Below are 57,671 nucleotides of genomic sequence, written 5' to 3'. Positions count from 1 at the left end.
ACCCGAACACGATCTTCGTCAAGCAGTAGGCCCAGCGCAGACACGCCGGTCCCGGCCTCTCCCCGGGCCGGGACCGGCGTCCCGACGGAACCGACGGAGAGCCTGACCCATGCTGCGTTTCCTGGTACGCCGTGTGCTGGGCGCGCTGGTCATCCTGCTGCTGATCAGCGCCATCACGTACTTCCTCTTCTTCTTCCTGCCCTCCGACCCGGCGCTGCTGTCCTGCGGCAAGAACTGCAGCCCGCAGAACGTGGCCCTGATCCGCAAGAACCTCGGCCTGGACCTGCCGATCTGGACCCAGTACTGGCACTTCATGGTCGGCATCTTCGCCGGCCGGGACATGCCCATCGGCCACTGTCCGGCGCCGTGCTTCGGCTACTCCTTCGCCGACCAGCAACTCGTCTGGGACACCATCGCCGACCGCTACCCGACGACGCTGTCGCTGGCGATCGGCGGCGCCACCGTCTTCCTGTGCGTCGGCGTCGGCCTCGGGCTGGTCTCCGCCTGGCAGCAGGGGAAGGCCTTCGACCGGATCGCCAGCGGCGTCTCGCTGGTCGGCAACTCCGTGCAGATCTACTTCCTCGGACCGATCGCCATCGGCCTGTTCGCGAGCAGCTGGCACGTGCTGGACCGCGGGCACGACCCCGACTGGTCGCACGACCCGTGGGGTTCGGTGCAGGGGCTGATCCTGCCCTGCCTGGTGCTCTCGGTGATCTTCTGGTCCAACTACAGCCGGCAGACCCGCTCGCTGATGGTGGAGCAGCTGTCCGAGGACCACATCCGGGCCGCCCGCGCCAAGGGCATGTCCTCCCGCTACGTCTTCCTGCGGTACGCGCTGCGCGGCGCCGCCGCCTCCATCATCACCATCTTCGGCATCGACCTGAGCGCCGTCCTGGGCGGCGCGATCATCACCGAGGTCACCTTCGGACTGCACGGCCTCGGCCTGCTGTCCGTGCAGGCCGTGCTCCGCAGCGACCTGCCGCTGGAGATGGCCGTGATGCTGATCGGCGCCACGATCATCGTCGTCTGCAACATCGTCGTCGACGCCGCCTACGCCCTCATCGACCCGCGGATCAGGCTGTCGTGAGCCGGGACGCCTGCCGGCACGCAGAGGAGAAGCACCGTTGAGCATCCTCACCAAGACCGAGGCGGGGCCGCCCGGGCCCGGGGACCCCGCGCCGTCCGGGCCGTTCCTGTCGGTCCGCGACCTGTACGTGCAGTTCGCCACCGAGGACGGCGTGGTCAAGGCCGTCGACGGGCTCTCCTTCGACCTGGAGCGCGGCAGCACCCTGGGCATCGTCGGCGAGTCCGGCTCCGGCAAGTCGGTCACCAACCTGGCGGTCCTCGGTCTGCACGACCGCCGCAACACCACCGTCCGCGGCGAGATCGTGCTGGACGGGCAGGAGCTGACGGGTGCCTCCGAGCGGACCCTGGAACGGCTGCGCGGCCGGAAGATGGCGATGATCTTCCAGGACTCGCTGACCGCGCTCTCCCCGTACTACTCGGTGGGCCGGCAGATCGCCGAGCCGTACGTGAAGCACATGGGGGCCTCGAAGAAGGCCGCCCGGGAGCGGGCGATCGAGATGCTGGCCCGGGTGGGCATCCCGCAGCCCCGGCTGCGGGTGGACGACTTCCCGCACCAGTTCTCCGGGGGCATGCGGCAGCGCGCGATGATCGCGATGGCGCTGGTCTGCGACCCGGCGCTGGTCATCGCGGACGAGCCGACGACGGCCCTGGACGTGACCGTCCAGGCGCAGATCCTCGACCTGCTGAAGGACCTGCAGCGGGAGACGGGCACGGCGATCGTCATCATCACCCACGACCTGGGCGTGGTCGCCAACACGGCGGACGACGTGATGGTGATGTACGCGGGGCGCTGCGTGGAGCGCGGCACCGTGCACGAGATCCTCAAGGCCCCCGAACACCCCTACTCCTGGGGGCTGCTGGCCTCCATCCCGCGCCTGTCGGCGCCGGTGGACCTGCCGCTGTCCCCGATCCCCGGCAGCCCGCCGAGCCTGCTCTCCCCGCCCTCCGGCTGCCCCTTCCACCCGCGCTGCGGCTTCACCGGGGAGGTCGGTGGCGGACGCTGCACCACCGAGCGGCCCGCCATTCCGGAGGGCGAGCGGCACGGCTCCGCCTGCCACCTGGAACGGGAGCGGAAACGGGAGATCTTCACCGGGCAGATCCGGCCCCGGCTGGGCGGAGGTGCGCGGTGAGCGCCGCGGAGCAGGACCACGCGCGGGGGGAGACCATGGGCCCGCTGCTCGAAGTGACCGGGCTGCGCAAGTACTTCCCCGTGCGGGGCGGCTTCCTGGTCAAGCGCCACGTGGCGGACGTGCGGGCGGTGGACGGCATCGACTTCACCATCGCCGAGGGCGAGAGCCTCGGCCTGGTCGGCGAGTCGGGCTGCGGCAAGTCCACCACCGGGCGGCTGGTGACCAGGCTGCTGGAGCCCAGCGCGGGACGGATCAGCTACCGGGGCCGGGACATCACGCACGCCTCGCGCAGGGAGCTGGCCCCGATCCGCTCCGAGATCCAGATGATCTTCCAGGACCCGTACGCCTCGCTGAACCCGCGGCAGACCGTCGGGCACATCGTGTCGGCGCCCCTGGAGATCAACGGGATCGACCCGCCGGGCGGCCGTGAGAAGCGGGTGCGCGAGCTGCTGGAGACCGTCGGCCTCAACCCCGAGCACTACAACCGCTTCCCGCACGAGTTCTCCGGCGGCCAGCGGCAGCGCATCGGGGTGGCCCGGGCACTGGCGCTGGAGCCGAAGCTCATCGTGGCCGACGAGCCGGTGTCGGCGCTGGACGTCTCGATCCAGGCCCAGGTGGTCAACCTGCTGCAGCGCCTGCAGCGGGAACTGGGCATCGCCTTCCTGTTCATCGCCCACGACCTCGCGGTGGTACGGCACTTCTCGCAACGCGTGGCGGTGATGTACCTCGGGCGGATCGTGGAGGTCGGCGAGCGCCGGGACATCTACGAGCGGCCGCGCCACCCGTACACCCACGCCCTGCTGTCCGCCTCGCCCGAGCCGGACCCGGACGACCGCCACGCGACGGAGAGGATCCGCCTCGCCGGCGACGTGCCCTCGCCCGTCTCGCCGCCGTCCGGCTGCCGCTTCCGCACGCGCTGCTGGAAGGCGCAGGACAGGTGCGCCACCGAGGAACCTCCCCTGGTCCGCCTGGAGGGGAACCGGGAGGGTCACCTGAGCGCGTGCCACTTCCCCGAGGAGCCGACGACCGCGGCCCGCGGCGAGGACGTCGTCCTCGACCCGGCACTGGCCGCGATCGAGGAGACGCCCGCCGACAGGACCCCTTGACCCGGGCCGACAGACGTCTCCGTTCGGAGCCCGACCCGCGCCCACACCCCTGCACCACCGGGCGCGGGTCGCGCGTTCTTGTGGCTCGGTTCGCCCGGCGCGCCGATCCGCGGCTCACTTGCCCGGGGCCTCGGGCGGCACCACCGTCTTCTCCTCGGCGAAGTGGCACGCGCTGGCGTGCGCCGCCGGGGAGTCCACCCCCCGGAAGACCGCGGGCACCGCGAGTTCCGGCACCTCCAGCGTGCAGCGTTCGCGCGCCTTCCAGCAGCGGGTGCGGAAGCGGCAGCCGGAGGGCGGATCGGCGGGTGAGGGGACGTCGCCGCTCAGGATGACGCGCTCGCGGTGCGCGCGCGCCCCGGGGTCCGGCACCGGCACCGCCGACAGCAGCGCCTGGGTGTAGGGGTGGGTGGGGTGGTCGTAGATCTGGGTGCCGTCGCCCGTCTCGACGATCCGCCCCAGGTACATCACCGCCACCCGGTCCGAGATGTGCCGGACGATCGACAGGTCGTGGGCGATGAAGAGGTAGGAGAGGTCGAACTCGTCCTGCAGCCGCTCCATCAGGTTGACGACCTGCGCCTGCACCGACACGTCCAGCGCCGAGACCGGCTCGTCGGCCACGATGACCTCGGGGCGCAGAGCCAGCCCGCGGGCGATGCCGACGCGCTGCCGCTGGCCGCCGGAGAACTGGTGCGGATAGCGGTTGACGTGCTCGGGGTCGAGGCCGACCACCTCCAGCAGTTCGCGCACCCGGCGCCGCCGGTCGCCCTTGGGCGCGGCGTCCGGATGGATCTCGTACGGCTCGCCGACGATGTCGCCGACCGTCATGCGCGGGTTCAGCGAGGTGTACGGGTCCTGGAAGACCATCTGGATGTTCCGGCGCACGGCCTTCAGGGCCCGGCCCGACAGCCTGGTGACGTCCTCGCCCCGGTAGAGGATCTGACCCTTGGTGGCCCGTTCCAGGTGCACCAGCAGCCGGGCCACGGTGGACTTGCCGCACCCGGACTCGCCGACGACGCCGAGGGTCTCGCCGCGGTGCAGGTCGAGGTCCACGCCGTCGACCGCCTTCACGGCGCCGACCTGCCGCTTGAAGACGATCCCCTGGGTCAGCGGGAAGTGCTTGTAGAGCCCGCGCACCTGGAGCACGGGCTCACCGCTGGTCCTCACCGAGGCACTCCCTCCAGAAGTGGCAGGCGCTGCCCCGCCGGGCGTCGATCCGGTACAGCTCCGGCTCGTCGGTGGCGCACACGTCGCGGGCCAGCGGGCAGCGCGGGTGGAAGGCGCAACCGGAGGGGATGCGCAGCAGGTTGGGCGGCAGGCCCTTGATCGCGTAGAGCTCGCGGCCCTTGCGGTCCAGGCGCGGGATCGACTCCAGCAGGCCCTTGGTGTACGGGTGCGCGGGCGCCCGGTAGATCTCGTGGACGGGCGCGGTCTCCACGATGCGCCCGGCGTACATCACCGCGATGTGGTCGGCGACGTCGGCGACCACGCCGAGGTCGTGGGTGATGAGGATCAGGCCCATGCCGTACTCGCGCTGCAGCTCCGCCAGGAGCTCCATCACCTGGGCCTGGACGGTGACGTCGAGCGCGGTGGTCGGCTCGTCGGCGATGATCAGCTCGGGTTCCAGGGCGAGCGCCATCGCGATCATGACGCGCTGCCGCATGCCGCCGGAGAACTGGTGCGGGTACTGCCCGACGCGGTCGCGGGCCGCGGGGATGCGCACCCGGTCCATGAGCTCCACCGCCCGGGCCCGGGCGTCCTTGCGGGACATCCCGCGGTGCACCCGGAACATCTCGCCGAGCTGGTCGCCCACGGTCAGCACGGGGTTGAGGGCGGACAGCGCGTCCTGGAAGATCATCGCCATCCTGGCGCCGCGGACCTTGCGGCGCTCCTCGGCGCCCATGGTGAGCAGGTCCTCGCCGTGGAAGAGGACCTCGCCGCGGGTGACGAACCCGGGCGGCGAGTCGAGGATGCCCATGACGGCCTGCGCGGTGACCGACTTGCCGGAGCCGGACTCGCCGAGCACGGCCAGCGTCTGGCGGGGTCGCACCGCGTACGAGACCCCGTTGACGGCGCGGGCGACGCCGTCCCGGGTGCGGAACTCCACGTGCAGGTCGCGTACGTCGAGCAGGGGCGGCTCGTCCGGGGCCGCGGCGGCCATCGCTCCTCCGTCCATCAGCGCAGCTTGGGGTCGAGGGCGTCGCGCACCGCGTCACCGAGCATGATGAAGGCCAGCACCGTCACGCTCAGCGCCCCGGCCGGCCAGAGCAGCATGTGCGGGGCGTTGCGGATCTGGGTGGAAGCCTGCGAGATGTCGATGCCCCAGGAGACGGTGGGCGGCTTCAGCCCGACGCCGAGGTAGGACAGGGTCGCCTCCAGGGAGATGTACGTGCCGAGCGCGATGGTCGCGACGACGATGACGGGCGCGACCGCGTTGGGCGCGATGTGCCGCAGCAGCAACCGGGTGTTGCCGGCGCCGAGCGCCCGGGCGGCCTGGACGTAGTCGTTCTGCTTGACGGTGATCACCGAGCCGCGGGCGATGCGGCCGATCTGCGGCCAGCCGAGCAGCACGATGAAGCCCACCACCGGCCACACGGTGGTCCCGGTGACCACGGACAGGAACACCAGCCCGCCCAGGACGATCGGGATGCCGAAGAAGATGTCGCTCACCCGGGAGAGCACGGCGTCCGCCCAGCCGCCGTGGTAGCCGGCGAGGCCGCCGAGCAGCGCGCCGAGGAGGGCGGCGCCGACGGTGGCGCAGATGCCCACGGTGAGCGAGGCGCGGGCCCCGTGGACGACCCGGGTGTAGACGTCGCACCCCTGGGTGTCGAAGCCGAAGGGGTGGCCGGGCGAGGAGCCCTGCTGGGAGTGGTCCAGGTTGCAGCTGAGCGGGTTGCCGGGGGCGATGAGCTGCGGCCAGACGGAGATGACGACGAGGAACAGGATGACCAGCGCGGCGACCACGAAGACCGGGTTGTGCCGCAGGTCCCGCCAGGCGTCCGACCACAGGCTGCGGGGCCGGTCGGCGGCGTCCCGGCCGGCCGGGACGCCCGGCGCCGTCCCGGGGGCCGGCGTCCGCTCCAGGGTGCGTGCCTCGTCCTGGCCCAGCCCCATGGCGGCTCCCGTCCCGCCGGCCGGCTCCATGGCCTCGTCGGGGTGGTTGCGCGGTTCAGGCATAGCGGATCCTCGGGTCGAGGACGGCGTAGAGGAGGTCGACCAGCAGGTTGGCGAGGAGGAAGACGATGACCAGGATCGTCACGAAGCCCACCACGGTCGCCGAGTCCAGCCGCAGGATGCCCTGGTAGAGCTGGTAGCCCACGCCGTGGATGTTGAAGATGCGCTCGGTGACGATGGCCCCTCCCATCAGCGCCCCGATGTCGGTGCCGATGAAGGTGACCACCGGGATCAGGGAGTTGCGCAGCAGGTGACGGGTGATCACCCGGCGTCTGGGCAGCCCCTTGGCGACCGCGGTCCTGACGTAGTCGGCCCGGACGTTCTCCACGACCGAGGTGCGGCTGAGCCGGGTGACGTACGCGAGCGAGGTCAGGGCCAGCACGAACGCCGGCACGATCAGCTCGTCGAACCGGGCCTCCGAGGAGACCGAGGGCGCGATGACGTTCCACTTGACGCCCAGCAGGTACTGCAGCACGTAGCCGGTCACGAAGGTCGGCACGGAGATGACGACGAGGGTGCCGAGCAGCGTGGCGGTGTCCGCGGGACGGCCGCGGCGCAGGCCGGTGAGGACGCCGAGGGTGATGCCGATGACGATCTCGAGGATGACGGCGAGGACCGTCAGCCGCAGCGTGACGGGCAGGGCGGAGGCCAGCAGATCGGTGACCGGCTGGCCGTTCCAGGCGGTCCCGAAGTCGCCCCGGAAGATCTGCCCCATGTAGCGCAGGTACTGCTGCCACAAGGGGTGGTCCAGGTACAGGTCGTGGCGGATCTGCGCGGCCGTCGCCGGGTCGCAGGCGCGGTCCCCGCAGCGGGCCTGGACCGGGTCGCCGAGCGCGTACACCATGACGAAGATGAGCACGGTGGTGCCGGCGAAGACCGGGATCATCTGCAGCAGACGGCGGATGACGTACCGTCCCATGGGCGTCAGCTGACCTTGATCTGGTGGTAGACGGGGACGCTGAAGGGGTTGAGGGCGACGCCGGAGAGCCGCTGCGACCAGCCCGCGCTGCCGTTCTGGTACCACAGGGCGATCGCGGGGACCTGCCGCGGCAGGATCCGCTCGGCCTGCTGGAAGGTCTCGACGGCCCTGGCGGGGTCGCTCTCGGCGTTCGCCCGGTCGACGAGCCGGTCGAAGTCGGGGTCGCTGAAGTGCGCGTCGTTGGACGAGGCGTCGGTGTAGTAGAGCGGCTGCAGGAAGTTCTGGATCAGCGGGTAGTCCATCTGCCAGCCGGCCCGGAACGGGTTGCGCATCCGCTTGTTGACGATCTGGTTGCGGAAGTCGGCGAAGGTGCCGACGGGATCGCCGACGCAGGCGTCGTCCTTGCCGAGCGCGTTGTTGATGCTGTTGCAGACCGCGTCGACCCAGTCCTTGTGGGAGCCGCCGTCCGCGTTGTACGTGATCCTCATGGTGCCGCCGGGGAGGCCGCCGCCCTCCTTGACCAGCTGCCTGGCCCGGGCGGGGTCGTAGTCGCAGACCCGGCCGCAGAGGGTGTCGTCGAAGCCGCCGTCCGCGCCGAGCACGGGTGAGGTCCAGTCCCGGGCCGGGATACGGGTGTTCTGGAAGATCTGCCGGGTGATCTGCGGGCGGTTGACGGCCATGGAGATGCCCTGGCGGAGCTTCTCGGAGTTCCTGCCCGACCAGGCCTTGTCGTAGAGCGGGAAGGCCAGGGTCTGGATGATGCCGGCCGGGGTGTTGAGGTAGCGGCCGTCCAGGTCGGTCTTGACGTTCCTCAACTGGGCGGCGGGGACGTCGTCGACGAGGTCGAGGTTGCCGGCCTGGAGGTCGGTGTAGGCGGTGTTGTTGTCGGTGTAGACCTTGAGGTCCACGCCGCCGTTGACGGCCGCGTCGTCGCCCTTGTACCCGTCCCAGGCGCGCAGCCGCATGCCCTGGCCCTTGGTGTAGGACTCCACGCGGTACGGGCCGTTGCCGACGGGCTTCCTCAGCCAGGCGGCGTGGTCGGTGAAGAAGGCCTTCGGCAGGGGCATGAACGCGGCGTAGCCGAGGGTGTCGGGCCAGGTGGAGAACTTCTGGTTGAGCCTGACGGTGAAGTTCAGGTCGTCCTGCCGGGTCAGCCCGGAGAGCTTCGCGGCGGACGGCTTCCCGGACTCCGGATGGACCTTCCCGTAGCCCTCGACGTACCGGAAGAAGGACGCGTTGACCTGCTTGTTCGTCACGAGCGCGCCGTAGTTCCAGGCGTCGATGAACGAATCGGCGGTGACCTTCTCGCCGTTGCCGAAGGTCCAGCCGTCCTTGAGCCTGATCCTGAAGGTCCGCTGGTCCGTGGTCCCGATCGAGTCGGCGATGACGTTCTCGGCGGCCGCCGTCCTCGGGTCGTACCGCTTGAGGCCGCGGAAGATCATGTCGAGCACCTTGCCGCCCTGCACCTCATTGGTGTTGGCGGGCTCCAGAGGATTCTGCGGATCGGTCCACGAGGCGCTGAACACACCCGGGCCGCCGGTGCCGCCGCCCCCGTCCCCACCTCCGCAGCCCGTAGCCACCAGGGCGGCCGCGGCCGCGCAGACGGCCCACCTCGCCGCGCTCCGTCGCATCGGATGCCTCCTCGGGGAGCTCTACGCCATGAAGGACTCGAGACTCACCATGACATCGCAAACCCATACATATTGCACAGCGGCTCACCGGCCCGGGGTGACCACGAGGGGGACAGAGGGTTTTCCCTATGCACCGATCCGTCAATGAGGGGTATCCCGATAGTCAGGTTAAATTTCGACCAAAAAAATAAAGGATCCATCACGACGAACCGGTGCTCGTTGACGCGGCCATAATTCGGTTGCGAAAGTCCCATCAACCCTGCAAGCCCGGCCGGAATACGCACGACCTGCGCAGACGGCCGGAGTTCAAATGTTTCGGCCGTGCTACACCACTATGTCAGAAGCGGCCGGCGAAGAAAGTTCAATCTTGTTATTCGTTCGAAACGAACCGACTGAGAGTGTGAGCCGTGGGCCGTTACCTGCTGCGCCGACTGATCAACAACGTGGCGCTGGTTCTGATCGCGGCCTCACTCACGTACTTCCTGGCGGCGATCAGCCTGAACCCGCGGGCCAACTTCGCCGGCCGCAACCCCCCGGTGGCGGCCTCGTCGGTGACGGCCACCCTGAACGAATACAACCTCAACCCGGACACCCCGGTCGTGGTCCGCTTCGCCCACTGGGCGAACGGCGTGGCCCACGGGGACCTCGGACGGACCGTCACCGGCGGTGAGGTCAACGACGAGTTCGGCCGGCGCGTCGGCGTGAGCACCCGCCTGCTGCTGATCGCCACCATCCTGGGCTCCATCGGCGGTGTCCTGATGGGCGCCTGGGGGGCCATCAGGCAGTACCGGACGTCGGACCGGGTGACCACACTGGCCTCGTTCTTCGTCCTGGCCATGCCGGTGTTCGTGATCGCGGTGACCTTCAAGCTCTGGGCGATCGACATCAACGACGCCGTCGGGCACAAGGTCATCGAGTACACGGGCGAGTACGATCCCGGGCTGACCGGGACGGGTGAGATCCTCGCCAGCCGGCTGCAGCACCTGCTGCTGCCCAGCCTGACCCTGATCGTCATCCAGGTCGCCCTCTACAGCCGCTACCAGCGCAGCACCATGCTGGACGTGCTCGGCAGCGACTTCCTGCGCACCGCCCGGGCCAAGGGCCTGTCGCGGCGAGCGGCGCTGATGAAGCACGGCCTGCGCACCGCGGTCCTCCCGGTGGTCCCGCTGCTGGTCTACAACGTCGTCCTGCTCTTCACCGGAGCCACCTTCACCGAGAAGATCTACGGTTGGCACGGCATGGGCGAGTGGCTCGTCAACTCCATCAGCACCAACGACGTCAACGCGGTCGCCGCCGTCGGCATGTTCACGGCGTGCGTGGTGCTGATCGCCGGCCTGCTGTCCGATGTGCTCTACGCGGCGCTCGATCCCCGCGTACGGGTGCGCTGAGACCCACCGCACCCCTCCGCCGCCCCGATCCCGCGTTCCCAGGAGCCTCCACCCATGGCCGTCCAGACCCCCTCCGTGCAGCCTCCCGCACCGGCGTCCGCCGTGCCGGGCGACCAGCCCGCCCGGCGCCGCGTGAGCGGCCGGCTCCGGCTCACCGCCGTCCGCTTCTCGCGCAACCGCATGGCCCTGTTCGGGCTGGTCATGCTGGTGCTGCTCTTCCTGATGGCCTACGTCTCGCCGCTGTTCTACAAGTGGGACTACACCGAGCTGGACTTCACCGCCTTCCAGAAGCCGCCCTCGGGCGAGCACTGGTTCGGCACCGACCAGACGGGCTCCGACCTCTTCGCCCTCACCGCGCGCGGCATGCAGAAGTCCCTGGTCATCGGCATCCTGACCGGCCTCATCTGCACCTTCGTCGCCGCCGCGGTCGGCGCCAGCGCCGGCTACTTCGGCGGCTGGACGGACCGTTCCCTGATGTGGGTGGTCGACCTGCTGCTGGTGATGCCCAGCTTCCTGATCATCGCGGTGCTCTCGCCCCTGTTCCAGGGCACCACCTGGCTGGTGTTCGTGGTGCTGCTGGCGGGGTTCAGCTGGATGATCACCGGACGGGTGGTCCGCAGCATGACGCTCACCCTGAAGGACCGTGAGTTCGTCAAGGCCGCCAAGTACATGGGCGTACCCGCGCCCGTCATCATCTTCCGGCACATCCTGCCGTCGATGGCCTCGATGCTGATCATCGACGGCACGATCCAGGTCGGCGCGGCGATCATCGGCGAGACCAGCCTGTCGTACTTCGGCTTCGGCGTGCAGTCCCCCGACGTCTCGCTGGGCACGGTCATCGCCACCGGCACGCCGGCGGCCCCGTCCTTCCCGTGGCTGTTCTACTTCCCGGCCGGGTGCCTGGTGCTGATCTGCCTGTCGATCGCCTTCATCGGCGACGGCCTGCGCGACGCGCTCGACCCCAACTCCAGCGGCGCCAAGGCCCGCGCCCCCCGCACCTCCAAGAGCACCGCCAAGAGCACCACCAAGGAAGGACGCACGTCGTGAGCGAGACGCCCCCCGCCCTCGAGGTCACCGACCTCCACGTCTCCTTCCCGAGCGAGGCCGGGCCGGTCAGGGCCGTGCGCGGCGTGTCCTTCTCGGTGCGTCCCGGCGAGGTCCTCGGCATCGTCGGCGAGTCCGGCTCCGGCAAGTCCGTGTCCTCCCTCGCGGTCCTCGGGCTGCTCCCGGAGACCGCCGACATCAAGGGCTCGGTCAAGCTGCACGGCCGCGAGCTGCTGGAGCTGGACGACCGGGACATGACGGAGATCCGCGGCAAGGACATCGCAATGGTCTTCCAGGACCCGCTGTCCGCGCTGACCCCGGTCTACTCGGTCGGCGACCAGATCGTCGAGGCGCTGCGGATCCACCAGGACCTGGACAAGGACGCGGCCCGCAAGCGCGCGGTCGAACTGCTGGAACTGGTGGGCATCCCCGACCCGGCGCGGCGCGCCGACGCCTTCCCGCACGAGTTCTCCGGCGGCATGCGGCAGCGCGCGATGATCGCCATGGCGATCGCCAACGACCCCGAGGTGATCATCGCCGACGAGCCGACGACCGCCCTGGACGTGACCATCCAGGCGCAGATCCTGGACGTCCTGAAGAAGGCCCAGGAGGTCACCGGCGCCGCGATCGTCATGATCACCCACGACCTGGGCGTGGTGGCCGGCTTCGCCGACCGGGTCCAGGTGATGTACGCGGGCCGCCCCGTGGAGACGGGGACCGTGGACGACGTCTACTACTCCCCGCGCATGCCGTACACCATCGGCCTGCTCGGCTCGATCCCCCGGCTCGACGACGGCGGACGCCACGCGCTGACCCCGATCGACGGCAATCCGCCCTCGCTGGTGGACCTGCCGGACGGCTGCCCCTTCGCGGCCCGCTGCCCCATCGCGACCGACCTGTGCCGGCGCGTCGAGCCCGAACTGACCGTGCGCGACGGCGGCAACCACCCCACGGCCTGCCACCGCAGCCACGAACTGGTGGCGGGCGGCGCGCTGGACCCCGCGACCATCTACCCGGTGCCGCCGCTGCCCGAGGCCCCGGTGGACTCCGTGCCCCGCCACGACCGCGCCCCGGTGCTGGAGGTCAACGGGCTGGTCAAGCACTTCCCCCTGCTCTACGGCGCGGTCGTCAAGCGCAAGGTGGGCGAGGTGCGTGCCGTCGACGGCATCAGCTTCGACATCCGCGAGGGCGAGACCCTGGGCCTGGTGGGCGAGTCGGGCTGCGGGAAGACGACCACGCTGCTGGAGATCCTCGACTTGCCGTCCGGGCAGTCCGGCACGGTCACCGTCTTCGGCAAGGACATCCGGGGCCTGAAGGGCGCCGAGCGCAAGGCGCTCCGCCGCGACCTGCAGGTCGTCTTCCAGGACCCGATGGCCGCGCTGGACCCGCGGATGCCGGTCGGCGACATCCTCGCCGAGCCGCTGAAGACCCACGGCTGGTCCCGGGACCGCGTCGCCGCCCGGGTGCCGGAGCTGCTGGGCCAGGTCGGCCTCGACCCGGACCACGTGGACCGCTTCCCCGCGGAGTTCTCCGGCGGTCAGCGGCAGCGCATCAGCATCGCGCGGGCGCTGGCGCTGGAGCCCAAGCTGGTCGTCCTGGACGAGCCGGTCTCGGCGCTGGACGTCTCGATCCAGGCCGGTGTGCTCAACCTGCTGGACGAGCTCAAGGCCCGCATGAACCTGAGCTACCTCTTCGTGGCGCACGACCTGTCCGTCGTCCGCCACATCGCCGACCGCATCGCGGTGATGTACCTGGGCCGGATCGTCGAACTCGGCACCGCCGAGGCGGTCTTCGAAGCGCCCTCCCACCCGTACACCCAGGCGCTGCTCTCCGCCGTGCCGCTGCCCGATCCCCGCAAGGAGCGCGAACGCAGGCGCATCCTGCTCACCGGTGACCTTCCCAGCCCCGCGGACGTGCCGACCGGCTGCCGATTCCGCAACCGCTGCCCGAAGTTCGCCTCCCTGGACGAGTCCGACCGCGGCCGGTGCCGCGAGGAGGACCCGGCACCGACCGGACTGGCGGGCGACCACACCGCGGCCTGCCACTTCGCCGCCGCCGTCACCGTCGTGTGATTTCCCACCCCGCAAGAGGAGAGAGAGTCCGTTGAACAGAACACGTATGTCCGTCGCCGTGGTGGCGCTGGCCACGGCGAGCGCGCTGACCCTGACCGCGTGCGGCGGCGGGGACGGGAAGGACGCCGCCGGGTCCAAGAAGAACTCGGTGCCCAAGTCCAGCGTCAACAACATCAAGGCCACCGACCGCGACCAGCTCAAGCAGGGCGGCACGGTGAACTGGCCGCTGGGCGAGATCGCCGAGAACTTCAACTACAACCAGGTCGACGGCACCCTGGCCGACGGCTTCGACGTCGAGCGCGCCGTGATGCCGATCATCATGATGTCCGACGCCACCGGCACGGTCGCCCCCAACCCGGACTACCTGTCCTCGGCGGAGGCCTCCGACAGCTCCGGCAAGCAGGTCGTCACGTACAAGATCAACCCCAAGGCCAAGTGGTCCGACGGCACCCCGCTGTCCTGGAAGGACTTCGAGGCCAGCTGGAAGGCGCTGAACGGCAAGGACGCCAAGTACAAGATCTCCTCCAGCACCGGCTACGAGCTGATCAGCGGCGTCGCCAAGGGCGCGAACGACCAGGAGGCCGTGGTCACCTTCTCCAGCCCCTTCGGTGACTGGAAGAGCCTGTTCAGCCCGCTGTACCCGGCCCAGGTCATCGGCACCCCGGACGGCTTCAACACCGGCTACCTGGGCAAGTTCCCGGTCACCTCGGGCGCCTTCAAGTTCCAGGGCATCGACAAGACCACCAAGACCCTGACCGTCGTGCGCGACGACGCCTGGTGGGGCAACAAGGCCATCCTGGACAAGATCATCTACCGGGCCCTGGACTCGGACGCCACCGCCGGCGCCTTCGCCAACGGCGAGGTCGACTTCTTCAACGTCGGCCCCGACTCGGCCGCCTACAAGCAGGCCAAGGAGGTCAAGGGCGCCGACATCCGCAAGGCGGCCGGCCCCAACTACCGCCACGTCACCTTCAACGGCGCCCGCGGCCCGCTGAAGGACGTCAAGGTCCGCCAGGCCATCATGTCCGCACTGAACCGGCAGGCCATCGCCGAGTCCGACCTGCAAGGTCTGGACTGGGACGCCAAGCCGCTCAACAACCACTTCTTCGTCACCAACCAGAAGGGGTACAAGGACAACGCCGCGGGCATCGGCGTCTTCGACCAGGCCAAGGCCAAGAGCCTGCTGGACGAGGCCGGCTGGAAGCAGGGCGGCGAGTTCCGCACCAAGGACGGCAAGACCCTTGAGCTGGACTTCGTCATCCCGGCGAACGTCAGCACCTCCGCCAACGAGGGCAAGCTGATGCAGCCGATGCTCAAGGCGGTCGGCATCAAGATGAACATCAAGTCGGTGCCGCTGCAGGAGTTCTTCGACAAGTACGTCAACACCGGCAGCTTCGACCTGACGGCCTTCTCCTGGCTCGGCACGCCCTTCCCGGTGTCGTCGACCAAGTCGATCTACGCCAAGCCCGTGGGCGACAACATCCAGCAGAACTACACCGGCGTCGGCAGCGACGAGCTGGACGCGGCGATGAACAAGGCCGCCGCGGCCACCGACCCGGCCCAGGCGATCACCGACGCCAACGCCTCGGACCTGCTGATCTGGCAGCAGGCCAACCTGCTGCCGCTGTACCAGCGCCCCGACATCTACGCGGTGAAGAAGAACCTGGTCAACATCGGCGCCTTCGGCTTCCAGGACCTGCGCTACGAGAACATCGGCTTCCTGAAGTAGGCCTCCCCGCCGGCTCCCGGCACCCTCGTCCGCCCCGTCACCACCCGGTGACGGGGCGGACCCCTTCGTACCCGTGGCGCGTGCGGGGCCGTCGCCGCGGGACCGTCGACGGCCCCGCACGCACCGGCCCTCCGGCAGGACAGGATCCCCCGCCCGTGCTCGAGAACTCGCTGCCGTACGCCCATGTCTTCGCCCACTTCGGGGTGGCGCCGGGCGACCGTCCCGCCCACTCGCTCCACCCGCACTCACCGGTCTTCCGGTGCCGCGTGGCAGGTACGGAGGCGGTGCTGAAGAGGGCCGCCTCGCCGGAGTCCGCGGCGACGGCCCTCGCCGGCTGGACGCGCGCCCTGGCGGCGCGGGACGTACCGGTGGTGACCCCGCTCGACGGGCCCGCCACGAACCCGGCCCGGATGGGCGAGGAGGCCTGGGTGGCCTATCCCTGGGTGGAGGGCCGCCCCTACTCGGGCACGGACGCGGACATCGAGGCGGCAGGCGACCTGCTGGGACGGCTGCACGCGCACAGCGCCGACGGCCCCGCCGGCGTCCCGGCCTTCACCTGGCCGGACCACGAACCGGCGGACCTCGAGGCCGAACTCGACGCGCTGCGCCCCGCCCTGGAGCGCCACGCCCCGGCGGTCCGGGAGGCCGCGACGGCCCGGCTGGAGCGGTGGTCCCGGACGCTGATGACGCAGCTGATGCCCGCCCTGCGCGACGGGAACCTGCCGCATGTCGTCGCGTCGATGGACTTCAAGGCGAACAACCTGGTCTACGCCGCCGGCGGACCGGTGCTCGTCGACCCGGAGAACGCCGAGTACGCGCCGCGGCTGCTCGACCTCGCACTGGCGCTGCTGCTCTTCCACACCGAGTCGCCGGCCGCCCCGCCACGGCCGTTCACGCCCCGCGAATGGGCCGTCTTCCAGGGCGCCTACCGCCGCCACTGCGCGCTGACCGCGGCCGAGGTGGCGCTGTGGCCGGTGGCCGTGCGCTACATGCAGGTCGAGTGGGGCATCTGGACGCTCCTGGACGCCACCGAGTGCGACGACTGGGCCGACCCGCACCAGGGGGCCTTCCTCACCGCACTCGCCCTCGCCGGGCCGGACGACCGTCCCGTACGGCCGTGAACGCCCGAGGGGCGCCCGTGCGGTGTTCGCGCGGGCGCCCCTCGTGGGTGGTGCGGGTGGTGCTCAGTTCACCGCGTGGACGACGTCCTTCTCCTCGGCGAAGTGGCAGGCCGACTCGTGCGCGGCCGGGGTGTCGTCACCCTTGAAGCGCTGCGGGACGGCCAGCAGCGGCTCCTCGGTGGCGCACCGGTCCTGGGCCTTCCAGCAGCGGGTGCGGAAGCGGCAGCCGGACGGCGGGTTGGCCGGCGAGGGCACGTCACCGCTCAGGATGATGCGCTCGCGGTGGTCGCGCGCCTCGGGGTCCGGAACCGGCACCGCCGACAGCAGGGCCTGGGTGTACGGGTGGGTCGGGTGGTCGTAGATCTCGGTGTCGGTACCGATCTCGGCCATCTTGCCCAGGTACATCACGCCGACGCGGTCGGAGATGTGGCGGACGATCGACAGGTCGTGCGCGATGAAGATGTAGGACAGGTTGAACTCGTCCTGCAGCTTCTCCATCAGGTTGATGACCTGCGCCTGCACGGAGACGTCCAGCGCCGAGACCGGCTCGTCGCAGATGATGATCTCCGGGTTGAGCGCCAGGCCGCGGGCGATGCCGATGCGCTGGCGCTGGCCGCCGGAGAACTGGTGCGGGTACCGGTTGATGTACTCCGGGTTCAGGCCGACGACGTCCAGCAGCTCCTGCACCTTGCGGCGCCGGTCGCCCTTCGGGGCCACCTCGGGGTGGATGTCGAAGGTCTCGCCGATGATGTCGCCGACCGTCATGCGCGGGTTCAGCGAGGTGTACGGGTCCTGGAACACCATCTGGATGTTCCGGCGCACGGCCTTCAGGGCGCGGCGGGACAGCTTGGTGATGTCCTGCCCCTTGTAGAAGACCTCGCCGGCGGTGGCCCGCTCCAGGTTCATCAGCAGCTTGGCGACGGTGGACTTGCCACAGCCGGACTCGCCCACGATGCCCAGGGTCTCGCCCTGGTACAGGTCGAAGGAGATGCCGTCGACCGCCTTGACGGCGCCGACCTGCTTCTTGAAGAGGATGCCCTGGGTCAGCGGGAAGTGCTTGACCAGGTTGCGCACCTGGAGGATGGGCTCGCCGCGCTCGACCGGCTTGGCGATGGCGGCCTCGACCGCCGCCACCTCGTCGGAGACGGCCTCGTCGTTCTTGGTGACGTCAGCCATGGATCGTCTCCTTCCAGAAGTGGCACGCGCTGCCGCGGCCCGGCAGCTCGCTGCCGTCCTTCTCGGTCACCCGGTGCAGCGCGGGGACCTCGGTGCGGCAGATGTCCTGCGCCATCTCGCAGCGCGGGTTGAAGGCGCAGCCGGAGGGGATGCGCAGCAGGTTCGGGGGCAGGCCCTTGATCGCGTAGAGCTCCTGGCCCTTCTGGTCCAGGCGCGGGATCGACTCGAGCAGGCCCTTGGTGTACGGGTGCGCCGGGCGCTTGTAGATCTCGTGGACGGGCGCGGTCTCGACGATCCGGCCCGCGTACATCACGGCGATCTTGTCCGCGACGTCGGCGACCACGCCGAGGTCGTGGGTGATGAGGATCAGGCCCATGTTGTACTCGCGCTGCAGGTCCGCGAGCAGGTCCATGACCTGGGCCTGCACCGTCACGTCGAGCGCGGTGGTCGGCTCGTCGGCGATGATCAGCTCGGGCTCCAGGGCGAGCGCCATCGCGATCATGATGCGCTGGCGCATGCCGCCGGAGAACTGGTGCGGGTAGTCGTTGACCCGCTCCTTCGCCGCCGGGATGCGGACCCGGTCCATGAGCTCGATGGACTTGGCCCTGGCTTCCTTCTTGGACATGCCCTGGTGGACCCGGAACATCTCGCCCAGCTGGTAGCCGACGGTGAGCACCGGGTTCAGCGAGGACAGCGCGTCCTGGAAGATCATCGCGATCTTGCGGCCGCGGATCTTCCGGCGCTCCTCGCCGGACATCTTGAGCATGTCCCGGCCCTGGAAGAGGATCTCGCCCTGCGGGATCTTCCCGGGCGGCATGTCGAGGATGCCCATGATCGCCTGCGCGGTGACGGACTTGCCGGAGCCGGACTCACCCAGCACCGCCAGCGTCTCACCGGCCGACACCGTGTAGTTCACGCCGTTGACGGCCTTGGCGACGCCGTCCCGGGTGTGGAACTCCACGTGCAGGTCGCGCACTTCCAGCAGCGGAGAGGTGGCGTCCCCGGTACGGGGCGCGGGCACGTCCGCGTTCTTGTCGATGATGGTCACGTACGCCTCCCTCAGCGCAGCTTGGGGTCGAGGGCGTTGCGGACCGCATCGCCGAGCATGATGAACGCCAGGACCGTGATGCTCAGCATGATCGACGGGTACAGCATGATGTGCTGCGCCGTACGGATCTGCTGGGCGCCGCCGGAGATGTCCTGGCCCCAGGAGACCACGGACGTCGGCAGACCGAGTCCGAGGTAGGACAGGGTCGCCTCGGCGGAGATGTAACCGCCGAGCGCGATGGTGGCGACCACGATCACCGGGGCGACCGCGTTCGGCAGGATGTGCTTGAACAGGATCCGCGAGGTGCTCGCGCCCAGCGCCTGGGCGGCGTGCACGTAGTCCGCCTGCTTGATGGTGATCACCGAACCGCGCATGACGCGGGCGATCTGCGTCCAGCCGAGGAAGGCCAGCGCTCCCGACACCACCCACACGGTGCGGTTGGTGAAGGAGTTCAGCACGACCAGCGTGCCGAGCAGGAAGGGGACCGCGAAGAAGATGTCGGTGATCCGGGACAGCAGCGTGTCGACCCAGCCGCCGAAGTAGCCGGCGATCATGCCGACCAGGCCGCCCAGCACGGTGACCAGGAGGGTCACGCTGATGCCGACGGTGATCGAGGCACGGGTCCCGTAGATCACGCGGGCGAAGACGCTGCGGCCCTGCCCGTCGTAACCGAGCCACCCGGCGGAGAACACCTTCCCGTACTCGGGCTTGCCGAGGTAGTGGTTCCGCAGGTCGGCGTAGGTCGGCGAGGCACTGGTGAACAGGCCCGGGAAGACCGCGATGAGCAGGAGGATCAGGATCAGGATGCCGGAGACCACGAAGTAGGGGTTGCGGCGCAGGTCCCGCCAGGCGTCGCCCCACAGGCTGCGCGCCTTCTCCGCCGCGGGCGCGGGCCCTGTGGCGGCAACGGCGTCCGCGGCCGTGGCGGCCATCGGGTCCGCGTTCTCGACGGCGGTCTTGGTGACGTCAGGCATAACGGATCCTCGGGTCCAGGACCGCGTAGAGCAGGTCGACGATCAGGCTGGTGAAGAGGAAGACCAGCACGAGGACGGTGACCAGACCGACCAGCGTGGTCCCCTCGCGGCGCAGGATCGACTCGTAGATCGTGCCGCCGACACCGTGGATGTTGAACAGGCCCTCGGTGACGACCGCACCGCCCATCAGGGCGCCGATGTCGGTGCCGAGGAAGGTGACCACGGGGATCATCGAGTTGCGCATCAGGTGCACACCGACCACCCGGCGCCGGGGCAGGCCCTTGGCGATGGCGGTCCGCATGTAGTCGGCGCGCAGGTTCTCGGCTATGGAGGTACGGGTGAGGCGCGCCACGTACGCCAGCGAGAGGCTGGCCAGCACGATGGCCGGCATCAGCAGCTGGCTGTAGTTCGTGTCGTCCTGGACGTTCGGTGTCATCCAGCCGAGCTGGAAGGCGAAGACCAGCTTGAAGATGAAGCCGAGGACGAAGACCGGCACCGAGATCAGCAGCAGGGTGAAGATCAGCACCATCGAGTCGGCGAGCTTGCCCGCGCGCATACCGGCCCAGACACCGAGGGCGATGCCCACGACCAGTTCGATCGCGAACGAGAGCCCCGCGAGCCGGAAGGTCACCGGGAACGCGTCGCTGAGCACGTCCCGCACCGGCCGACCGCTGGCAATCTGGTTGCCGAAGTCGAAGTGCAGGATGATGCCCGTCATGTAATCCCAGTACTGCTTCAGGATCGGCTGGTCGAGACCGAGTTCGTGACGGATCCGTGCCACGGTCGCCGGGTCGATGCCCTTGTCACCGCCGAGCGCCCGTACGGGGTCGCCGGGGAGGGCATAGACCATGAGAAAGATGAGCAGAGTCGTCCCGATGAAAACCGGGATCATCTGGAGCAGTCGCCGCGCGACGTAACGCCCCATCGTGCCTCCATGTCAGTCGCTGTGGCAGCAGAGATGGGCCCTTCCCCCGTCCTCCTCTTCGGGAAGACGGGAGAAGGGCCCCCCAGCCGTTGCCTGCACCCCGCGCGTCCGACGTCTCCGTCAGCCCCGCACCGGCGTGCTCACTACGCGATGGTTACTTCTTGACCTCGACGCCGGTCAGGATCGGGTCACCGTTCTGGGCGTACTGGACGTTCGAGACGTTCTCCGAGTAGCCGGCGTTGACCTTGTAGTACCAGAGCGGGATGGCAGGCATGAGCTCGACCATCTTCTTCTCGACGGCCTGGTACTCCTTGACCGACTCGTCAAGCGTGGCCGCGGTGTCGGCCTTCTTGATCATCTCGTCCAGCTCCTTGTTGGAGAAGCCGGACTGGTTGCCCGCCGAGGTGGTGGCGTACAGGTCACGGATGAAGTTGGCGTTCACGGGGTAGTCGAGCACCCAGCCACTGCGGTAGATCGACTTGACCTCGTGGGCGTCGCGGGCGTCCAGGTCGCTCTGGAAGTCGGCCTTGGAGTCGCCGGCGCACTTGACGCCAGTCGCGTTGGTGATGCTGTTGCAGACGGCCTCCACCCACTCCTTGTGGCCACCGTCGGCGTTGTACTGGATGGAGATCTTGTTGCCGGGGACGCCGCCGCCGGCCTTGATGAGCTCCTTGGCCTTCGCGGGGTCGTACTTGAAGACGTCGCCGCCCACGTTGTCCTGGTAGCCGAGCACGCCCTTGGCGACGAAGCCGGTGGCGGGCTCACGGGTGCCCTGGAGCACGGTCTTGGTGATGGTGTCGCGGTCGATCGCCATCGACAGACCCTGGATGACCTTGGGGTCGACGTTCTTCCACTGCTTGGAGTAGAAGGCCGGGACGATGGACTGGATGGCGGAGTACGCCTGGTCCACGGCGCGGTCACCGAGGTCGTCACGGTAGACCGGGAGGTCCTTCGGGCCGATCTGGCGCAGGACGTCGACGTTGCCGGACTTCAGGTCCTCGTACGCAGCCTCGAGGCCGGTGTAGTTCTTGAAGATCACACCGCCGTTCTTCGCCTTGTCCGGGCCCTTGTAGCCGTCGAAGCGCTTGACCTCGATCTGCTTCTTGTGGTCCCACTTGACGAACTGGTACGGGCCGTTGCCGACCGGGTTCTCGCCCGCGGCCTTCGGGTCCTTGTAGAAGGACTCCGGCAGCGGCGAGAACACCTCGTAACCGAGCTTGTACACGAAGTACGGGATCGCGGTGGTGAGCTCGATGGTGAAGGTCTTGTCGTCGACGACCTTCAGGCCCGACATGGCGTCGGCCTTCGGCTTCGCGCCCTCCTTCTCGGGGTGGACGTCCGCGAAGCCCTTGATGTCGGCGAACCACGACGCGTTGGTCTGGGCGTTGTTGATGTTGGCGGCCCAGTTCCACGCCTTGACGTAGGACTCCGCGGTCACCGGGGTGCCGTCGTGGAAGGTCCAGCCGTCCTGCAGGGTGACGGTGTAGGTCTTGTTGTCCTTGGTGTCCACCGACTTGGCGTTCACCATGACGATGTTGCCCTTGGGGTCGTAGTCCACGAGCTGCGCGAACAGCGAGCGGACGACGATGCTGCCGTTGGACTCCATGGTGTTGGCAGGCTGCAGGGGGTTCTGCGGCTCGCCGACCTCGACGGAGAACTTGCCGTTGGGGTTGACGCCGCCAGCGTCGTTCTTGCTGCCCTTGTCGCCACCGCCGCCACCGCAAGCGGTAGCAGCCATAGCGACGATGATCGCACCTGCGACCCAAGTGGCGCTCTTGGCACCGCGCATGGGTTTGCCTCCTCAGGAGTCACTGTTCTTACGTGAAAGGGCCGGCCTCACTGACACCCCTGACAGTGATTCCGGTCACCTGTGCTCGTGAGTCGGCGCTCCCCATAAGCGCTTGGACCCATTGACCCGAGCTCAACGGCTCCAACTATCGGTCACGTTGGGCCTACGAACCACACACTTACGATTTCGTTTTGGTCACAACCGGTCCAAAACAATCCCGCAATTCGGACATTTAGATTGTAGACAGACACCGACGAAACGGACTTGTAACACAAGTACCGGTGAACGTCGTCCGGTATCCGGACGTCGCCGGACTGAAATCCGGTTGCCCTCAAAGCGCGTAGATTCCACGCGAATGTACGTGCCTGACGGGCCGACAGGGAACGATGTGTCGCGCCCGCGCCAGTGGCGCAACCGCGACACATCGGCACCCCCGGGGCCGATCCCCGCACAGCGGGCGACGCGGCGGTGAGTTCGGTCACACCGGGCTCCCGCAAGGGCCCTGGATGTGACCGGTGTCACGGGGAACGGCGTTCCGCGCGCACCCGGACCCCCGGGGGACGCCCGGCGATGTCGCACATGCGACACGGCGGGCCGCAGCCGGTGGCCGTCATGGAGCGGCCCGGCCGCCCCGGGGGGACCGAGGACGGCCGGGCCGCTGTCGCCGCCGCCGAGGACCCGGTCCGCGCCGCGGGGGCGCGGACCGGGGAGGCCTCAGCGCTTGGCGCGGGAGGCGGTGCGGCCGCGCTCCTTCTGGTCCAGGACGACCTTGCGGATGCGGACCGTCTCCGGGGTCACCTCGACGCACTCGTCGTCGCGGCAGAACTCCAGCGACTGCTCCAGGGAGAGCTTGCGCGGCGGGACGATCGCCTCGAACGAGTCGGCCGACGAGGACCGCATGTTCGTGAGCTTCTTCTCCTTGGTGATGTTGACGTCCATGTCGTCGGCGCGGGAGTTCTCGCCGACGATCATGCCCTCGTACACCTCGGTGCCCGGGTCGGTGAACAGCACACCGCGCTCCTGGAGGTTCGTCATCGCGAAGGCGGTGACGGCACCGGCGCGGTCGGCGACCAGCGAACCGTTGTTGCGGGTCACCAGCTGGCCGAACCACGGCTCGTGGCCCTCGTGGATCGAGTGGGCGATGCCCGTGCCGCGCGTTCCGGTCAGGAACTCGGTACGGAAGCCGATCAGACCGCGGGAGGGGACGACGAACTCCATGCGGACCCAGCCGGAGCCGTGGTTGGACATGTTGTCCATCCGGCCCTTGCGGGTGCCCATGAGCTGCGTCACGGCGCCCATGTGCTCCTCCGGCACGTCGATGGTGATGCGCTCGACCGGCTCGTGGACCTTGCCGTCGACCTCGCGGGTGACGACCTGCGGCTTGCCGATGGTCAGCTCGAAGCCCTCACGGCGCATCTGCTCGACCAGGATGGCGAGCGCGAGCTCACCGCGGCCCTGGACCTCCCAGGCGTCCGGACGCTCGGTGTCCAGCACCCGGAGGGAGACGTTGCCGATCAGCTCGCGGTCGAGACGGTCCTTGACCTGGCGAGCGGTGACCTTGCGGTCCTTGACCGCGGACTTGACGGCGCCCTTGCCGCCGGGGCCGCGACCGACCAGCGGGGAGGTGTTGGTGCCGATGGTCATGGAGATCGCGGGCTCGTCCACCGTGATCAGCGGCAGCGCGACCGGGTTCTCCGGGTCGGCCAGGGTCTCGCCGATGGTGATCTCCGGGATGCCCGCGACGGCGCAGATGTCACCGGGGCCGGCCTTCTCGGCGGGCTTGCGGGTGAGCGCCTCGGTCATCAGCAGCTCGGTGATGCGCACGTTCGCGATCGAACCGTCGCGCTTGATCCACGCGACCGTCTGGCCCTTCGTGAGCTCGCCCTGCTCGACGCGGAGCAGCGCGATACGGCCCAGGAAGTTGTCGGCGTCGAGGTTGGTGACGTGCGCCTGGAGCGGCGCGGCCTCGTCGTACACCGGGGCCGGGACGTGCTCCAGCAGCGTGGAGAAGAACGGCTCCAGGCTGTCGCTGTCGGCCGGGACGGTGCCGTTCTCCGGCTTGGTCAGCGAGGCCACGCCGTCGCGCGCGCAGGCGTAGACGATCGGGAACTCGATCTGGTCCTCGTCGGCGTCCAGGTCCAGGAACAGGTCGTACGTCTCGTTGACGACCTCGTCGATCCGGGAGTCCGGACGGTCGGTCTTGTTGATGCAGAGGATGACCGGCAGCTTCGCGGACAGCGCCTTGCGCAGCACGAAGCGGGTCTGCGGCAGCGGGCCCTCGGAGGCGTCGACCAGCAGCACGACCGCGTCGACCATCGACAGGCCGCGCTCGACCTCGCCACCGAAGTCGGCGTGGCCGGGGGTGTCGATGATGTTGATCGTGATGGGTTCGCCGCCACCCTTGGGGTGGTACTTCACGGCCGTGTTCTTCGCGAGAATGGTGATGCCCTTCTCGCGCTCCAGGTCGTTGGAGTCCATCATCCGGTCGTCCAGATGCTGGTGCGCGGCGAAGGCTCCGGCCTGCTTGAGCATGGCGTCCACCAGCGTCGTCTTGCCGTGGTCGACGTGGGCGACGATGGCGACATTACGAATGTCGTTACGCGTGGGCATACTGGGGCGCTTCTCCCGGGTAGGTAGGTGGGGCGGCGTGCCCTCGTCGGCACACCTAGCCCGCCGGGCGAGTCAAGCCGCGGCCTCACCCCATGGTACGGGGCCCGGGCGGCAAGGACCGCCCGGGCATGATCGTCACCGTCGCCGGGGGCTCACGCGGGGGGTGCGGTCACTTCCTGAAGCCGATGTCCTGGAAGCGCGGGGTCGCGAAGCCGAAGGCGCCCGCGTTGAGGACGTCCTTGCGCAGGGCGACCAGCTCGGGGCGCTGGTAGAGGGGGATGGAGCCGGCCGCCGCCCAGATGCGGGCGTCGGCGCGGGCGGCGAAGTCACGGGCCTTGCCGGGGTCGAGTTCGCCTGCGGCCTGGTCGAAGAGCTGGTCGATGAGGTCGGTGCCGACCCGGGGGTAGTTCTGCGCGACGACCAGGGAGCCGTCCGGCGCCGGCTCGGGCTTGGCGAAGATCGGACGGGTGTCGGTCGCCGGGTAGGGGGTGCCGGGCCAGCCGTAGAGGGCGAGGTCGAAGTCGCCGGCGGCGACGTGGTCGCGGAAGAAGCTGTCGTCGGCGACCCGCTGCAGCTCGGTGCGCACGCCGATGCCCGAGAGCATGGTGGCGATGCGGTCACCGACCGCGTTCAGGGTCGCCGAGGACTTGGGGAGGACGAAGCGCAGCGTCAGCGCCTTGCCGTTCTTGCGCAGCACGGTCTTGGCCGGTTCGACGACGCTGACCTCGACCTTGCGGGCGGGCGCCGCCTGGTTGCGCTCCGCGGCCCCGGCGCCACTGCCGGTGCCCGCCCCGGCACCGGGGTCCAGGGCGGTGCGCTGCCAGCCCGCGGCGGCCAGCAGCGCGCGGGCGGCCTTCGTGTCGGAGGTGCCGAGCGCGGAGCTGTGGTCGGCGTACCCGGCCTGGGTGAGCAGCAGCAGGTGGTTGCCGAGCGGTTCCTCGGGCAGGCCGAGCGGGCCCAGCACCGCCTTGGCGATCGCCCGGCGGTCCACCGCGCGGGCCACGGCGTGCCGCACCTCGTCGTCGGCGAGCGGCCCGGTGGAGCCGTTCAGCGCGAGCTGCGTGTAGGAGGCGGCGCGCGTCCGGTACACGGCCACGTGCTTGCCGGTCACGTCGCGGTCGACCTCCGCCACGTCCAGCGCGCCCGAGGCCAGGTCGCCGGCCCGCTCGTGCGCGGGCGTCACGGCGAGGACCAGTTCGGACAGCTTGGCCCGGTCGCCCCACCACTTGGCGTTGCGTTCCAGCGTGACGGACTTGCCGCTCGCGCTGCGGACCTTGAAGGGCCCGCCGGACGCCGGCAGCGTGCGGCGCGCCCCCTCGTTGAAGGACTTGGCGGTGCCGGTGACGGCCTTGGGGTACAGCGGCGTGAACAGTGCCTGCCAGTCCGCGTACCGCTTCTTGAAGGTGACCTTCACCTCGTGCGCGTCCTTGCCGGCCGTGACGGCCGAGATCCGGTCGTACCCGGCGTTGCGCGCGCTCCAGAACGCGTCGTCGGTGCCGCGCAGCGCCTTCCACTGGGCGGCGAAGTCGGCGGCGCCGATCGCGCGGCCGTCGCTCCAGACCGCCTTGGGGTCGAGCCGGTACGACACCACCTGCTGCGGCTCGCTGCGCACCACTTTCGCCGACCGCAGCAGGTCGGTGTCCATCTGGGGACGGCCCTTGCCGTCCAGCCGGAAGGTGGCCGGCAGGACGGCCCCGGCGACCAGGGAGGTGGTCTCGTTCGCCCCGGCCTGGTACGCGTTCAGCGTGCCGGGGGCCGCGTCCACGGCCCAGCGCAGGGTGCCTCCGTCGCGCACCCCGTCGCGCGGCGCCGAGGCGAGGTCGGTCCCGGCGAGGGGGTCGTCCTTGCCGGCGGAGCACCCGGCGGAGGCGGCGACCGCGGCGGCGAGTGCCACGGCGGTCGCGGAACGGATCAAGGTGGCGCTGCGGGCCATGCGTGCGTACCTCCGCCAGGGAGCCATGATCACGGGGCGGTCTATTTGCCGCTTATCGCACCTACTGAAAGCCATTCCGCGACCCGGACGCCCTCGACACGTCGCGCGTCCCCGCCCTCCCACCCGCCCGGCGCAACGCCACGGCGGGCCCCCGCCCCGCGGAGCGGGCACCGCCCCCGCACGGGTGCGCGGCCTTCGGGGGAATCCCCACGCCACGGCGCGTCCGCACCGGGCGCGCGCCACCCGTAGGTGGGAGAATCCGTGCAGATCCCTTCCCAAGCGCGACTGTGACGCGCGACACTCGCTTGGCGCCAGCGTCGTGCACCCGCAACGTGGCGGAAGTGAGGACAGCCATGTCCCTGCAGGACGAACTTGCATCGGTACAGCGCCGGCTCGACGAACTGGGCCGGGCCGTGTCCAAGCTGGAGCAGCACGTCGGCGACAGCCTGGACATGAGGCGTGTACGTGCCGACACGAAGCACCTCAGCGACGACCTCGCGCTGCTGCGCGACAGCGTCGGGACCACCCCGGCCGCGCAGAAGCCGCGGCAGGACATGGTGACGATCCCGGATACGCCGTACGACCCCAGTCTCTGGTCCGGCGCGGAAGACGAAGGGCTGGGGGCGCCGGGCCGCCGAGCGCCCTAGGGAGTAGTCCTTGGCCACCGACACACAACCCCCCGCTCCACCGACTCCACCCGCTCCACCCGCGCGCCACGGCGTACTTTCCGCCGGGCGCGCGGCCATTCCGGCACGACATCTGCGCACCGACCGCTGGTGGGTGCAGCCCCTGCTGACCGCGCTCGGCCTGGGCGCCTTCGTCGTCTACTCGACCTGGCGGGCCTTCGCCAACGCGCACTACTACGCCGAGCCGTACGTCTCGCCGTTCTACTCGCCCTGCCTGGGCGCGAACTGCGCGGACATGCCCCTCGGCGCCCGCTGGCCGCTGTTCGGCGACTGGTGGGGGCTGTCGCCCGCGCTGCTGGTGCTGATCTTCCCGCTGGGCTTCCGCCTGACGTGCTACTACTACCGCAAGGCGTACTACCGCGGTTTCTGGGCCTCGCCGCCCGCCTGCGCGGTGGCCGAGCCGCACGAGAAGTACACCGGTGAGACGCGGTTCCCGCTGATCCTGCAGAACATCCACCGGTACTTCTTCTACTTCGCCATCCCGGTCGCCGGGATCCTGACCTACGACGTCGTGCTCGCCTTCCGCGACGAGCACGGGGCGTGGGGCCACATGGGCCTGGGCACCCTGGTGCTGCTGGTGAACATCGCCCTGATCTGGGCGTACACCGCCTCGTGCCACTCCTGCCGGCACATCGTCGGCGGCCGTCTGCGGCACTTCTCCAAGCACCCGGTGCGGTACCGCATGTGGACCTGGGTGGGGAAGCTCAACTCCCGCCACATGCTGCTGGCCTGGCTTTCGCTGGTGAGCGTGGCGCTCGCCGACCTGTACGTCTACCTGGTCGCCAGTGGGGCGTTCGACGATCCGAGGTTCTTCTGATGGCACAAGTCGAACGGCACGCGTACGACGTCGTCGTGGTCGGCGCGGGCGGGGCGGGGCTGCGCGCCGCCATCGAGGCGCGCGAGCAGGGCATGCGTACCGCCGTGATCTGCAAGTCGCTCTTCGGCAAGGCGCACACCGTGATGGCCGAGGGCGGCATCGCCGCGAGCATGGCCAACGTCAACCCGCACGACAACTGGCAGGTCCACTTCCGCGACACCATGCGCGGCGGGAAGTTCCTCAACCAGTGGCGGATGGCGGAGCTGCACGCCCGGGAGGCACCGGACCGGGTCTGGGAGCTGGAGACCTGGGGCGCGCTCTTCGACCGCACCAAGGACGGGCGGATCTCCCAGCGCAACTTCGGCGGCCACGAGTACCCGCGCCTGGCGCACGTCGGCGACCGCACGGGCCTGGAGCTGATCCGCACCCTCCAGCAGAAGATCGTCTCGCTGCAGCAGGAGGACCACCGCGAGTACGGCGACTACGAGGCCCGGCTGAAGGTCTTCCAGGAGTGCACGGTCACCCGGGTCCTCAAGGAGGACGAGCGGAGCGAGACGGGGGTGCCCCCCGGCCGAGGGCCCGGGGGGAAGGTGTCCGGCGTCTTCGGCTACGTCCGCGAATCGGGCCGCTTCTTCGTCGTCGAGGCGCCCGCCGTGGTGCTGGCGACCGGCGGCATCGGCAAGTCCTTCAAGGTGACGTCGAACTCCTGGGAGTACACCGGCGACGGGCACGCGCTGGCGCTGCTCGCCGGGGCGCCGCTGATCAACATGGAGTTCGTGCAGTTCCACCCGACCGGGATGGTCTGGCCGCCGTCGGTGAAGGGCATCCTCGTCACCGAGTCGGTCCGCGGCGACGGCGGGGTGCTGCGCAACTCCGAGGGCAAGCGGTTCATGTTCGACTACGTCCCCGACGTCTTCAAGGAGAAGTACGCGCAGAGCGAGGACGAGGGCGACCGCTGGTACGAGGACCCGGACAACAACCGCCGGCCCCCGGAGCTGCTCCCCCGCGACGAGGTGGCCCGCGCCATCAACTCCGAGGTCAAGGCGGGCCGCGGCTCCCCGCACGGCGGGGTGTTCCTGGACGTGTCGACCCGGCTGCCCGCCGAGGTCATCCGGCGCAAACTGCCCTCGATGCACCACCAGTTCAAGGAGCTGGCGGACGTCGACATCACCACGGAGGCCATGGAGGTCGGCCCCACCTGCCACTACGTGATGGGCGGGGTGGACGTCGACCCGGACACCGCGGCGGCGGCCGGGGTGCCCGGGCTGTTCGCGGCCGGAGAGGTGGCCGGCGGCATGCACGGCTCCAACCGGCTGGGCGGCAACTCCCTCTCCGACCTGCTGGTCTTCGGGCGCCGGGCGGGTCTGCACGCGGCCGAGTACGCCGCAGGGCTGGGCGGCGCCCGGCCGGCCGTCGCCGAGTGGCAGGTCGACTCCGCGGCAGCGGAGGCGCTGCGGCCGTTCAGTGCCGAGGCCGAGGCCGTGCCGGACGGGGCGCCCGAGAACCCGTACACGCTCCACCAGGAACTGCAGCAGACGATGAACGACCTGGTCGGCATCATCCGCCGGCAGGGCGAGATGGAGGAGGCGCTGACCCGGCTGGACGCGCTGCGGGTCCGGGCCCGGCGGGCCGGCGTCGAGGGGCACCGGCAGTTCAACCCGGGCTGGCACCTCGCCATCGACCTGCGGAACATGCTGCTGGTGAGCGAGTGCGTGGCCCGGGCGGCGCTGGAGCGCACCGAGTCCCGGGGCGGCCACACCCGGGACGACCACCCGGAGATGGACCGCCGCTGGCGCAAGCTCAACCTGGTCTGTGAACTCTCCGACCCGGCGGACGCGTTCGGCGAGGTGACGGTCGGCCGGCGCGAGACGGAACCGATCCGGCCCGACCTGCTCGCGCTCTTCGACAAGGACGAGTTGCTGAAGTACCTGACGGACGAGGAGCTGGACCGGTGAGTTCGTACACGGCGCACTTCAGGGTCTGGCGCGGCGACGCGGACGGCGGCGGGCTCCAGGACTACCAGGTCGAGGTGCACGACGGCGAGGTGGTCCTCGACATCGTCCACCGCCTGCAGGCCACCCAGGCGGGGGACCTGGCGGTGCGGTGGAACTGCAAGGCCGGCAAGTGCGGCTCGTGCAGCGCGGAGGTCAACGGCAGGCCGCGGCTGATGTGCATGACCCGCATGTCGGTGTTCGACCGGGAGGAGACCGTCACGATCACGCCGATGCGGACCTTCCCCGTGGTGCGGGACCTGGTGACGGACGTGTCCTTCAACTACGAGAAGGCCCGGGAGGTGCCGTCCTTCGTCCCGCCCGAGGGCGTGGCGCCGGGCGAGTACCGGATGCACCAGCAGGACGTCGAGCGCTCGCAGGAGTTCCGCAAGTGCATCGAGTGCTTCCTGTGCCAGGACACCTGCCACGTCGTCCGTGACCACGAGGAGAACAAGAAGGCGTTCGCCGGTCCGCGCTTCCTGATGCGGGTGGCGGAGCTGGACATGCACCCGCTGGACGCGGCGGAGGAGCAGGGCCTGGACCGCAAGCGGTCGGCCCAGGAAGACCACGGACTGGGCTACTGCAACATCACCAAGTGCTGCACCGAGGTCTGCCCCGAGCACATCAAGATCACCGACAACGCGCTCATCCCGCTCAAGGAGCGCGCGGTGGACCGCAAGTACGACCCGCTGGTCTGGCTCGGCGACAAGATCCGCCGCAGGAGCTGACCGGGACCGTCGCACCCGGCGTCGGGGCGCTGCTCAGAAGAGGCTGAGCAGCGCCTCGATCGTGTCCTCGCCCGTGCTGCCCTCGCCCTCGGAGGGCAGGTCCAGCTCGAACCACACCGTCTTGCCGCGGTGGGTGCGGCGGGACCCCCAGCGGGTGCTCAGCAGGGAGACCAGCTGCAGTCCGCGGCCGCCCTCGTCGGTGGCGCGGGCGCGGCGCCGGCGCGGCTGGACGAGGGCGTCGTCCCACACCTCGCAGACCAGCGTGCGGTCGCGCAGCAGACGCAGCCGGATGTCGCCCTGGCCGTGCCGCAGGGCGTTGGTGACCAGTTCGCTGACGAGCAGTTCCGTGGTGTCGACCAGCGCGGACAGGTCCCAGGAGAGCAGGCAGTCGCGGGCGAGTTCGCGGGCGCGGGCCACGGAGCGGGGGTTGGGCTCCAGCGTCCAGTCCCCGACGGAGTCGGCGGGCAGGCCGTGGACGCGGGCCATGAGCAGGGCGATGTCGTCCTCGCCGTGGGCGGTGTCCAGCCGGGCGAGTATGTGGTCGCAGACGTCCTCCAGCGGCCGCTGGGGTTCGTCGAGCGCGGCCCGGAAGGCGCGCAGGCCCTCGTCGAGCGGGTGGTTGCGGGACTCGACGAGGCCGTCGGTGTAGAGGGCGAGCAGGGCGCCGTCCGGCAAGTCGACCTCGACCTCCTCGAAGGGCTCCCCGCCGACGCCCAGCGGCATCCCGGTGGGCACCTCCAGCATCATGGCCTGCTCGCCGGGCTCGACCAGGACCGGCGGCATGTGGCCGGCGTTGGCGATGGTGACCCGGCGGGAGATGGCGTCGTAGACGGCGTACACGCAGGTGGCGAGGTAGACCTCGGACAGGTCCGAGCCGTCGGCCTCCTTGCCGCGCCGGCTGCTGCGGCCGTCGCCGCTGCCGCCGAGGCCGCGGGCGACCTCGTCGAGGGCGGTGAGCACGTCGGCCGGCTCGATGTCCAGCAGCGCCAGGGTGCGTACGGCGGTGCGCAGTTCGCCCATGGCGACGGCGGCGCGCAGACCGCGGCCCATGACGTCGCCGACGACGAGCGCCGTGCGGTGACCGGGGAGTTCGATGACGTCGAACCAGTCGCCGCCGACCTCCGTCTCCATGTTGCCGGGCAGGTAGCGGCAGGCGATGTCGAGTCCGGCGGCCTCGGGGTTGCCCGGCGGGAGCAGGCTGCGCTGCAGGATGAGGGCGCGTTCGTGCTCGCGCCGGTACAGCCGGGCGTTGTCGATGAACACGGCCGCGCGGGCGGCGAGTTCCTCGGCGAGCATCCGGTCCCGTTCGGAGAAGGGCTCACTGCCCTTGGCGCGGGCGAACTGGACCAGGCCCAGCACGGTGTCACGGGCGACGACGGGCACCGCGAGGGTGGACTGCACCAGGCCGCCGCCGAGTTCGCCGAGTTCCACCTCCTGGTCGCCGCCGTCGGCGCCTATGACCTGGGTCTGGGCGGTGCGCAGGGCGCCCGCCCAGGGCGAGTTGAAGGGGTAGCGGTGCACGGCGCCCACCGAGACCGGGCCGCCCGCGTGGCCGCCGTCCAGCGGGACCACGGGCGCGTCGGACACGGCGCTGGCGAAGGCGACCCTGCGCACCTCACCGCTGCCGTCGGCGGTGCCGACCGGGCCCTCCTCGCCGACCAGCAGCGCCTGGTACAGGTCGACGGAGGCCAGGTCGCAGAAGTGCGGCACGGCGACGTCGAGCAGTTCGCGGGCGGTGGTCTCCAGGTCCAGGGAACTGCCGATGCGCCGGCTGGCCTCGTTGAGCAGGGCGAGGTTGCGGCGGGTGTGCGCGGCCTCCCGCTCGGCCCGCTGGCGTCCGGTGACGTCCTGGGCGAGGCCCGCGACACCGATGGGGCGGCCGCTGCCGCTGTGCAGCCGGTACAGGGAGATCGACCAGCGCCTGCGGTTGTTGGTGCCCGAGCCGGAGGGGACGGTGCCCACGATCGTCATGTCCAGGACCGGATCACCGCTGTCCAGCACCTGCTTGAGCGCGGCCGTGAGCCGGTCGGCCTCGACCCGGGACAGGAAGTCGTGCGGGGTGCGGCCGCGGTGGTCGCCGGTGTGCCGGCCGAAGACGGTGGCGAAGCGCTGGTTGACCCGGAGCAGCTTGAGGTTGGTGTCGAAGAGGATGAAGCCCATCGGCGACTGGCCGAACACCGCCTGCGAGGACGCGAGGTCGGTCTCGATCTGGCGCAGCACGCGGACGTCCACGGCGATGCACAGCGCCCCGCGCGCCCCGGTCTCGCTGCGCGAGGGCATCACGTAGACCTCGGCCAGGCCCTCCTGGCCGGCCTTGTCGCGGTACGGCACGGTGCCGATCCACTCGCGGCCGTCGAGGATCTCCGCGATCCGCTCGTGCGCCCGGGTGCGCCGGTCCTCGGGGACGAAGGCGGTGATCGGGTCCTGGCCGAGCGCCTCGGACGCGGGAACGCCGAAGAACTCCTCGGCGCGCTCGCTCCACTGCTCGATCCGCCCGTCGGGGCCGAGGGAGAACGAGGCCACCCGGATGTAGTCGTAGAGGGAGCCGGGCGGACTGGACTGCCAGGCGCTCTGTGTCACGGCCTCAGGGTTCCGGGGCCCAACAGCCCCCGACGGCTCATCGCTCACGCCCGACCCCTCCAGCTCACACATACGGACCGGCTGGTGCCGAGTATCCAGCATTACCCCCGTTCCGCACATGCACTTGTCGATCACAGCATCATCTCGAGGCGTACGGATTCCGCCGACGCCCCACTTCAACTACCCTGCTCCGGCCCGCCGAACCGTGCGTGACCGGTCATCCGCGGGAGCCGCCCCCGGATGCCGCCGGGCCGCCGGGGAGAGCCAGCTCGAACCACACCGTCTTGCCCAGCGGGCCGTGCCGCGTCCCCCAGCGCCGGGAGGCGTGGGCGACCAGTTGCAGTCCGCGGCCGCCCTCGTCCTCCTCGGCCGGGGCGCGCCTGCGGGGCGGGTCGGGCAGCGGGTCGGAGACCTCGACCAGCAACGACGTACCGCGCACCATGCGCACGCCGATCGGCCCGCGGGCGTACCGCAGGGAGTTGGTGACGAGTTCGCTGACGAGCAGCACGGTGACGTCGGTGAGCTCGCGCAGGCCCCACTCCGCGAGGGTCTCCCGTACGTGCCGCCGGGCACGGCGGACGGCGCTCGGCTCGGCCGAGAACGTCCAGTGGGCGGTGCTGCCCTCCGGGAGACCGCCGAGGCGGGCCACGAGCAGGGCCACGTCGTCGGGTTCGCGGCCCTGGACGAGGGTGGCCAGCAGGTCGTCGCAGGCCTCCTCCAGGGAGCGCAGCGGACGGCGGGCGAGCACCGACCGCAGCCGGTCCATGCCGACGCCGATGTCCTCGCCGCGCGCCTCGACCAGGCCGTCGGTGTAGAGCACGAGGACGGAGGAGTCGGGCACGTCGAGCTCGACCGACTCGAACTCCACGCCGCCGACGCCCAGCGGCACCCCGGCCGGGGAGTCCAGCAGCCGGGCCCGGCCGCCCCCGTGGGCCGCGGGCTCCACCAGGACGGGCGGCGGGTGCCCGGCGCGGGCCACGGCGAGCCGCCGGGTGGAGGGGTCGTAGACGGCGTAGACGCAGGTCGCCGTCCAGCCCTCGGCGGTGCCCGCCGCGAGGTCGTCGCCGAGGTCGTCGACGCGGCGCAGCAGCTCCTCCGGCGCCATCTCCAGCGCCGCCAGGGTCCGCACGGCGGTGCGCAGCCGGCCCATCGTCGCGGCGGCGCGCAGCCCGTGGCCGACGACGTCGCCGACGACGAGGGCGACCCGGCCGCCGGCGAGCGGGATGACGTCGAACCAGTCGCCCCCCGCCGCCGCCCCGGTGCTGCCGGGGACGTAACGGAAGGCGAGGTCCACGCCGGGCGGCTCGGGCACGCTCCGCGGCAGCAGGCTGCGCTGCAGCATCAATGCGCCCTCGCGCTCACGGATGTAGAGGCGGGCGTTGTCCAGGGCGGCGGCGGAGCGGTCGCACAGCTCCATGGCGAGGTCGACGTCGTCCCGGTCGAAGGGTTCGCGCCCGCCGGCGCGGCTGACGACCAGCAGCCCGAGGACGATGCCGCGGGCCCGCAGCGGCGCGACCAGCAGGGAGTGGATGCCGAGGTCCACGGCGGCCTGCACCTTGGGGTCGCCCGGGAAGGTGGCGACGCCGTCGCGCAGTTCGTCCGCGCTGCGCACCAAGGCGGGCCGCGCGCTGTGCAGCACGGACCCGAACACGGACGCCCGGTCGACCTGGATGACCTTGCCGATGCCGAGCATCCGGTCGACCAGGGGCCCCTCCTTGACCGCCCCGATGCCGAGCTGGCGCATCTCGGTGCGCTCCCCGTACGGGGCGCCGGGCAGTTCGCCGCCGTCCGGCACGGCCGCGTGCAGGATCACCCCGCTGTAGTCGCTGAACCGCGGCACGACGGTCCTGGCCAGCTGCTCGGCGATCCGCCGCACGTCCAGCAGGTCCGCCAGGCGCGAGCCGACGTCGTTGAGCAGCGCCAGCCGGCGCCGAGTGCGCTCGATCTTCTCCGCGCTCTGCTGGCGCTCCGTCACGTCCATCACGCTGCAGCTGATGCCCAGCACCCGGCCCGCGCGGTCCTCCAGCCGGTGGTACGACACCGAGCGCCAGCCGCCGGAGGGGCCGGGCACGACGACGTCGATGACGGGGCGTCCGGTGGACAGCACGTGCCGCTGGAGGGTGGTCAGCTCGTCGGCGGCCCCGGCGGTCACGATCTCCTCGACGCGGTGGCCGAGGGTGTCCTCGGCGCGGACCTCGTTCATCCGCGTCAGTGCCTCGTTGACACGGACGTAGCGCAGCTCGGTGTCGAAGATGGCGACGCCCAGCGGCGAGGAGTCGAAGAGCGAGTCCAGGGCCGCCAGGTCGTGTTCCATGCCGCGGATCCGGCTCGTCTCGGCGATCGACACCAGGACGAAGGGCCGGCCGTCCCCGTCCACGAGGAGCGAGGCCCGCGCCTCGACCTGCACCCGGTGGCCGTCGCGGTGCCGGACGGCGAGCACACCGTCCCAGCGGCCGGTGCGCAGCAGCTCCGCCAGGATCCGCTCGCTGGGACCGGGCCGGGGCACGGAGGGCGTCCGCCGGGCGGCGGACACGGCTTCCGGGGGCCGCCCCGCCCGGCCGCCGTCCTCGACGGGGTCGAGCAGGACGGAGATCCGGCGGCCCACGATGTGCTCGCCCGCCCAGCCGAGCATCTCCTCCGCGAGGGGGCTCCAGAGCAGGACCCGGCCGGAGGTGTCGAGCATGACGACGGCCAGCCGCAGGGTGTCGAGGAGCGTCCCGGATGCGGTGGGCGGTCCGCCCGGCGCCCGTCCCGCGGGCCCCGGCTGCAGCCCGGCGTGGGCTCGCGCGTGCCCGGCCGGGGACCCGGGGCGTCCCGGGGCCTCGCCCTTCGCCGTGCCGTCCTCGCTCCCGCTCACGTGTGGGGACCCCAGACCATCGCAGGGCCACCGGCTCGGGGCCGGTCCCCGTCGGTGGATCAATCCCCCCATACCCGATATTCCGCACCGCATATCCGTCCCGGCGCGCCGCGGAGGGGCCGCGGGGCGTCCGGGCGCCTGGTGCGGCTGCGAGGGCGGGGGCCGGGGTGGTGGGACGTCCGGGCGGCGCGGGGCCCGGGAGTTCCCCTCCGGATCACCGGGCGTCGGCCCGCGGGGTCCGGGCCCGGGCCCCGGGCGAGGTCGCCCGGGCCCGTACGGGTCCGGAGCCCGAGCGGGCCGGGTGGTCCGGGCGTCCGGCCGGGGCGGGCCCGCGTCGGAAGGGACCCGCCAGGGTCGGGAGGGGCCGGATCAGTCCTGGGGGGTGGCGCGGGTGGCGGCCCAGGTGGCGGCGGGGCGGTCCTGGTCGAGCCAGTCCACCTCGTCGAGGCGGTCGGGGGTGAGCCAGCGCAGCTCGTCATGGTCCTCCAGGGGCCGGGGCTGCCCGGAGAGGATGCGGGCGGTCCACACCTGCAGGACGTAACCGGGCTTCAGCGGCCATTCCCCGGGGACCCGCTCCAGCGCCTCGGCCTCCACGCCCAGTTCCTCGCGGAGCTCACGGACCAGTGCCTGCGGCGCCGTCTCCCCGGGTTCAAGTTTCCCGCCGGGCAGTTCCCAGCGCCCCGCCAGCTCCGGCGGCGCGCTGCGCCGCGCCGCGAGCAGCCGGCCCCGGTCGAGCACGGCCGCGCCGACCACCACCGTCACGTCGTGCGTCGTCATGGGCGGCACCCTATCCGCGGCGGACGGCTACGACGCGCGCCGGTCTATCCGCTCGATGAGGTAGAGCTGCTTGTGGCCGCGGGCGTCGAGGGTGTCGGCGACGCGTTCGGCCTCCTGCCGGGTGGCGTAGCGGCCGACCCGGTAGCGGTTGCCGTTGTCGTCCTGACGTATGACGACCCAGACCAGCTCGCTCATCGGATCTCCTCCAGGTGCGCCACGTTGGCCCGGTCGTCGTCCTCGTCGCTCGGGGCGCCGGCGAACCAGGCGTCGAGGATCTCCCGGAGCAGGGGCCCGCTGGTCAGGCGCAGGCTCAGGGCGAGGGCGTTGGCGTCGTTCCACTTGCGGGCACCGTCCGCTGAGTACGCGTCGGCGCAGAGGGCGGCGCGCACGCCGGGCACCTTGTTGGCGGCGATGGAGGCGCCCGTGCCCGTCCAGCAGCACACGACGGCCTGGTCGGCGCGGCCCTCCGCGACCTCGCGGGCGGCGGTCTCCGCGCTCCAGGCCCAGTCCTCGCGATCGCCGGCGCGCAGCGCGCCGTAGGCGACCACGGTGTGCCCGCGACGGCGCAGTTCGTCGACGACCAGTCGCGCGACCGGCTCGTCCATGTCCGAGGAAACGGCGATGCGCATATGCCGGAGCCTACGCCCGAACGTGACGCGCCGGACACGTTCGGGCAGTATTCGACTCGATCGGGCCATGTTCGATGGGGAGTTGACTCAGAAGGGGCTCTTGCCCGCGCCCTTCGTACATCGGTGTGCGCCCCGGCGCCGCCCTCCGCCCCGCGCGCACCCCCGGCGCCCCGCGGACACGCGGCCCACCAGCGGCCTTGCCCGCACCGGCGCACAACGGGCGCGGCCCCCGGTACCGGGCCGGCGCGGCCCGGTCCGCTCCCCGGGCGCCGCCCGGCGCCCGAGGGGGGTCACTTCACCGGCATCCGGTACGACACCCGGTAGCGGTCGGCCGGGATGACGATGTCCGCGGTCTCGACGGGCAGCCCCGACGCGTAGTACGTACGGCGGATCTCGATGACGACGTGCCCGGGCACCCCGCCGAGCACCGCGGTCTCCTCCGCGAGCCCGGGCCGGGCGCCGACGTCCTCGGCCACGTTGTCGACCACGACGTCGAGTGCCGCCATGCGCTCCACCACCCCCTGGCCGGCCAGCGGGCCCTCCTCGGGCAGCAGGACGGGCGAGCGGCCGGTCACCGACAGCGGCTCCCAGGAGGTGGCGAGCATCATCGGCTCGCCCTCCGTCCGGTAGAGGTAGCGCGTGCGCATCACGCGGTCGCCGGGCTTGACGCCCAGCCGCTCGGCGATGCGCGCGTTCGCCGTGTCCTGGAAGCTGTTCGACTCCCAGGTGCCCTTGAAGCCCTCGTCGGCCTGCTCCTGCCGGAACGGCGTCGCCTGACCGCTGCCGGGACGGTAGCCCGTGCGCACGACCAGCCGTGGGTCGGGGCGCTCGCGCACGTACGTCCCGGAACCGGAACGGCCCTCGACGAAGCCCTCGGCCATCAGCACCTTGCGGGCCTCGAGGGCGACGGTGTCCGACACCCCGTACTCGGCGCGGATGCGGGCCTGCGAGGGCAGGCGGGTGTGCGGAGGGAGGCTGCCGTCGAGGATCTTCCGGCGGAGATCCTCGGCGACGCGCAGGTACGCGGGCTGCTCACCGAAAGGCACGTGCCCCTCCCTCGGGTTGACTGTGTGCAACAGCTTGACAACTCAGGGTTGCCACCCGCAAGCCTTCCGCAAGGCTTTACCCGTGTCGCGTCACCCGGGCAGCAGATCGAAGGCCGCCAGGACCACCCTGGCGTGCTGCTCCGCCTGGTGCCGCACCGGGATCCAGCGGGCCCGGTGCGCCGTCGCGTACGCCTCGCACCAGTCCGCCACCAGCCGCTCCAGCAGTTCCCGCACGGCCGCCGACGGGACCGGCGGCAGCTCCGCCGCACGGACCACCCGCAGCAGCATCGCGGCGGCGCGCAACGGCAGTCGCTGCGCGTAGATCTCGACGCTGCTGACCCGGGCCCGGGTCATCGCGGGCAGCGGCGGCGCGGCCGCCGTGCGCAGCGCCGGGTCCCAGTCAGCGGCGAGCGCCGGACCGACCGCGACGATCTCCTGCGCGGCACGCAGCAACGGCCCGCCGTCGTCGGGCAGGTGCGGCCGCACCTCCCCGATGAGCCCGCCGACCAGCAGGCTGGCGCGGCGCAGCGCCTCCCCCGCGGTGCGCAGCGCCCCGTCGGCACCCGGGTGCGGCGAGGTGTCCGCGGCGCGGTCGCACGCCCACATGGGCACCTCCGCTATCGCGGTCACCCCGCCGTACCGGTGGGCGTACGTCCAGGTGGAGTTGGAGGCGTCCTCGGGCGGGCCGCCCGGCGGCGGCAGCACGTACACCCCGGGGCCGGGGCTCGGCCAGTGGAAGGCGTCGGAGGAGCCGGCCTCCAGGGGGATGTCGAACTCGGCGGCGGACTTGGCGATCCGCTCCGCCAGTCGTGGGATGTCCCGGGTCACCTGGATGAAGGTGCCACCCACATCGATGCCGTGCAGCGAGCACTGCAGCACCGGCCGCAGCTCGTCGATGACCCCGATCAGCGCCCGGGTCTCGGGCAGGGCCCCGTCCAGGGTGCCGTCGTCCGGCAGCCACTCGGGCTGCTCCGCGGCGCGCGGGCGGAAGAAGTGCCGGTAGTGGCCGAGCATCGTGAACCGGGCGTCGGGGACGGCCTCGTTGAGCCGGGCGCCGTCCGGGTCCGCGCACAGCAGGAAGTGCCAGGCGGCGTCGGTCCCGTCGCGCAGCGCGGGGTCGGCGGTGACCCGGCGGGCCAGCAGCAGCGCGGTGGCGCCGCCGACCATCTCGTTGGCGTGCGGGCCCGCCACCACCAGGACGTTGCGCGATCCGTGCCCGACCGAGAGCAGCAGCAGCGGCTCCCCGGCCCGGGACAGGCCCACCGTCCGCAGCCGGCAGACGTCGGGCCTGCGCAGCGCCAGGGCCCTGGCCGCCGCGGCGACCTCGTCCACGGTCGGGTAGCGCTCGCCGACGGCGGTGTCCCCCGGAGATGTCATGCGGCCCCCCGCCTCGGTCCCTACGGTCAGGTTCGGATTGTTCCAATCCGTACGGAGCGGGGGCTAGAGCGCGTAGGGCGGCTGTCCGGCCCGGCACGACGGAGGGGTACGGCTGCTGACGCAGCCGTACCCCTCCTCCGCACGACGGGTGCGGGTGCCTGCGGGCGTCAGTGCCGGCGGGCGGCCTGACGGCGACGGGTCGCGACGACCACGGCGCCACCGGCGGCCAGCAGCACGGCCGCGGCGGCCGAGAGCATGCCGACGTTGCCGCTGCCGGTCTCGGCGAGGTCGCCCGAGCCGCCGTTGGGGGACTCGGAGGTCTCGGCCTCGACGGACCCGGACGGGGAGGCGGAGGCCGAGGCCGACGCCTCCTCGGAGGCGGGGGCGGTGTCCGAGGGGGTCGCGGTCGCGGCGGGGGTGGTCTCCTCGCCGCCGGCCGGCGTGGTCTCGTCACCGGCGGGGGTGGTCTCGTCGCCCGCGGGGGTGGTCGGGGTGTCGGTGGCCGGGGTGGACGGGACGGTCTGCGTGGTGCAGTCCTTCGTGCCGCCGTTCCACCAGGCGATCTTCTTGTCGCCGATGACCGCGTGGTCCGGGCCCTCGGGCAGGTCGCCGTGCTCGTAGCCGTCGTTGGCGTCCAGGACGCCGTCGTACTTCTTGTTGCCGTAGTACAGGTCGACCTGCGCGAAGCAGGTGACGTCCGGGACGGCCACGTCGAGCGTGTCGGTGCCGGTGGTGATCTTCACGGTGTCCCAGTCGTGGAACACCTGCTTGCCCGACGTCTGGAAGGTGGCGCCGTGGGTGCGGTAGGAGGCGAGGGACACGGTGCAGGACGAGGAGCCGTCCGCGACCCGGACCTTGACGTGGACCTTGCCGTCCTCGCCGGGCTTGAGGTTGACGTCGTCGACCTTGACCGACGGGTACCAGGCCGTACCGTCGAGCGAGAACTCGCAGCGGTCGGTGGAGGTCTTGGTGCCACCGCCCTGGCCGGGCTTGTAGCCGTGGTGGCCACCGCGGTCCCAGCCCTTGCCGCCCGGGCAGTCGCCGGCCCAGGCGGAGGTGGCACCCACGGCGGTGAGGGCGACGGCCGCGGCGCTCACGCCCAGCAGCCGTCCGACGGTGACACGTCGCGATATGGACATGCAGAACCCAATCTTGGCGTTGCGTGGCCCGGCGGGCGCGGCTGACGGCAGCTCTCCCCGTACGTGAGCAGGCCGAGGCGTCACCGGGCGAGTGGTCGAAGTGCACACGGGGCTCATCGGCCCCAGTGGCACCACGCATCGTCGTGGTTCTGTCAATGGGCTGTCAACCTGGGGCGACGCAAAGACTCGTGGAACGAGGTTTCGATCCTGCTCACGGCGGTCATGGCGCCGAAGGCCAGCAGCCGCACCAGATCGGCGTCGTAGGGGTCGGGATCGGCGATCCGCCAGGCTTCCGCGTCGGCCTCGGTGATCCGGTACGGGGCGAGGGCGGCGAGCAACGCCAGCCGGGCGCCGGGACGTTCGGCGACGGGCACGGCTGCGAGCGCCGCGGCGGCCGGATCGCCGCCGAGCGGCGGCGGCGTGCCGTCCCAGGCGTCCACGGCGGCCACGACCGCCTCCCGGGCCGTGTCCCCGAGCCGTTCCCCGCCGACGGCCGCGGCCCGCCGCAGCGCCGCGAAGGCGGTGCCCACCGGGGCGTCGGCGGCCCACCGTGGCACGGGCCCGGCCGGACCGCGCAGCAGGGGCAGGCTGGCGCCGGGCGGCAGCGGCCTGCGGACGGTGCGGGCCAGGGCCCGGCCGCCGAGGCTGCGCACCAGCCGCAGCCGCTGCAGCCCGCCGGGGAGCAGGTCCTCGGTCAGCAACGCGGACACCATCCGGTTGACGAAGTGGAAGGCGAGGGCGGTGCCGACGAACTCCGGCGCGTCCCGCGGAGCGAAGGGGTACGCCGCGGCCGCCGGGGTGCCGGGGGTCGCGGTCGCCCTGCCCCAGGCGACCAGCGCCGCCTGCCCGGGGTCGCCCGGCGTGCCGCCGCGGGCGACGGTCTCGGCGAGACGGTGGTCGCCGGTGGCGTGCAGCAGGACGGTGTGGGCGTCCACGCAGAACGGGCAGCGGTTCGCCGCCGACACCCCGACGGCGACCAGTTCCTTGTCGGCCCGCGGTACGCGGCCGGCGAGCAGCGACTCGCGCAGCACGGCCCAGGCCGCCGCGAGCAGGTCGGGGGCGGCCGACAACGCCACGAAGGTGGGCGCGTGACCGATGCCGAAGTCGGCGGCGAGCTGGGCGTAGACCGCGGCGGTCCGGCCCGTGGCGCCGCCGGGCGGCGCGGGGGTGGTGAGACGGAAGGGCGTGGGCATGGCCGGGCCTCCTCGCTGACGGGCTCGTGGACGCTGGTGTGCGCGACGGGTCGATCGTGGCCGTCCGGGGGCCGTCCGGTCGTCGTCCGCGGGAAGGGACCTGCCGCTGCTCCGGGCGCCGCGGGCGCGGGCCGCACTACTCCGCCGGGAGTAGCCGCGGAGCCGTCTTCGGGGAGGACGTGCCGCCGGGCGCGGCGGCGTAGGGTGCGGGCATGGGTGGCACGCTGATCGGGCGTCAGGGATGGGCCGGGCTGCGGGGGTGGCGGGGCCTCGCCTTCGACGCCGTGGCGGGTCTCGTCCTCGCCGCGGGCGTCCTGCTGCTGCCCGGCGGGCCGCACCCCACGAACGCCCTCGACCTGGCACTGGGCCTGGTGGGCACGCTGGCCGTGTGCGGGAGCCGCCGCCGTCCCGCGGCGGCGCTGCTGCTGTGCACCGGCTGCATGCTGGCGTACGCGCTGCGGGTGCACCCCGGGCCCTCGGCGGCGTTCCCCGTGCTGGTCGCCGTCCACATGACCGTCAGGGCGGGCGGCAAGCGGCTTCCGGTGCAGGTGTCCGCCCTGACGTTCCTCGCCGGCTACCTCGCCTCCGGGCAGCCCGCGCCCACCTCCGCGCAGTCCACCGCGCTGCTGCTCGGCTGGTTCCTGGCCTCGGTCGCCATGGCCGTGGTGGGCCGGCACCGCCGGGCCTACCTGGAGCAGCTGGAGCGACGGGCCCTGGACGCCGAACGCACCCGCGAGGAGGCCGCGTTGCGCCGGGCCGGCGAGGAGCGGCTGCGGATCGCCCGGGAGCTGCACGACTCGCTCACCCACAGCATCTCGATCATCAAGCTGCAGGCCGGGGTCGCCGTGCACCTGGCCCGCAAGCGCGGCGAGGAGGTGCCCGACACGCTGCTGGCGATCCAGGAGGCGAGCGGGGAGGCGATGCGGGAGCTGCGCGCCACCCTGGAGGTGCTGCGCGGCACCGGCGGCGGCCACGGGCTGGACCGGATCGAGGACCTGGTGGAGCGCTCGCGCACGGCCGGGCTGCCGACCAACGTCACGGTCGGCGGACGCGAACGGCCGCTGGCCGACGGGGTCGACCGGGCCGCGTACCGCATCGTGCAGGAGGCCCTCACCAACGTCACCCGGCACGCCGGGCCGCAGCCCCGGGCCACCGTCCGCATCGAGTACGGCGACCGGGAACTGGTCGTGCAGGTCGACGACGACGGCACGGCGACCCCCGCCGACGGCACGGTGCCCGGGGTCGGGCTGACCGGGATGCGGGAGCGGGTGGCCGCGCTCGGCGGACGGCTGCGGGCGGGGCCGCGGCCCGAGGGCGGCTTCTCCGTACGGGCCGAACTCCCCCTGGACGCGCTGCCGGCGGCCGCCACGGCGAAGCCGGGCGGGGCGCCGCTGGAGGAGGTGTCGTGATCCGTGTGCTGATCGTCGACGACCAGGCGCTGATGCGGGCCGGTTTCCGCGCCCTGCTCGACGCCGAGGAGGGCATCGAGGTGGTGGCCGAGGCGGGCGACGGGCAGCAGGGCGTCGAACTCGCCCGGCGGCACGTGCCCGACGTGGTGCTCCTGGACGTCCAGATGCCGGTGCTCGACGGGATCGGCGCGACCCGGCTGATCGCCGCCGACCCACGGCTGGCCGGGGTGCACGTGGTCATCCTCACCAACTACGGCCTGGACGAGTACGTCTTCGACGCGCTGCGCGCCGGCGCCAGCGGCTTCCTGCTGAAGGACACCGAACCCGCCGACCTCGTCCAGGCCATCCACGTCGCCCGGCGCGGCGACGCCCTGCTCTCCCCCGCCATCACCCGCAGGCTGATCGGCGAGTTCGTCTCACGGCCGCCCGACGCCACCCATGTGGCGGGCCTGGAGGCGCTGACCAACCGGGAGCGCGAGGTGCTCGCGCTCGTCGCCCGCGGGCTCAGCAACGACGAGGTCGCCGGACGGATGGTCATCAGCCCGCTGACCGCCAAGACCCACGTGAGCCGCGCGATGACCAAGCTGGGTGCCCGCGACCGCGCCCAACTCGTCGTCTACGCCTACGAGTCCGGGCTGATCACACCGAAGGGTTCGCCGCCGCGACCGTCGTGGCCAGCCCCAGTGCCTCCCGGGCCCTGACGGCCTCGCCGTGACCGCTGTGGGCGTCGGCGGCCTCGTAGTGCTCGTAGTAGGCGTCCGCGTCCTCCGCCTCGGCGGCCCTGGCCCACAGGACGCGGGCCTTCCCGGCCTCCGCCGCGAGCGCCGCGACCGGTTCCGCGGCGCCGGCCGGCCAGTCGTGGGCCTCGAGCGCCCGGGCCTCCGCGGCGAGGGCCACCGCGACCCGGCCGGCCCACTCCCGGTAGCCGTCGAGGTCGTCCCCGACGTACTCCTCCTCGGGCCCCTCGGCCATGACCTCGTTGAGGGCGCCGGCGGCCTCGAGGTAGGCGAGCTGGTGCGCGTCGAGGGTGCTCGCGTCCTGCCGCAACGAGCCCTCGAGCGTCCCCTTCGCCTTGCCGAACACGCAGGTCACCGCGCGGTCGCCGAGCTTCCAGCTCTCCCGGTCCGGGGCGTAGTAGTACACCTTGACGTCCGGCGGGACCGCCCAGCTGTCCATGGCGTAGCCGTCCGCCAGCCGCCGGCAGCGCTCCTCCACACGGTCCTCGAGCGCCGCGTCGCCCGGGTAGTCCTGGGACCCGGGCAGCCGGAACGCCCCGACCACCTCCGCCGCGTGCCGCCGGGCGCAGGGTGCGGCGTCCATGCCGGCGTCCGGGTCCTCCACGCCGGCGCCGGAGGTGCCGAAGCACTCGCCCCGGCGCAGCGAGAGCGCGCCGCTGTCCCGCGCCCCGTCCCGGGCGCCCTCCCTGAAGCCCTTGACGAAGGCGCCCGCGCCACCGGCGAGCACGAACGCGCACAGCAGCGTGCCGACGGCCGACAGCACCAGCCCGGTGACGGCCATGCCCCTGCCGCGCGCGCCCGTCCGCCTGATCTGCACCAGCGCGATGCTCCCCAGCACGACACCGGCCACCGGCGGCAAGCACAGCAGCCCGGTCACCAGCGCGGCCACGGCGAGCCCGTTCAGCGGCGCCCGCCGCGCCACGGGCGGGAGCACCGGCCGGTCGGGGTACGAGGGAAACGACGGAGGCTGCACGGAACGGCTCCTCACGGAAGGGCGAAGCGACGAACGCCCGCGCGAATATATCCCTCCCCCGGCCCCCGACATCCGGTGGCCACCGCCAGGGTTCGGGCGCACACGTCCAAGGGGGAAGCCACGTTGTCCGCCACGGCGGCCGGACACGCCCGGGACCGCATCGACTCCCGGCTCGTCGCCCGCGCCCCGGGGACGCTCGCGGCCACGCCGGACGAGGACGGCGACCACCGGAGCCGGACGCGGCGTTCCGGCGATTCCCGCTGCCGGGGCGGCTCCACGGTGCCCACTGGCCGGCCCGCGACCTGGTCGAGGGCGACGACGGACGGTCCGTCCCCGGACCCTCGGACGTCCGCGGCGGCTCGTTCTTCCTGTCGCGGGCCCGGGGGCTGGTCCGCTTCGACGGTGTCGACCCGGTGGCCGCTGCCGTGGGCGGGGCGGCTCAGGACGGGCAGAGCGTCCGCTCCAACACCGCGTTGATCGCCTTGGCCTCTTCCTCCGTGACCTGATGGCCGGCGCTGCCGAAGCGCGACTGGGCGGCGGCCACCGCGTTGCCGCCGCCGGTGATGGTGGCGCACTGCTGACGCGCGTTGGCCACGGCCTTGTCGGCGTCGGCGGCCAGGGCCGGGTCGACCGCCTTGAGCGCGGCCACCAGCGCCGTGCGTTCGGCCCCGGTCGGCTCCTGCGGGACGCCCTCGCTGATGTCCGGCACCTTCGACCCGGGCGCACCCGCGGTCGGCGAGGCGCCGCCGCCCTCGGGCTTGCCGCCGGCGTCGTCGTCGGTGCCGGAGCTGCAGGCGGTGACCGCGAGGAGCACGGCGGCGAGGAGCACTCCGGTGCTGAGGCGTGTACGCATGCCGCCATCGTGGCCCGCCGGGCCCGCGCCGTTTGCCGGTGCACCGGTTCCGTCACCGTGCTGTGACCGGACGGAGCCGGCACCGTGCGCGGCATCGGTCCGGACGGCCGGACGGTGAATGCTCACGGCTCCCCACAGCTATTCCACTGTTCGCGCGGCCGCCCGCCGCGGGACTACCACCCCGTGATTACCGAAATCGGAAAATCAGCACAGGCCCGGCAGAAAAATTCCTGGGCCCCGGGCAGCGGCCCACCCGGCAGCGGGTGTCGAAGGTCATTCCCCGACGCACAGGTCCCGCATTTCCTCCGGCAATGAGGCCTTGCGGAGTGATTCGCGCACCATTGCACCGGGCCGCTCTGCGTACCGTCGGCACAGGACTTTCACCCGAGGATCCCGGGTGAAGCACGACCTATGCCCCCACGCCCGACTCAGGTATGCTGATCAGTCCGCCGCAGCATCGAGCACAATGTGGCCCGCAGGGGTTCGCGGCCCTCATCCGCCGCCTCACAGCTCCCGACTCCCCATTGACGATGCCTCGTTCGTTGCACGGAGTCATCGGAAACCTGAAGCACGACACACAGGTCGAATGGAGGTATGAGGGGTTGGTCCGGCCCTGATCGGGTCGCGACACACCCCTTGAACAGGATGCTGCTGCAACTCCACAAACTCGAGCGGTACAAGGACGAGCACGGAAACGAGATCGTCTACGACGGTGAGCCCCTCGAGAACAAGATCGACATTCGGTTCAAGGGTTCGAACAACACACTCGTCATCAGCCCGAATGCGGACATCAAGGACCTGCTCGTCACCTTCACCGGGGACAACGGCCGGATAGAAATCGGTCAGACCACGAAGAAGCGTGCCGGTCTCCGCTTCGAGCTGCGCTGCGGGCACGAGTCCCGGATCTGGATCGGCGAGAACGTGGGTTGCGCCGGCCGCACCTTCATCTCCGCCGTCGAAGGCGTGTCGGTGTCGATCGGCGCCGACGTGATGTTCGCGAAGAACATCGAGGTGCGTGGCGACGACACCCACCCGATCTTCGACGTGCGCACCGAGAAGCGCGTGAACCCGTCCCAGTCGATCGTCGTGGGCGAGCACGTCTGGATCGCGAAGCACGCGGTCGTGATGGGCGGCGTGACCATCGGCAACGGTTCGGTCATCGGATTCCGCAGCATCGTCACCTCGTCCGTTCCGAACAACTGCATAGCCGTCGGAGCACCGGCGCGCGTGGTGCGGCGGGACATCGCCTGGGAGCGCCCCGAGGTCGTGCCGCGCCGCCCGAATGAGCAGTATCCGCGCAAGGGCGAGAAGTCCCCGCAGTACTGGAACCTCACCGACGAGTCGGAGGTCCCGAAGAGTCCGGTGGTGCGGCCGTTGCCGACCAGGACGCCGCGGCGGCTCGCCCGGCGGATTCTGCGCCGCCTGAAGGGCTGACGACCGGCGCTGCTCACGCGGGCCACTTCGGCGCGGACCTCCGTCCGCGCCGAAGTGGCCCGCGGTCGTGTCTGCGGCCGCGGCCGCGCCCGCACCCGCACCCGTGAACGATCGAGACCGGAGCCGTTCGGCTCCGGTCTCGGATCACCGGTGAAGCGCGGCAGCGCGGGGTTCGCTACTGCGCCGGGGTGCTCGACTCCAGGTGGGTCACCATGCGGTCGAGCCCGTCCGGCAGGCCGACGACCGGGCGCCAGCCGAGGGCCGCGAGCCGCGCGCTGTCCAGGCCCTGCTTCTTGGTCAGGCTGTAGGAGCGCTCGTCCGACTCGTTGCTGAACCGCAGCCGCAGCCCACGCTCCGGGCGCACCTCGGTGAACAGCTCCGCAAGGCCCCGGATCGAGATCAGACCGGCCGGGTCCGCGACGTTGTAGGCCGTCTCGTCACCGCGGAGCAGCGCGTAGAACAGTCCGGCGATGGCGTCGGCCACGTAGGTGTACGTCCGCACGCCGGAACCGTCGCTGTTGAGCACGATGTCCTTGCCACGCACCACGTTCGCCGCGAAGTCGGCCTGCACGCGCCCGTCGTCGAGCGCCATCCCGGGCCCGTAGACGTGACCGAACCGGACGACGCGGCCGGCGATGCCGTACTGCGCCTGGTAGGTCGCGCAGATGGTCTCCGCGGCGCGCTTGCCCTCGGCGTAACAGGCCCTCGGGTTGAGGATGTCGAAACCGCCGTAGCTCTGCTCGCCGATGAGCTCGGTCTCCGGGGGCTGGGCCCCGTAGACCTCCGCCGAGGACATCAGCAGGAACCCGCGGCTGGCCTTCGCCACGCACAGGTCGAGCAGGTGGAAGGTGCCCAGCAGGTTCGCCTTGATCGTCATGACCGGCTGGCTGCCGTGCAGGGCGGGCCGCGCGGCGCTCGCCCCGTGGATCACGTAGTCCACGGGGCCCGGCAGTTCGAGCGGCTCCGACACGTCCTGGACGACGAGGTTGAAGTCCGGGCGGTCGAGCAGGTCCGCGAGCAGCCGGGTGGCCTTCTCCCGGTTCCGCACCAGGCCGTGCACGGTGATGCCCAGCCCGTGCCGGTCGTTCAGCGCGAGCAGGGTGTGGACGACGTACGACGGCAACATGCCGCTGGCCCCGGTGACCAGCACGGTGCAGCCGGAGAGCTCGTTCCACGGCAGGTCACGGTCGAGGATCTCATCAAGGTCGTGCGCCACGACCGAACTGAAGATGGTGCTCACTGGATCACGTACCCACGATCTGCTGGTTCTCGATGATCTCGAAGAACGTCCGGCACAAGTAGAAGTCCTCCGACGTGGTGATCTTGATGTTCGAGCGGGGGCCGACCACACGGTGGATCTTGTGACCGTACCGGTGCATGAGGGAGCACGAGTCGATGCTGTTGTGCTCACCCTCGGCGACCGCCCGGTCGTACAGCGACAGGATCTCGCCGATCCGGAAGCTCTGCGGGGCCTGGGCGGCGTATATGTGGTCGCGCGGGATCACATCGTCGATGTGGTCGTGCTCACTCGACACCACGGTCTCGTTGAACTTGGTGCAGGTGATGGCGGAGCCGCGCTCCAGGACCATCTCGATGTTCGCGCTGATCAGCTTCGCGTCGATCAGCGGACGCACGCCGTCGTGGATCAGCACGACCGTGTCCTCGGGGCAGTCCGCGGCGACCGCCTTCAGGGCGTTGTGCCGCGATTCCTGCCCGGTGCCGCCACCGTCGACGATCCACCGGACCTTCTCGATCTCGTACCGCTTCAGCAGCTTCGTCATGAGCTCGCGGTACTCGGGGAGGATCGCGATGGCGATGGCGTCGATGTCCGGGTGCGCCTCGAAGTGCTCGAGGGTGTGGATGATCACCGGCTTGCCGTGGATCTCCAGGAACTGCTTCGGGAGGGCCCGGGTGTTCATCCTCGACCCGATGCCGCCGGCGAAAAGCAACGCCACGTTCATAATGCTCATACCTCCGACTGGTCGCTGAGCGGCTGGTCGCCCACCGCTGTGTCATCTGTGACGGGCTCGAGCCACGCCTGCCTTTCGGTCCTGCCCGTGTCGCCGGGGTCGCCCAGAACCAGCCAGTCGATCACGCGGTCCGCCGAATTGGTGTCGACGTAGTCGACGTTCTCCTGCCGGAACTCCTCGAGCTTCGAGATGTCGTAGTCCTCGTTCTGCAGGGCAGAGAGCAGTTCGTCGAAGGTCACGCAGATCTTGCCGGGAGCGACGGTGTCGTAGTCGCGGTGGAATCCGCGGACGACCGAGTAGCGGTCCTTGTCGTACGCGTAGAACAGGATCGGCCGGTCGAGCAGCGAGTACTCGTATATCACCGACGAATAGTCGGTGATGAGCACGTCGGTAACCTGCAGCAGGTCGTTGGTGTCCGGGAACGACGCGAAGTCCAGCAGCCGGTCGGAGTATTCCGCGGGGATCGGCACGGGATCCGAGATGAAGTGGTGCATGCGGAAGAGTACGACGGACTTGTCCCCGCAGGCCTCGTAGAGCTTCGCGAAGTCGATGCGGTCGTAGTCGTAATGCGCGTCGCCGATGCTCTTCCCGCGGAAGGTCGGCGCGAAAAGGATGATCCTCTTGCCCTCGAGCTTCGGGTGGGCGGTGAAGAAGTCCTCGACGACCTTTTCGGTGCGCTCCTTGTCGAGGAACGTGTCTATTCGGGGCAGGCCGGTCGGTATGACGGCCGACTCCTCGATCCCGAACGCCTCGGCGTACGTCGGCACGAGGTGCTTGGAGCCGGTGATCACGTACGTGTACTTGCGGTGGGCGTTGGTCAGCTTCGGCGAACCGTAGCGCCCGAACCGGCTGTAGCCGACCGCCTTGAAACCGCTTCCGGCGTGCCAGAGCTGGATGATCTTGGTCTTCGGGGAGATGCCCAGTTGCCCGAGGAGCCCGAAGTAGTCGTCCATCAGCACGACGTCCGACGTCGCGAGCAGGTAGATGACGCGAAGCGTGTTCCACTTGTTCGCCGTGTCGGGGATCCGGAACGAGTAGCGGAGGGAGTACTTCTCGTCGAGACCCCGCTCGATCATCCGCTCATTGACGCGAGCCAGGTTGCCGCCGATCTTGGGGCGCATCTCGGAGGCGAACAGGATCCTGTTGCCGCGCGGCGGGTTCAGGCGGCGCGCGAGCCGGTAGAACTGGTTGGCGAGCTTGCGGCGACGCGGCCGCGGCAGCACCCGCAGCCCGATTCGCCTCGCCAGCGGCTTCTTCGGCCCCTGCCCGGGCACGACCGGCGCCTTGCGGAAGAGCTGGTAGGTCCGCATCAGGAACTCGGGATTCTCGTCGTTGTCCGAGATCCCGAACGCAATGACATATGCGACGCGGTTGCGGTCGTACAGGAAGGTACGGGAGTCCGCGTCCAGCCGGTCCGTGTCGCTGAGGTCGAAGTCGGCGGCGGGCAATTGCTTGCCACGCACCACAGGAACGATTCGCCAGGTTCCGTTCGGCACCTGTCCCCGGCCGTGGAAGTTGGTGACGTTGATCTCCAGCGCGTACCGGCCCGAAGCTATTCGCCGAGACTTCACCGGGAGTTCACGGTCACCGTCTGCGATCAGGAACTGCGACGGACTAACATCCCCAGTGATGTCCACGGTGAGGGTAAGGTGCACCCGCTCCCAGGAGATCTCCGCTATCGAACAATGTGCCATCGCTATCCTTCCGTCCGCGAAATCGCCGTGCGGCTATCCGTAAAACGTCGTACAACTTTGAGTGCTCTTCGAACTTGATGGGGTGCTGCCGCCGCACGGTCACCTTTGTGCTGCCACCCGCGCCGGCCTCGTTGCCGTACGCAGGGGGGAGACTTCGACCTGGACGGTCACGGCCGGTCGAACGGGCGTCGCGGGCCTGTGGGAAGCCCGTGGGCTGACGCCACCGTCGGGGCCGGTGTGACGACTACGGAGCCTACCGGGGCGGTTGCCCTTTCACGGATTCCGGCCGGGTCGGCGAGCGACGTGAGGTGCGGCGAATCAAGCGGAGGATTGCCCTCGTACTGGATGCGCTTGGGCAAGTCCGGCAGTGCGGCGATCCGCGGTGTCCGGCGGCGCGAGCCCGGTGGGGAACTGGGAGCTGGCCCTGGGCGGATGACTGCGGGAGCGTCGCGTCCCGAGGGTGACCGGCTCCCGCCGGTCGCGCCGGGGTGCCCACGCGAGGCGATCGCCCGGCCTGTCGGCCCTCGTGCCCGGAGGCGGGGACGCCGCGGACGCGGAGATGTCGACGGCCTGAGGCACTTCGATATGCGATGGTGCGCGCATGACGCTGTTTCCCCGTTTCCGATGAGGATATGGCGCATCCGCTCCAGCGGTCTCAGCGCACACACTCCACCGTTCCCAACATCCATTAAGGGTCCTGCGCCAGCGAGCGCCCACCCGACCGGCCGCGCAACCGGTCCGCATGAGGTATGCATACTAATCGTCTTGAGCGTCAGGTCCAGCCACCGATCCCTCGCTGCGGGCCCCGCAAGGGCGTCGGACGGGCGCCGGGTTCGACGGCTCCGGCCGGGTGGCGCAGCGGAACGCTCCTGGTCAGCAGGGTCGGCCGTGGCGAGGCCGACGATGCGGCGGCGTTCGTGACGGCGCGCCGGGCCGTGGCGGAGAACACGATGGGAGCGCTCGGCGCCGAAGTACCGCACGGAGGCGGAAGGGCTCGGCTCCGGCGCGGGCCGACCCCTTCCGACCTGCGCGTCCAACCTCAGCGCAGCCCTCCGTTGCCGCACGGCTACACGTTGAAGCGGAACTCCACGACATCGCCGTCCTGCATGACGTAGTCCTTGCCCTCCATGCGGGCCTTGCCCTTGGCGCGGGCCTCGGGGATGGAGCCGGTCTCCACCAGGTCGTCGAAGGAGACGATCTCCGCCTTGATGAAGCCCTTCTGGAAGTCGGTGTGGATGACACCGGCGGCCTCGGGGGCGGTGGCGCCCTTCTTGATCGTCCAGGCCCGGGCCTCCTTGGGGCCCGCGGTGAGGTACGTCTGCAGGCCGAGGGTGTCGAAGCCCACCCGGGCGAGGGTGGCGAGGCCCGGCTCCTCCTGGCCCATGGACTGCAGCAGCTCCAGGGCCTCGTCGTCCTCCAGCTCGATGAGCTCGGACTCGATCTTGGCGTTCAGGAAGATCGCCTCGGCCGGGGCGACCAGGGCCCGCTGCTCGGCCTTGAAGGCCTCGTCGCCCAGCTCGTCCTCGTCGACGTTGAAGACGTACAGGAAGGGCTTGGTCGTCAGCAGGTGCAGCTCGTGCAGCAGGCCGCCCTTCTCGGTGCCGGCGGTGATGCCGGCGGAGAACAGCGTGCGGCCGTCCTCCAGGATCTGCTGGGCCTCCTGGACGGCGGCGAGCACCGAGGCCTTCTCCTTCTGGAGGCGGGCCTCCTTCGTCAGCCGCGGCACGACCTTCTCGATGGTCTGCAGGTCGGCGAGGATCAGCTCGGTGTTGATCGTCTCGATGTCGTCCTTGGGCGACACCTTGCCGTCGACGTGGACCACGTCCGGGTCGACGAAGGCCCGGATGACCTGGCAGATCGCGTCGGACTCGCGGATGTTCGCGAGGAACTTGTTGCCCAGGCCCGCGCCCTCGCTGGCGCCGCGCACGATGCCGGCGATGTCGACGAAGTCCACGGTCGCGGGAAGCTTGCGCTGCGACTCGAAGATCCCGGCGAGCGTGTCCAGACGCGGGTCGGGGACGCCGACCACGCCGACGTTGGGCTCGATCGTGGCGAACGGGTAGTTGGCCGCCAGCACGTCGTTCTTGGTCAGGGCGTTGAACAGGGTCGACTTGCCGACGTTCGGCAGGCCGACGATTCCGATCGTGAGCGACACGTGACGACTTCCCGTAGCGAGATGTGGGTGGAATGGGCCGCCGCGCCCGGGCGGGGCGACCGGCGGACCGATCCACCAGTCTACGGAACGCGGCGGCCCCCGGGTGGGCCGCGCCCCGAGCAGCCCCCTGAGGCGGTGAAAAGTCGTGTCCTGCCCCCGTTTCCCCCCTCCCCGGCGCCTACGTTGGGTGCGTGGAGCAACACAGTGCGCGCACACCCCACAAGAACGGTGCCCCCACCGCCGCCTCCCCGCTGCCGCGGCCGGCCCGCCCGCAGCGTCGCCCGCAGGGCGCGACAGCCGTCCGGGGCGGTCTGCCCCGGGGGCAGTTGCTGCTGCGGGTGGCACGGCTGCGCCGGACGGAGCCCCGGCTGACCGGACTGGGCACGGGGGTCTTCCTCACGCTGACCGCGCTCGCGGGCGGCGCCGCGGACTCGCTGATCACGGGCGAGCCCGGCACCCTCTTCGGGGTCGTCTTCCTGCTGGCCTGCCTCGCGGCCGGCGCCTTCGTACGGCCGTACGACCTGTCGGCGGCGCCGGTCAGCGCGCCCATCGCCTTCACCATCGCGCTGGCCGTGACGGCCGACGGCGACGGCGGGGGCTTCACGGGCCATGTGATGGGCCTGCTGACCGGACTGGCCACCCTGACGGGCTGGCTGTACGGCGGCACGGTCGGTGCCGCGATGATCGTGGCCGGGCGGAAGGTGGCCTACGTGATGCGCGAACGGCGCCGCTGACGGCGCCCGCCGCCGCGGCCCCGGGCGGCCGGGGGGTGCCCCCACGGGCACCGGTCCCCGGCCACCTCGCCGGCCGCCGCGGTCAGGAGCGGACCGCGGCCGCCGCCATGCCCGCGCCGACGATGCCCGCGTTGTTCTGCAGCGCGGCCGGCACGATCTCGGCCCTGATGCCGGTCAGGAGCGGAAGGAACTTGTCGGCCTTGCGGCTGACCCCGCCGCCGAGGATGAACAGCTCGGGCGAGAAGAGCATCTCGACGTGGGCGAGGTACTTGTGCACGCGCTTGGCCCAGTGCTCCCAGGTGAGGCCCTCGTCGTCCTTCGCCTTGGTGGAGGCCTTCGTCTCGGCGTCGTGGCCGTGCAGTTCGAGGTGGCCCAGCTCCGTGTTGGGCAGCAGGGCGCCGTCGATGAAGACGGCGCTGCCGATGCCGGTGCCGAGGGTGAGCACGATGACCGTGCCCTTGCGGCCGCGGCCCGCCCCGTACTCCATCTCCGCCATGCCGGCGGCGTCCGCGTCGTTGAGCAGCGTCACCGCGCAGCCGACCTTCTGCGACAGGAGCCCGGCGGCGTCCATGTCGATCCAGCCCTTGTCGACGTTCGCCGCCGTACGTGTCATGCCGTGCGTCACCACTCCGGGGAACGTGGCCCCCACCGGGCCCGTCCACCCGAAGTGGTCCACGACCTGCTTCACGCACTCCGCGACGGCGTCCGGGGTCGCGGGATGGGGGGTGAGCACTTTGAAGCGCTCCTCCGCCAGGTCGCCACGCCCGAGGTCGACCGGGGCACCCTTGATGCCCGATCCGCCGATGTCCACACCGAAAACGCTCATGCCCCAACGCTACGACGTGGCACGGTCGGTCACCCCTCGGAGGTGTCCCCCCGCATGAGTTCGCCGGCCTCCGCGCGCAGGTCGCGGCGGAGTTCCTTGGGCAGCGAGAAGGTGATCGACTCCTCCGCGGCCTTGACGATCTCCACGTCCTCGAAGCCGCGGGCGGACAGCCACTCCAGCACCTGCTCGACGAGCACCTCGGGCACGGAGGCGCCGGAGGTGACGCCGACCGTGGAGACGCCGTCCAGCCACGCCTCCTCGATCTCGTCGGCGAAGTCGACCAGGTAGGAGGCGCGGGCGCCGGCCAGCTTGGCGACCTCCACCAGGCGCACGGAGTTGGAGGAGTTGCGCGAGCCGACGACGATGACCAGGTCCGCCTCGGCGCCCATCTGCTTCACGGCCAGCTGACGGTTCTGCGTGGCGTAGCAGATGTCGTCGCTCGGCGGCGAGATCAGCAGCGGGAACTTCTCCTTGAGCGCGTCGACGGTCTCCATGGTCTCGTCCACGGAGAGCGTGGTCTGGGAGAGCCAGACGACCTTGGACGGGTCGCGGACCTCGACCTTCTCGACGTCGCCGGGGCCGTCGACCAGGGTGATGTGGTCGGGGGCCTCGCCGGAGGTGCCGATGACCTCCTCGTGGCCCTCGTGGCCGATCAGGAGGATGTCGTAGTCCTCGTTCGCGAACCGCACGGCCTCCTTGTGGACCTTGGTGACCAGGGGGCAGGTCGCGTCGATCGTGGCGAGCCGGCCCTTGGCGGCCTCCTCGTGGACGACCGGGGCGACGCCGTGGGCGGAGAACATCACGATCGACCCCGCCGGCACCTCCTCCGTCTGCTCGACGAAGATCGCGCCCTTCCGCTCCAGGGTCTGCACGACGTACTTGTTGTGGACGATCTCGTGGCGGACGTAGATCGGGGCCCCGTACTGCTCGAGGGCCTTCTCGACGGCGATCACGGCACGGTCCACACCCGCGCAGTAGCCTCGCGGGGCGGCGAGCAGGACGCGGCGGGAAGTCGTAGCGGTCATGTGCCCATCGTACGGGCCCCGGACGGGGCCCCACCCCTGCCCCGGGTGCTCCGGACGGGGGTGCGGGGGCGGTGCCGGAGCGTCCCGGGGCGCACGCGCGGTGCCCGGCGGGACGACCTGCCGGACAGCGCGGGGCGGGCACACGGCGAGGGGCTCAGCGGCAGCCGCGCCGGCCCCGTGCGGCACGGCGGGCGGCGAGTACCCAGCCGGTCGCCAGGGCGGCCCCCGCCAGGGGCAGGCAGCTGAAGCAGCCGCAGCCGGGCCCGTAGCGGCCCACGCGGAACCCGGCGTGGACCCGCGGCGGCCGTTCGGACGGGGTCCAGCCGTACCGGCCGGGTCGGCGCATGGGACCTCCCAGGACCTGTCGGTGGAGTGCGGTGCCGCCCGGCGGCACCGCTGCCCCCAGGGTGCGCGGGGGCGCGGGGCGGGGACAGCGGGGCGTGCCATTCGGGTCGGGCCGCGGGGGCGTCACTGTCCGTGGCGGGGGCTAGTCTCGGCGTATGGCTGTGAACACGTCCGCGGAGACGCCGATCCCGGTCGGCGAGGTGTCCCGGCTGATCGGCGGCTGGGTCGACCGGCTCGGTCCGGTGTGGGTCGAGGGGCAGATCACCCAGTTGTCCCGGCGCCCGGGGGCCGGCGTGGTGTTCCTGACGCTGCGCGATCCGTCGCACGACATCTCGCTCAGCGTGACGTGCCGCCGTGCGGTCTTCGACGCCTTCGACGGTGCGGTCGGCGAGGGCGCCCGGGTCGTGGTGCACGCCAAGCCGGAGTGGTACGCGCCGCGTGGCCAGCTGTCGCTGCGGGCGGCGGAGATCCGTCCGATAGGCGTCGGCGACCTGCTGCTGCGGCTGGAGCAGCTGAAGAAGCGGCTGGCGGCCGAGGGCCTGTTCGCCCTGGAGCGCAAGCGGCCGCTGCCGTTCCTGCCGCAGCTGATCGGGCTGGTCTGCGGCCGGGCCTCGGCCGCCGAGCGGGACGTGCTGGAGAACGCGCGGCTGCGCTGGCCCGCGGTCCGCTTCGAGGTGCGCAACGTGCCCGTCCAGGGGGCGTACGCGGTGCCGCAGGTGATCGAGGCGGTGCGCGACCTGGACGCCCGTCCCGAGGTCGACGTGATCATCGTGGCGCGGGGCGGCGGCAGCGTGGAGGACCTGCTGCCGTTCTCGGACGAGCGGCTGGTGCGGACGGTGGCGGA

At 71.2% G+C, this 57,671-nt stretch carries 48 protein-coding genes (2 of these 48 running past the window's edge); 18 read left to right on the top strand and 30 right to left on the bottom strand.

The genetic code is table 11. The annotated features are described in order from the left end of the window. From ABZ479_RS01015 to ABZ479_RS01000, 4 genes are all read left to right on the top strand, one after another. Positions 1-29 carry the 3' portion of an ABC transporter substrate-binding protein gene (locus ABZ479_RS01015; protein ID WP_500459194.1) on the top strand. It extends 1,753 nt beyond the left edge of the window, so 29 of the gene's 1,782 nt are visible here — the last part of the coding sequence; the start codon falls outside the window, past its left edge; it ends in the stop codon at positions 27-29. Positions 30-109: 80 nt separating this feature from the next. Beyond that, positions 110-1,087 carry an ABC transporter permease gene (locus ABZ479_RS01010; RefSeq protein ID WP_499607095.1) on the top strand — a complete coding sequence of 326 codons (978 nt, stop codon included), beginning with the start codon at positions 110-112 and terminating at the stop codon, positions 1,085-1,087. A gap of 37 nt (positions 1,088-1,124) precedes the next feature. Further along, positions 1,125-2,216 carry an ABC transporter ATP-binding protein gene (locus ABZ479_RS01005; RefSeq protein ID WP_500459193.1) on the top strand — a complete coding sequence of 364 codons (1,092 nt, stop codon included), beginning with the start codon at positions 1,125-1,127 and terminating at the stop codon, positions 2,214-2,216. Between the two features lie 35 nt (positions 2,217-2,251). Continuing rightward, complete coding sequence (locus ABZ479_RS01000; RefSeq protein ID WP_500459391.1) at positions 2,252-3,322, top strand: ABC transporter ATP-binding protein; 1,071 nt, start codon at positions 2,252-2,254, stop codon at positions 3,320-3,322. A 114-nt stretch (positions 3,323-3,436) separates the two neighbouring features. On the opposite strand, the gene ABZ479_RS00995 is transcribed toward ABZ479_RS01000, so the two are convergent. The 5 genes from ABZ479_RS00995 to ABZ479_RS00975 are packed head-to-tail and all read right to left on the bottom strand — an operon-like array spanning position 3,437 to position 9,043. Further along, the gene (locus ABZ479_RS00995) at positions 3,437-4,486 is read right to left on the bottom strand and encodes an ABC transporter ATP-binding protein (protein WP_500459192.1); all 1,050 of its coding nucleotides are present in this window, start codon (positions 4,484-4,486) and stop codon (positions 3,437-3,439) included. Next, positions 4,470-5,495, bottom strand: a complete 1,026-nt coding sequence (locus ABZ479_RS00990) for an ABC transporter ATP-binding protein (RefSeq protein ID WP_500459191.1) — start codon at positions 5,493-5,495, stop codon at positions 4,470-4,472. Before ABZ479_RS00990 ends, ABZ479_RS00995 begins: the two co-directional genes overlap by 17 nt. Then, a complete protein-coding gene (locus ABZ479_RS00985; protein WP_500459190.1) occupies positions 5,495-6,496 on the bottom strand; it encodes an ABC transporter permease in 1,002 nt (333 codons plus the stop codon). The genes ABZ479_RS00990 and ABZ479_RS00985 overlap by 1 nt, the downstream gene beginning before the upstream one ends. Continuing rightward, positions 6,489-7,412 carry an ABC transporter permease gene (locus ABZ479_RS00980; RefSeq protein WP_500459189.1) on the bottom strand — a complete coding sequence of 308 codons (924 nt, stop codon included), beginning with the start codon at positions 7,410-7,412 and terminating at the stop codon, positions 6,489-6,491. Before ABZ479_RS00980 ends, ABZ479_RS00985 begins: the two co-directional genes overlap by 8 nt. A 5-nt stretch (positions 7,413-7,417) precedes the next feature. Then, complete coding sequence (locus tag ABZ479_RS00975; RefSeq protein ID WP_500459188.1) at positions 7,418-9,043, bottom strand: peptide ABC transporter substrate-binding protein; 1,626 nt, start codon at positions 9,041-9,043, stop codon at positions 7,418-7,420. 407 nt (positions 9,044-9,450) lie between these two features. On the opposite strand from ABZ479_RS00975, the gene ABZ479_RS00970 reads away from it, so the two are divergent. From ABZ479_RS00970 to ABZ479_RS00950, 5 genes are all read left to right on the top strand, one after another. Beyond that, positions 9,451-10,431: an ABC transporter permease gene (locus ABZ479_RS00970; RefSeq protein WP_500459187.1), complete on the top strand. Its 981-nt coding sequence runs from the start codon at positions 9,451-9,453 to the stop codon at positions 10,429-10,431. Between the two features lie 54 nt (positions 10,432-10,485). Beyond that, the gene (locus ABZ479_RS00965; RefSeq protein WP_499607116.1) at positions 10,486-11,478 is read left to right on the top strand and encodes an ABC transporter permease; all 993 of its coding nucleotides are present in this window, start codon (positions 10,486-10,488) and stop codon (positions 11,476-11,478) included. Continuing rightward, complete coding sequence (locus tag ABZ479_RS00960; protein ID WP_500459186.1) at positions 11,475-13,547, top strand: ABC transporter ATP-binding protein; 2,073 nt, start codon at positions 11,475-11,477, stop codon at positions 13,545-13,547. The genes ABZ479_RS00965 and ABZ479_RS00960 overlap by 4 nt, the downstream gene beginning before the upstream one ends. Positions 13,548-13,578: 31 nt before the next feature. Next, on the top strand, positions 13,579-15,276 hold the full coding sequence (locus tag ABZ479_RS00955; protein WP_500459185.1) for an ABC transporter family substrate-binding protein: 1,698 nt from the start codon (positions 13,579-13,581) through the stop codon (positions 15,274-15,276). A gap of 155 nt (positions 15,277-15,431) precedes the next feature. Beyond that, the gene (locus tag ABZ479_RS00950) at positions 15,432-16,397 is read left to right on the top strand and encodes a phosphotransferase (RefSeq protein WP_500459184.1); all 966 of its coding nucleotides are present in this window, start codon (positions 15,432-15,434) and stop codon (positions 16,395-16,397) included. Between the two features lie 63 nt (positions 16,398-16,460). Here ABZ479_RS00950 and ABZ479_RS00945 read toward each other — a convergent pair whose 3' ends face one another. The 7 genes from ABZ479_RS00945 to ABZ479_RS00915 form a co-directional block, all read right to left on the bottom strand. After that, positions 16,461-17,573, bottom strand: coding sequence for an ABC transporter ATP-binding protein (locus tag ABZ479_RS00945; RefSeq protein ID WP_499607127.1), 1,113 nt, complete (start codon positions 17,571-17,573; stop codon positions 16,461-16,463). Next, complete coding sequence (locus ABZ479_RS00940) at positions 17,566-18,621, bottom strand: ABC transporter ATP-binding protein (RefSeq protein WP_499607131.1); 1,056 nt, start codon at positions 18,619-18,621, stop codon at positions 17,566-17,568. The genes ABZ479_RS00945 and ABZ479_RS00940 overlap by 8 nt, the downstream gene beginning before the upstream one ends. Before the next feature lie 11 nt (positions 18,622-18,632). Beyond that, positions 18,633-19,595, bottom strand: coding sequence for an ABC transporter permease (locus tag ABZ479_RS00935; RefSeq protein WP_500459183.1), 963 nt, complete (start codon positions 19,593-19,595; stop codon positions 18,633-18,635). Further along, positions 19,588-20,520 (bottom strand): ABC transporter permease, encoded by a 933-nt coding sequence (locus ABZ479_RS00930; RefSeq protein ID WP_500459182.1) that lies wholly within the window; start codon positions 20,518-20,520, stop codon positions 19,588-19,590. The genes ABZ479_RS00935 and ABZ479_RS00930 overlap by 8 nt, the downstream gene beginning before the upstream one ends. A 154-nt stretch (positions 20,521-20,674) precedes the next feature. Continuing rightward, on the bottom strand, positions 20,675-22,309 hold the full coding sequence (locus ABZ479_RS00925; protein WP_500459181.1) for a peptide ABC transporter substrate-binding protein: 1,635 nt from the start codon (positions 22,307-22,309) through the stop codon (positions 20,675-20,677). A 714-nt stretch (positions 22,310-23,023) separates the two neighbouring features. Then, positions 23,024-24,919 (bottom strand): translational GTPase TypA, encoded by a 1,896-nt coding sequence (typA, locus tag ABZ479_RS00920; protein ID WP_500459180.1) that lies wholly within the window; start codon positions 24,917-24,919, stop codon positions 23,024-23,026. Between the two features lie 169 nt (positions 24,920-25,088). Further along, positions 25,089-26,852 (bottom strand): ABC transporter family substrate-binding protein, encoded by a 1,764-nt coding sequence (locus ABZ479_RS00915; RefSeq protein WP_500459179.1) that lies wholly within the window; start codon positions 26,850-26,852, stop codon positions 25,089-25,091. A gap of 353 nt (positions 26,853-27,205) precedes the next feature. Here ABZ479_RS00915 and ABZ479_RS00910 point away from each other — a divergent pair, with 353 nt between their 5' ends. From ABZ479_RS00910 to ABZ479_RS00895, 4 genes are read left to right on the top strand one after another with little or no spacing between them, the layout of a single operon-like run. After that, positions 27,206-27,499, top strand: a complete 294-nt coding sequence (locus ABZ479_RS00910; RefSeq protein WP_499607147.1) for an Rv0250c family protein — start codon at positions 27,206-27,208, stop codon at positions 27,497-27,499. A 10-nt stretch (positions 27,500-27,509) separates the two neighbouring features. Beyond that, positions 27,510-28,355, top strand: coding sequence for a succinate dehydrogenase subunit SdhC (sdhC, locus tag ABZ479_RS00905; RefSeq protein WP_500459178.1), 846 nt, complete (start codon positions 27,510-27,512; stop codon positions 28,353-28,355). Continuing rightward, positions 28,355-30,310, top strand: a complete 1,956-nt coding sequence (locus ABZ479_RS00900) for a fumarate reductase/succinate dehydrogenase flavoprotein subunit (protein ID WP_500459177.1) — start codon at positions 28,355-28,357, stop codon at positions 30,308-30,310. Before sdhC ends, ABZ479_RS00900 begins: the two co-directional genes overlap by 1 nt. Continuing rightward, positions 30,307-31,074 (top strand): succinate dehydrogenase/fumarate reductase iron-sulfur subunit, encoded by a 768-nt coding sequence (locus tag ABZ479_RS00895; protein ID WP_499607154.1) that lies wholly within the window; start codon positions 30,307-30,309, stop codon positions 31,072-31,074. Before ABZ479_RS00900 ends, ABZ479_RS00895 begins: the two co-directional genes overlap by 4 nt. A gap of 33 nt (positions 31,075-31,107) precedes the next feature. Here the strand turns inward: ABZ479_RS00895 and ABZ479_RS00890 are convergent, their stop codons facing one another. From ABZ479_RS00890 to ABZ479_RS00850, 9 genes are all read right to left on the bottom strand, one after another. Next, positions 31,108-33,726: a SpoIIE family protein phosphatase gene (locus tag ABZ479_RS00890; protein WP_500459176.1), complete on the bottom strand. Its 2,619-nt coding sequence runs from the start codon at positions 33,724-33,726 to the stop codon at positions 31,108-31,110. Positions 33,727-33,871: 145 nt separating this feature from the next. Continuing rightward, a complete protein-coding gene (locus tag ABZ479_RS00885) occupies positions 33,872-36,511 on the bottom strand; it encodes a SpoIIE family protein phosphatase (RefSeq protein WP_500459175.1) in 2,640 nt (879 codons plus the stop codon). A gap of 369 nt (positions 36,512-36,880) precedes the next feature. Next, positions 36,881-37,288, bottom strand: a complete 408-nt coding sequence (locus ABZ479_RS00880) for a (deoxy)nucleoside triphosphate pyrophosphohydrolase (protein WP_500459174.1) — start codon at positions 37,286-37,288, stop codon at positions 36,881-36,883. A gap of 27 nt (positions 37,289-37,315) precedes the next feature. Beyond that, on the bottom strand, positions 37,316-37,483 hold the full coding sequence (locus ABZ479_RS00875; RefSeq protein ID WP_361808082.1) for an SPOR domain-containing protein: 168 nt from the start codon (positions 37,481-37,483) through the stop codon (positions 37,316-37,318). Beyond that, positions 37,480-37,917, bottom strand: a complete 438-nt coding sequence (locus ABZ479_RS00870; RefSeq protein ID WP_499607164.1) for an RpiB/LacA/LacB family sugar-phosphate isomerase — start codon at positions 37,915-37,917, stop codon at positions 37,480-37,482. Before ABZ479_RS00870 ends, ABZ479_RS00875 begins: the two co-directional genes overlap by 4 nt. A 290-nt stretch (positions 37,918-38,207) precedes the next feature. Next, the gene (locus ABZ479_RS00865; RefSeq protein ID WP_499607167.1) at positions 38,208-38,963 is read right to left on the bottom strand and encodes a GntR family transcriptional regulator; all 756 of its coding nucleotides are present in this window, start codon (positions 38,961-38,963) and stop codon (positions 38,208-38,210) included. 90 nt (positions 38,964-39,053) lie between these two features. Then, complete coding sequence (locus ABZ479_RS00860; protein ID WP_500459173.1) at positions 39,054-40,340, bottom strand: M14 family zinc carboxypeptidase; 1,287 nt, start codon at positions 40,338-40,340, stop codon at positions 39,054-39,056. Positions 40,341-40,507: 167 nt separating this feature from the next. Then, the gene (locus ABZ479_RS00855; RefSeq protein ID WP_500459172.1) at positions 40,508-41,479 is read right to left on the bottom strand and encodes a hypothetical protein; all 972 of its coding nucleotides are present in this window, start codon (positions 41,477-41,479) and stop codon (positions 40,508-40,510) included. Positions 41,480-41,631: 152 nt separating this feature from the next. Then, positions 41,632-42,672 carry a carboxymuconolactone decarboxylase family protein gene (locus tag ABZ479_RS00850; protein WP_500459171.1) on the bottom strand — a complete coding sequence of 347 codons (1,041 nt, stop codon included), beginning with the start codon at positions 42,670-42,672 and terminating at the stop codon, positions 41,632-41,634. Positions 42,673-42,884: 212 nt separating this feature from the next. On the opposite strand from ABZ479_RS00850, the gene ABZ479_RS00845 reads away from it, so the two are divergent. Then, the gene (locus tag ABZ479_RS00845) at positions 42,885-44,081 is read left to right on the top strand and encodes a sensor histidine kinase (protein ID WP_500459170.1); all 1,197 of its coding nucleotides are present in this window, start codon (positions 42,885-42,887) and stop codon (positions 44,079-44,081) included. After that, a complete protein-coding gene (locus ABZ479_RS00840) occupies positions 44,078-44,782 on the top strand; it encodes a response regulator (RefSeq protein WP_500459169.1) in 705 nt (234 codons plus the stop codon). The genes ABZ479_RS00845 and ABZ479_RS00840 overlap by 4 nt, the downstream gene beginning before the upstream one ends. Here the strand turns inward: ABZ479_RS00840 and ABZ479_RS00835 are convergent. Both ABZ479_RS00835 and ABZ479_RS00830 read right to left on the bottom strand, forming a co-directional pair. Beyond that, on the bottom strand, positions 44,721-45,791 hold the full coding sequence (locus ABZ479_RS00835; RefSeq protein ID WP_500459168.1) for a DUF4190 domain-containing protein: 1,071 nt from the start codon (positions 45,789-45,791) through the stop codon (positions 44,721-44,723). The two genes, ABZ479_RS00840 and ABZ479_RS00835, sit on opposite strands and share 62 nt — an antisense overlap. Positions 45,792-46,230: 439 nt before the next feature. Further along, on the bottom strand, positions 46,231-46,644 hold the full coding sequence (locus ABZ479_RS00830; protein ID WP_500459167.1) for a hypothetical protein: 414 nt from the start codon (positions 46,642-46,644) through the stop codon (positions 46,231-46,233). A 645-nt stretch (positions 46,645-47,289) separates the two neighbouring features. On the opposite strand from ABZ479_RS00830, the gene ABZ479_RS00825 reads away from it, so the two are divergent. Continuing rightward, positions 47,290-48,078, top strand: a complete 789-nt coding sequence (locus ABZ479_RS00825) for an acyltransferase (RefSeq protein ID WP_500459166.1) — start codon at positions 47,290-47,292, stop codon at positions 48,076-48,078. A gap of 175 nt (positions 48,079-48,253) precedes the next feature. Here ABZ479_RS00825 and ABZ479_RS00820 read toward each other — a convergent pair whose 3' ends face one another. The 4 genes from ABZ479_RS00820 to ychF form a co-directional block, all read right to left on the bottom strand. Continuing rightward, complete coding sequence (locus ABZ479_RS00820; RefSeq protein WP_500459165.1) at positions 48,254-49,318, bottom strand: NAD-dependent epimerase/dehydratase family protein; 1,065 nt, start codon at positions 49,316-49,318, stop codon at positions 48,254-48,256. A 4-nt stretch (positions 49,319-49,322) separates the two neighbouring features. After that, positions 49,323-50,048, bottom strand: a complete 726-nt coding sequence (locus ABZ479_RS00815) for an IspD/TarI family cytidylyltransferase (protein WP_500459164.1) — start codon at positions 50,046-50,048, stop codon at positions 49,323-49,325. After that, positions 50,045-51,511, bottom strand: a complete 1,467-nt coding sequence (locus tag ABZ479_RS00810; protein ID WP_500459163.1) for a CDP-glycerol glycerophosphotransferase family protein — start codon at positions 51,509-51,511, stop codon at positions 50,045-50,047. Before ABZ479_RS00810 ends, ABZ479_RS00815 begins: the two co-directional genes overlap by 4 nt. A 1,297-nt stretch (positions 51,512-52,808) precedes the next feature. Continuing rightward, positions 52,809-53,897: a redox-regulated ATPase YchF gene (gene ychF / locus ABZ479_RS00805; protein ID WP_500459162.1), complete on the bottom strand. Its 1,089-nt coding sequence runs from the start codon at positions 53,895-53,897 to the stop codon at positions 52,809-52,811. Between the two features lie 191 nt (positions 53,898-54,088). On the opposite strand from ychF, the gene ABZ479_RS00800 reads away from it, so the two are divergent. Continuing rightward, complete coding sequence (locus ABZ479_RS00800) at positions 54,089-54,631, top strand: DUF6542 domain-containing protein (protein ID WP_500459161.1); 543 nt, start codon at positions 54,089-54,091, stop codon at positions 54,629-54,631. An 82-nt stretch (positions 54,632-54,713) separates the two neighbouring features. Here the strand turns inward: ABZ479_RS00800 and ppgK are convergent, their stop codons facing one another. From ppgK to ABZ479_RS00785, 3 genes are all read right to left on the bottom strand, one after another. Further along, entirely contained in the window at positions 54,714-55,457 is a 744-nt protein-coding gene (gene ppgK, locus ABZ479_RS00795; protein WP_499607193.1) for a polyphosphate--glucose phosphotransferase, read from the bottom strand. Positions 55,458-55,486: 29 nt separating this feature from the next. After that, on the bottom strand, positions 55,487-56,482 hold the full coding sequence (locus ABZ479_RS00790; RefSeq protein ID WP_500459160.1) for a 4-hydroxy-3-methylbut-2-enyl diphosphate reductase: 996 nt from the start codon (positions 56,480-56,482) through the stop codon (positions 55,487-55,489). Positions 56,483-56,636: 154 nt separating this feature from the next. Next, positions 56,637-56,828 carry a hypothetical protein gene (locus ABZ479_RS00785; RefSeq protein ID WP_499607198.1) on the bottom strand — a complete coding sequence of 64 codons (192 nt, stop codon included), beginning with the start codon at positions 56,826-56,828 and terminating at the stop codon, positions 56,637-56,639. A gap of 154 nt (positions 56,829-56,982) precedes the next feature. Here ABZ479_RS00785 and xseA point away from each other — a divergent pair, with 154 nt between their 5' ends. Continuing rightward, on the top strand, positions 56,983-57,671 hold the 5' portion of the coding sequence (xseA, locus tag ABZ479_RS00780; RefSeq protein WP_500459159.1) for an exodeoxyribonuclease VII large subunit. 520 nt of this gene lie beyond the right edge of the window; only the first 689 of its 1,209 coding nucleotides appear in the window; it begins with the start codon at positions 56,983-56,985; its stop codon lies beyond the right edge, outside the window.

It is taken from the genome of Streptomyces sp. NPDC005722, assembly GCF_040630935.1.
Taxonomy (GTDB): Bacteria; Actinomycetota; Actinomycetes; order Streptomycetales; family Streptomycetaceae; genus Actinacidiphila.
Note: the sequence above shows the minus strand (reverse complement) of the source record. Positions and strands in the feature narration are given on the sequence as shown.

Excerpts from the sequence above, each read along its gene's own strand:
- ABZ479_RS01010 (WP_499607095.1), top strand. The coding sequence starts at position 110 with ATGCTGCGTTTCCTGGTACGCCGTGTGCTGGGCGCGCTGGTCATCCTG.
- ABZ479_RS01000 (WP_500459391.1), top strand. The coding sequence starts at position 2,252 with ATGGGCCCGCTGCTCGAAGTGACCGGGCTGCGCAAGTACTTCCCCGTG.
- ABZ479_RS00990 (WP_500459191.1), bottom strand. The coding sequence starts at position 5,495 with ATGGACGGAGGAGCGATGGCCGCCGCGGCCCCGGACGAGCCGCCCCTG.
- ABZ479_RS00985 (WP_500459190.1), bottom strand. The coding sequence starts at position 6,496 with ATGCCTGAACCGCGCAACCACCCCGACGAGGCCATGGAGCCGGCCGGC.
- ABZ479_RS00980 (WP_500459189.1), bottom strand. The coding sequence starts at position 7,412 with ATGGGACGGTACGTCATCCGCCGTCTGCTGCAGATGATCCCGGTCTTC.
- ABZ479_RS00975 (WP_500459188.1), bottom strand. The coding sequence starts at position 9,043 with ATGCGACGGAGCGCGGCGAGGTGGGCCGTCTGCGCGGCCGCGGCCGCC.
- ABZ479_RS00965 (WP_499607116.1), top strand. The coding sequence starts at position 10,486 with ATGGCCGTCCAGACCCCCTCCGTGCAGCCTCCCGCACCGGCGTCCGCC.
- ABZ479_RS00945 (WP_499607127.1), bottom strand. The coding sequence starts at position 17,573 with ATGGCTGACGTCACCAAGAACGACGAGGCCGTCTCCGACGAGGTGGCG.
- ABZ479_RS00935 (WP_500459183.1), bottom strand. The coding sequence starts at position 19,595 with ATGCCTGACGTCACCAAGACCGCCGTCGAGAACGCGGACCCGATGGCC.
- ABZ479_RS00930 (WP_500459182.1), bottom strand. The coding sequence starts at position 20,520 with ATGGGGCGTTACGTCGCGCGGCGACTGCTCCAGATGATCCCGGTTTTC.
- ABZ479_RS00925 (WP_500459181.1), bottom strand. The coding sequence starts at position 22,309 with ATGCGCGGTGCCAAGAGCGCCACTTGGGTCGCAGGTGCGATCATCGTC.
- typA (WP_500459180.1), bottom strand. The coding sequence starts at position 24,919 with ATGCCCACGCGTAACGACATTCGTAATGTCGCCATCGTCGCCCACGTC.
- ABZ479_RS00915 (WP_500459179.1), bottom strand. The coding sequence starts at position 26,852 with ATGGCCCGCAGCGCCACCTTGATCCGTTCCGCGACCGCCGTGGCACTC.
- ABZ479_RS00910 (WP_499607147.1), top strand. The coding sequence starts at position 27,206 with ATGTCCCTGCAGGACGAACTTGCATCGGTACAGCGCCGGCTCGACGAA.
- ABZ479_RS00900 (WP_500459177.1), top strand. The coding sequence starts at position 28,355 with ATGGCACAAGTCGAACGGCACGCGTACGACGTCGTCGTGGTCGGCGCG.
- ABZ479_RS00890 (WP_500459176.1), bottom strand. The coding sequence starts at position 33,726 with ATGTGTGAGCTGGAGGGGTCGGGCGTGAGCGATGAGCCGTCGGGGGCT.
- ABZ479_RS00880 (WP_500459174.1), bottom strand. The coding sequence starts at position 37,288 with ATGACGACGCACGACGTGACGGTGGTGGTCGGCGCGGCCGTGCTCGAC.
- ABZ479_RS00875 (WP_361808082.1), bottom strand. The coding sequence starts at position 37,483 with ATGAGCGAGCTGGTCTGGGTCGTCATACGTCAGGACGACAACGGCAAC.
- ABZ479_RS00870 (WP_499607164.1), bottom strand. The coding sequence starts at position 37,917 with ATGCGCATCGCCGTTTCCTCGGACATGGACGAGCCGGTCGCGCGACTG.
- ABZ479_RS00860 (WP_500459173.1), bottom strand. The coding sequence starts at position 40,340 with ATGACATCTCCGGGGGACACCGCCGTCGGCGAGCGCTACCCGACCGTG.
- ABZ479_RS00855 (WP_500459172.1), bottom strand. The coding sequence starts at position 41,479 with ATGTCCATATCGCGACGTGTCACCGTCGGACGGCTGCTGGGCGTGAGC.
- ABZ479_RS00850 (WP_500459171.1), bottom strand. The coding sequence starts at position 42,672 with ATGCCCACGCCCTTCCGTCTCACCACCCCCGCGCCGCCCGGCGGCGCC.
- ABZ479_RS00845 (WP_500459170.1), top strand. The coding sequence starts at position 42,885 with ATGGGTGGCACGCTGATCGGGCGTCAGGGATGGGCCGGGCTGCGGGGG.
- ABZ479_RS00830 (WP_500459167.1), bottom strand. The coding sequence starts at position 46,644 with ATGCGTACACGCCTCAGCACCGGAGTGCTCCTCGCCGCCGTGCTCCTC.
- ABZ479_RS00825 (WP_500459166.1), top strand. The coding sequence starts at position 47,290 with ATGCTGCTGCAACTCCACAAACTCGAGCGGTACAAGGACGAGCACGGA.
- ABZ479_RS00815 (WP_500459164.1), bottom strand. The coding sequence starts at position 50,048 with ATGAGCATTATGAACGTGGCGTTGCTTTTCGCCGGCGGCATCGGGTCG.
- ppgK (WP_499607193.1), bottom strand. The coding sequence starts at position 55,457 with ATGAGCGTTTTCGGTGTGGACATCGGCGGATCGGGCATCAAGGGTGCC.
- ABZ479_RS00790 (WP_500459160.1), bottom strand. The coding sequence starts at position 56,482 with ATGACCGCTACGACTTCCCGCCGCGTCCTGCTCGCCGCCCCGCGAGGC.
- ABZ479_RS00785 (WP_499607198.1), bottom strand. The coding sequence starts at position 56,828 with ATGCGCCGACCCGGCCGGTACGGCTGGACCCCGTCCGAACGGCCGCCG.